At 40.1% G+C, this 57,671-nt stretch carries 58 protein-coding genes, 1 tRNA gene and 1 pseudogene (2 of these 60 running past the window's edge); 29 read left to right on the forward strand and 31 right to left on the reverse strand.

The annotated features are described in order from the left end of the window. Nucleotides 1-361: the 3' portion of a response regulator transcription factor gene (locus FA584_RS12110; RefSeq protein WP_096047427.1), read on the forward strand. The gene continues 287 nt to the left of window position 1, outside the view; only the last 361 of its 648 coding nucleotides appear in the window; its start codon lies off the left edge, out of view; it ends in the stop codon at nt 359-361. 71 nt (nt 362-432) lie between these two features. Here the strand turns inward: FA584_RS12110 and ureG are convergent, their stop codons facing one another. The 12 genes from ureG to FA584_RS12170 all read right to left on the reverse strand — a co-directional run bounded on the left by ureG (nt 433) and on the right by FA584_RS12170 (nt 13,570). Further along, nucleotides 433-1,023, reverse strand: a complete 591-nt coding sequence (ureG, locus tag FA584_RS12115; RefSeq protein ID WP_096047428.1) for an urease accessory protein UreG — start codon at nt 1,021-1,023, stop codon at nt 433-435. Between the two features lie 10 nt (nt 1,024-1,033). Then, nucleotides 1,034-1,708 carry an urease accessory protein UreF gene (locus tag FA584_RS12120; protein ID WP_096047429.1) on the reverse strand — a complete coding sequence of 225 codons (675 nt, stop codon included), beginning with the start codon at nt 1,706-1,708 and terminating at the stop codon, nt 1,034-1,036. Beyond that, nucleotides 1,698-2,132, reverse strand: a complete 435-nt coding sequence (locus FA584_RS12125; protein ID WP_096047430.1) for an urease accessory protein UreE — start codon at nt 2,130-2,132, stop codon at nt 1,698-1,700. The genes FA584_RS12120 and FA584_RS12125 overlap by 11 nt, the downstream gene beginning before the upstream one ends. 14 nt (nt 2,133-2,146) lie before the next feature. Beyond that, on the reverse strand, nt 2,147-3,850 hold the full coding sequence (ureC, locus tag FA584_RS12130; RefSeq protein WP_096047431.1) for an urease subunit alpha: 1,704 nt from the start codon (nt 3,848-3,850) through the stop codon (nt 2,147-2,149). Beyond that, nucleotides 3,847-4,533 carry an urease subunit beta gene (locus tag FA584_RS12135; protein WP_096047432.1) on the reverse strand — a complete coding sequence of 229 codons (687 nt, stop codon included), beginning with the start codon at nt 4,531-4,533 and terminating at the stop codon, nt 3,847-3,849. Before FA584_RS12135 ends, ureC begins: the two co-directional genes overlap by 4 nt. Nucleotides 4,534-4,545: 12 nt before the next feature. Continuing rightward, nucleotides 4,546-5,298, reverse strand: a complete 753-nt coding sequence (locus FA584_RS12140; RefSeq protein ID WP_167749611.1) for an urease accessory protein UreD — start codon at nt 5,296-5,298, stop codon at nt 4,546-4,548. A gap of 2 nt (nt 5,299-5,300) precedes the next feature. Continuing rightward, the gene (gene urtE, locus FA584_RS12145; protein WP_096047434.1) at nt 5,301-5,996 is read right to left on the reverse strand and encodes an urea ABC transporter ATP-binding subunit UrtE; all 696 of its coding nucleotides are present in this window, start codon (nt 5,994-5,996) and stop codon (nt 5,301-5,303) included. A gap of 1 nt (nt 5,997) precedes the next feature. Further along, nucleotides 5,998-6,786: an urea ABC transporter ATP-binding protein UrtD gene (gene urtD, locus FA584_RS12150; protein ID WP_096047435.1), complete on the reverse strand. Its 789-nt coding sequence runs from the start codon at nt 6,784-6,786 to the stop codon at nt 5,998-6,000. Next, nucleotides 6,773-7,897, reverse strand: a complete 1,125-nt coding sequence (gene urtC / locus FA584_RS12155) for an urea ABC transporter permease subunit UrtC (RefSeq protein WP_096047436.1) — start codon at nt 7,895-7,897, stop codon at nt 6,773-6,775. The genes urtD and urtC overlap by 14 nt, the downstream gene beginning before the upstream one ends. Before the next feature lie 3 nt (nt 7,898-7,900). Then, complete coding sequence (gene urtB / locus FA584_RS12160) at nt 7,901-9,502, reverse strand: urea ABC transporter permease subunit UrtB (protein WP_096047437.1); 1,602 nt, start codon at nt 9,500-9,502, stop codon at nt 7,901-7,903. Nucleotides 9,503-9,552: 50 nt separating this feature from the next. Then, a complete protein-coding gene (gene urtA / locus FA584_RS12165; protein ID WP_096047438.1) occupies nt 9,553-10,833 on the reverse strand; it encodes an urea ABC transporter substrate-binding protein in 1,281 nt (426 codons plus the stop codon). A gap of 103 nt (nt 10,834-10,936) precedes the next feature. Then, nucleotides 10,937-13,570, reverse strand: a complete 2,634-nt coding sequence (locus FA584_RS12170; RefSeq protein WP_167749612.1) for a response regulator — start codon at nt 13,568-13,570, stop codon at nt 10,937-10,939. Nucleotides 13,571-13,638: 68 nt separating this feature from the next. On the opposite strand from FA584_RS12170, the gene FA584_RS12175 reads away from it, so the two are divergent. Then, a complete protein-coding gene (locus FA584_RS12175; protein ID WP_096047440.1) occupies nt 13,639-14,700 on the forward strand; it encodes a hybrid sensor histidine kinase/response regulator in 1,062 nt (353 codons plus the stop codon). Further along, nucleotides 14,700-15,371 carry a response regulator transcription factor gene (locus tag FA584_RS12180; RefSeq protein ID WP_167749613.1) on the forward strand — a complete coding sequence of 224 codons (672 nt, stop codon included), beginning with the start codon at nt 14,700-14,702 and terminating at the stop codon, nt 15,369-15,371. The genes FA584_RS12175 and FA584_RS12180 overlap by 1 nt, the downstream gene beginning before the upstream one ends. Before the next feature lie 6 nt (nt 15,372-15,377). Here FA584_RS12180 and FA584_RS12185 read toward each other — a convergent pair whose 3' ends face one another. Then, a complete protein-coding gene (locus FA584_RS12185) occupies nt 15,378-15,998 on the reverse strand; it encodes a lytic transglycosylase domain-containing protein (protein WP_167749614.1) in 621 nt (206 codons plus the stop codon). A 228-nt stretch (nt 15,999-16,226) separates the two neighbouring features. Between FA584_RS12185 and FA584_RS12190 the strand changes: the two genes are divergently transcribed. The 10 genes from FA584_RS12190 to FA584_RS12235 all read left to right on the forward strand — a co-directional run bounded on the left by FA584_RS12190 (nt 16,227) and on the right by FA584_RS12235 (nt 25,348). After that, nucleotides 16,227-17,174 (forward strand): AAA family ATPase, encoded by a 948-nt coding sequence (locus FA584_RS12190; RefSeq protein WP_167749615.1) that lies wholly within the window; start codon nt 16,227-16,229, stop codon nt 17,172-17,174. 10 nt (nt 17,175-17,184) lie between these two features. Then, nucleotides 17,185-18,012 (forward strand): DUF58 domain-containing protein, encoded by an 828-nt coding sequence (locus FA584_RS12195; protein WP_167749616.1) that lies wholly within the window; start codon nt 17,185-17,187, stop codon nt 18,010-18,012. Between the two features lies 1 nt (nt 18,013). Beyond that, the gene (locus FA584_RS12200; protein ID WP_167749617.1) at nt 18,014-18,400 is read left to right on the forward strand and encodes a DUF4381 family protein; all 387 of its coding nucleotides are present in this window, start codon (nt 18,014-18,016) and stop codon (nt 18,398-18,400) included. Then, nucleotides 18,393-19,274 (forward strand): vWA domain-containing protein, encoded by an 882-nt coding sequence (locus tag FA584_RS12205; protein WP_167749618.1) that lies wholly within the window; start codon nt 18,393-18,395, stop codon nt 19,272-19,274. The genes FA584_RS12200 and FA584_RS12205 overlap by 8 nt, the downstream gene beginning before the upstream one ends. 3 nt (nt 19,275-19,277) lie before the next feature. Continuing rightward, nucleotides 19,278-20,246, forward strand: coding sequence for a vWA domain-containing protein (locus FA584_RS12210; protein ID WP_167749619.1), 969 nt, complete (start codon nt 19,278-19,280; stop codon nt 20,244-20,246). Continuing rightward, a complete protein-coding gene (locus FA584_RS12215; RefSeq protein WP_167749620.1) occupies nt 20,239-21,084 on the forward strand; it encodes a tetratricopeptide repeat protein in 846 nt (281 codons plus the stop codon). The genes FA584_RS12210 and FA584_RS12215 overlap by 8 nt, the downstream gene beginning before the upstream one ends. Beyond that, the gene (locus FA584_RS12220; RefSeq protein ID WP_167749621.1) at nt 21,062-22,591 is read left to right on the forward strand and encodes a BatD family protein; all 1,530 of its coding nucleotides are present in this window, start codon (nt 21,062-21,064) and stop codon (nt 22,589-22,591) included. The genes FA584_RS12215 and FA584_RS12220 overlap by 23 nt, the downstream gene beginning before the upstream one ends. Nucleotides 22,592-22,696: 105 nt before the next feature. Then, nucleotides 22,697-23,410 (forward strand): sulfite exporter TauE/SafE family protein, encoded by a 714-nt coding sequence (locus FA584_RS12225; protein WP_167749622.1) that lies wholly within the window; start codon nt 22,697-22,699, stop codon nt 23,408-23,410. A gap of 348 nt (nt 23,411-23,758) precedes the next feature. Continuing rightward, on the forward strand, nt 23,759-24,544 hold the full coding sequence (locus FA584_RS12230; protein ID WP_167749623.1) for a transporter substrate-binding domain-containing protein: 786 nt from the start codon (nt 23,759-23,761) through the stop codon (nt 24,542-24,544). A gap of 135 nt (nt 24,545-24,679) precedes the next feature. Continuing rightward, a complete protein-coding gene (locus FA584_RS12235) occupies nt 24,680-25,348 on the forward strand; it encodes an amino acid ABC transporter permease (RefSeq protein ID WP_167750644.1) in 669 nt (222 codons plus the stop codon). 77 nt (nt 25,349-25,425) lie between these two features. Here FA584_RS12235 and FA584_RS12240 read toward each other — a convergent pair whose 3' ends face one another. Together FA584_RS12240 and FA584_RS12245 are read right to left on the reverse strand one after the other, a co-directional pair. Next, a complete protein-coding gene (locus FA584_RS12240; RefSeq protein WP_167749624.1) occupies nt 25,426-26,244 on the reverse strand; it encodes a tetratricopeptide repeat protein in 819 nt (272 codons plus the stop codon). A 94-nt stretch (nt 26,245-26,338) separates the two neighbouring features. After that, on the reverse strand, nt 26,339-28,831 hold the full coding sequence (locus tag FA584_RS12245) for an efflux RND transporter permease subunit (RefSeq protein WP_228448001.1): 2,493 nt from the start codon (nt 28,829-28,831) through the stop codon (nt 26,339-26,341). A gap of 242 nt (nt 28,832-29,073) precedes the next feature. Between FA584_RS12245 and FA584_RS12250 the strand changes: the two genes are divergently transcribed. The 3 genes from FA584_RS12250 (at nt 29,074) to FA584_RS12260 (ending at nt 30,887) form a co-directional block, all read left to right on the forward strand. Next, nucleotides 29,074-29,172 (forward strand) — tRNA-Sec (locus tag FA584_RS12250). A gap of 43 nt (nt 29,173-29,215) precedes the next feature. Next, entirely contained in the window at nt 29,216-29,431 is a 216-nt protein-coding gene (locus FA584_RS12255) for a type I restriction endonuclease subunit R, EcoR124 family (protein ID WP_167749625.1), read from the forward strand. 238 nt (nt 29,432-29,669) lie between these two features. Beyond that, a complete protein-coding gene (locus tag FA584_RS12260) occupies nt 29,670-30,887 on the forward strand; it encodes an OprD family outer membrane porin (protein ID WP_167749626.1) in 1,218 nt (405 codons plus the stop codon). A 63-nt stretch (nt 30,888-30,950) separates the two neighbouring features. Here FA584_RS12260 and FA584_RS12265 read toward each other — a convergent pair whose 3' ends face one another. Continuing rightward, nucleotides 30,951-32,252 carry a DNA polymerase Y family protein gene (locus tag FA584_RS12265; protein ID WP_167749627.1) on the reverse strand — a complete coding sequence of 434 codons (1,302 nt, stop codon included), beginning with the start codon at nt 32,250-32,252 and terminating at the stop codon, nt 30,951-30,953. Nucleotides 32,253-32,576: 324 nt separating this feature from the next. Between FA584_RS12265 and mgtA the strand changes: the two genes are divergently transcribed. The 6 genes from mgtA to FA584_RS12295 all read left to right on the forward strand — a co-directional run bounded on the left by mgtA (nt 32,577) and on the right by FA584_RS12295 (nt 39,172). Continuing rightward, a complete protein-coding gene (mgtA, locus tag FA584_RS12270) occupies nt 32,577-35,291 on the forward strand; it encodes a magnesium-translocating P-type ATPase (RefSeq protein ID WP_167749628.1) in 2,715 nt (904 codons plus the stop codon). 27 nt (nt 35,292-35,318) lie between these two features. Beyond that, nucleotides 35,319-36,233 carry a cation diffusion facilitator family transporter gene (locus FA584_RS12275; protein WP_228448567.1) on the forward strand — a complete coding sequence of 305 codons (915 nt, stop codon included), beginning with the start codon at nt 35,319-35,321 and terminating at the stop codon, nt 36,231-36,233. A gap of 273 nt (nt 36,234-36,506) precedes the next feature. Continuing rightward, a complete protein-coding gene (locus FA584_RS12280) occupies nt 36,507-36,968 on the forward strand; it encodes a YccF domain-containing protein (protein WP_167749629.1) in 462 nt (153 codons plus the stop codon). A gap of 11 nt (nt 36,969-36,979) precedes the next feature. Next, nucleotides 36,980-37,567, forward strand: a complete 588-nt coding sequence (locus FA584_RS12285; RefSeq protein ID WP_167749630.1) for a DedA family protein — start codon at nt 36,980-36,982, stop codon at nt 37,565-37,567. 53 nt (nt 37,568-37,620) lie between these two features. Continuing rightward, nucleotides 37,621-38,199 (forward strand): DUF4337 domain-containing protein, encoded by a 579-nt coding sequence (locus FA584_RS12290; RefSeq protein WP_087439468.1) that lies wholly within the window; start codon nt 37,621-37,623, stop codon nt 38,197-38,199. Then, on the forward strand, nt 38,189-39,172 hold the full coding sequence (locus FA584_RS12295) for a Ppx/GppA phosphatase family protein (protein WP_167749631.1): 984 nt from the start codon (nt 38,189-38,191) through the stop codon (nt 39,170-39,172). The genes FA584_RS12290 and FA584_RS12295 overlap by 11 nt, the downstream gene beginning before the upstream one ends. 2 nt (nt 39,173-39,174) lie before the next feature. On the opposite strand, the gene FA584_RS12300 is transcribed toward FA584_RS12295, so the two are convergent. Then, complete coding sequence (locus FA584_RS12300; RefSeq protein ID WP_096047460.1) at nt 39,175-39,525, reverse strand: hypothetical protein; 351 nt, start codon at nt 39,523-39,525, stop codon at nt 39,175-39,177. A gap of 138 nt (nt 39,526-39,663) precedes the next feature. Here FA584_RS12300 and FA584_RS12305 point away from each other — a divergent pair, with 138 nt between their 5' ends. Continuing rightward, nucleotides 39,664-39,852 carry a hypothetical protein gene (locus tag FA584_RS12305; protein WP_087439471.1) on the forward strand — a complete coding sequence of 63 codons (189 nt, stop codon included), beginning with the start codon at nt 39,664-39,666 and terminating at the stop codon, nt 39,850-39,852. 39 nt (nt 39,853-39,891) lie between these two features. On the opposite strand, the gene selD is transcribed toward FA584_RS12305, so the two are convergent. The 3 genes from selD to FA584_RS12320 form a co-directional block, all read right to left on the reverse strand. Next, complete coding sequence (gene selD, locus FA584_RS12310; RefSeq protein ID WP_167749632.1) at nt 39,892-40,923, reverse strand: selenide, water dikinase SelD; 1,032 nt, start codon at nt 40,921-40,923, stop codon at nt 39,892-39,894. A 7-nt stretch (nt 40,924-40,930) separates the two neighbouring features. Beyond that, nucleotides 40,931-41,521: a sulfurtransferase-like selenium metabolism protein YedF gene (yedF, locus tag FA584_RS12315; RefSeq protein ID WP_167749633.1), complete on the reverse strand. Its 591-nt coding sequence runs from the start codon at nt 41,519-41,521 to the stop codon at nt 40,931-40,933. An 81-nt stretch (nt 41,522-41,602) separates the two neighbouring features. Then, nucleotides 41,603-41,791 carry a sodium-dependent tyrosine transporter gene (locus FA584_RS12320; RefSeq protein WP_087439474.1) on the reverse strand — a complete coding sequence of 63 codons (189 nt, stop codon included), beginning with the start codon at nt 41,789-41,791 and terminating at the stop codon, nt 41,603-41,605. Nucleotides 41,792-41,913: 122 nt separating this feature from the next. Between FA584_RS12320 and FA584_RS12325 the strand changes: the two genes are divergently transcribed. From FA584_RS12325 to FA584_RS12345, 5 genes are all read left to right on the forward strand, one after another. Further along, the gene (locus FA584_RS12325; RefSeq protein ID WP_167749634.1) at nt 41,914-42,696 is read left to right on the forward strand and encodes a substrate-binding periplasmic protein; all 783 of its coding nucleotides are present in this window, start codon (nt 41,914-41,916) and stop codon (nt 42,694-42,696) included. 4 nt (nt 42,697-42,700) lie between these two features. Continuing rightward, a complete protein-coding gene (locus FA584_RS12330) occupies nt 42,701-44,947 on the forward strand; it encodes a diguanylate cyclase domain-containing protein (RefSeq protein WP_167749635.1) in 2,247 nt (748 codons plus the stop codon). Nucleotides 44,948-45,016: 69 nt separating this feature from the next. Next, nucleotides 45,017-45,430, forward strand: a complete 414-nt coding sequence (locus FA584_RS12335; RefSeq protein WP_167749636.1) for a MarR family winged helix-turn-helix transcriptional regulator — start codon at nt 45,017-45,019, stop codon at nt 45,428-45,430. Nucleotides 45,431-45,438: 8 nt separating this feature from the next. Further along, entirely contained in the window at nt 45,439-46,590 is a 1,152-nt protein-coding gene (locus FA584_RS12340) for an MFS transporter (RefSeq protein WP_167749637.1), read from the forward strand. A 137-nt stretch (nt 46,591-46,727) separates the two neighbouring features. After that, nucleotides 46,728-47,354, forward strand: coding sequence for a hypothetical protein (locus tag FA584_RS12345; protein ID WP_167749638.1), 627 nt, complete (start codon nt 46,728-46,730; stop codon nt 47,352-47,354). Here the strand turns inward: FA584_RS12345 and FA584_RS12350 are convergent. Genes FA584_RS12350 through tupB form a run of 5 tightly spaced genes read right to left on the reverse strand, consistent with a single transcriptional unit; the run spans nt 47,351 to nt 50,518 of the window. After that, nucleotides 47,351-47,713 (reverse strand): type II toxin-antitoxin system PemK/MazF family toxin, encoded by a 363-nt coding sequence (locus tag FA584_RS12350; RefSeq protein WP_167749639.1) that lies wholly within the window; start codon nt 47,711-47,713, stop codon nt 47,351-47,353. The two genes, FA584_RS12345 and FA584_RS12350, sit on opposite strands and share 4 nt — an antisense overlap. After that, on the reverse strand, nt 47,694-47,942 hold the full coding sequence (locus FA584_RS12355) for a ribbon-helix-helix domain-containing protein (protein WP_167749640.1): 249 nt from the start codon (nt 47,940-47,942) through the stop codon (nt 47,694-47,696). Before FA584_RS12355 ends, FA584_RS12350 begins: the two co-directional genes overlap by 20 nt. A 37-nt stretch (nt 47,943-47,979) precedes the next feature. Further along, a complete protein-coding gene (locus tag FA584_RS12360; protein ID WP_167749641.1) occupies nt 47,980-48,777 on the reverse strand; it encodes a hypothetical protein in 798 nt (265 codons plus the stop codon). A gap of 5 nt (nt 48,778-48,782) precedes the next feature. Beyond that, complete coding sequence (locus tag FA584_RS12365) at nt 48,783-49,820, reverse strand: energy-coupling factor ABC transporter ATP-binding protein (RefSeq protein WP_167749642.1); 1,038 nt, start codon at nt 49,818-49,820, stop codon at nt 48,783-48,785. After that, nucleotides 49,817-50,518, reverse strand: a complete 702-nt coding sequence (gene tupB, locus FA584_RS12370; RefSeq protein WP_167749643.1) for a tungstate ABC transporter permease TupB — start codon at nt 50,516-50,518, stop codon at nt 49,817-49,819. The genes FA584_RS12365 and tupB overlap by 4 nt, the downstream gene beginning before the upstream one ends. Nucleotides 50,519-50,603: 85 nt before the next feature. On the opposite strand from tupB, the gene tupA reads away from it, so the two are divergent. Next, nucleotides 50,604-51,443, forward strand: coding sequence for a tungstate ABC transporter substrate-binding protein TupA (tupA, locus tag FA584_RS12375; protein ID WP_167749644.1), 840 nt, complete (start codon nt 50,604-50,606; stop codon nt 51,441-51,443). Between the two features lie 34 nt (nt 51,444-51,477). On the opposite strand, the gene FA584_RS12380 is transcribed toward tupA, so the two are convergent. From FA584_RS12380 to FA584_RS12405, 6 genes and pseudogenes are all read right to left on the reverse strand, one after another. After that, on the reverse strand, nt 51,478-52,218 hold the full coding sequence (locus FA584_RS12380; RefSeq protein ID WP_167749645.1) for a winged helix-turn-helix domain-containing protein: 741 nt from the start codon (nt 52,216-52,218) through the stop codon (nt 51,478-51,480). Nucleotides 52,219-52,221: 3 nt separating this feature from the next. Further along, nucleotides 52,222-53,009 (reverse strand): annotated as a pseudogene (gene fdhD / locus FA584_RS12385) (formate dehydrogenase accessory sulfurtransferase FdhD). Between the two features lie 197 nt (nt 53,010-53,206). Further along, nucleotides 53,207-54,106 carry a formate dehydrogenase subunit gamma gene (locus tag FA584_RS12390; protein WP_167749646.1) on the reverse strand — a complete coding sequence of 300 codons (900 nt, stop codon included), beginning with the start codon at nt 54,104-54,106 and terminating at the stop codon, nt 53,207-53,209. Between the two features lie 11 nt (nt 54,107-54,117). Next, nucleotides 54,118-54,723 (reverse strand): formate dehydrogenase FDH3 subunit beta, encoded by a 606-nt coding sequence (gene fdh3B, locus FA584_RS12395; RefSeq protein WP_191342054.1) that lies wholly within the window; start codon nt 54,721-54,723, stop codon nt 54,118-54,120. 7 nt (nt 54,724-54,730) lie between these two features. After that, the gene (locus FA584_RS12400) at nt 54,731-57,592 is read right to left on the reverse strand and encodes a formate dehydrogenase subunit alpha (RefSeq protein WP_167749647.1); all 2,862 of its coding nucleotides are present in this window, start codon (nt 57,590-57,592) and stop codon (nt 54,731-54,733) included. An 18-nt stretch (nt 57,593-57,610) separates the two neighbouring features. Beyond that, nucleotides 57,611-57,671 carry the 3' end of a twin-arginine translocation signal domain-containing protein gene (locus tag FA584_RS12405; protein ID WP_096047473.1) on the reverse strand. Its footprint extends 137 nt past the window's final position, so the window shows 61 of its 198 coding nt (coding positions 138-198); the start codon falls outside the window, past its right edge — the gene reads right to left on this strand; the stop codon is at nt 57,611-57,613.

A 57,671-nucleotide genomic window follows, 5' to 3' on the forward strand; every position in this document is an offset into this window, starting at 1 on the left:
TTACCTCAAAAAACCTTTCTTTATCTACGAATTGGTACAGAAGGTGAAAAAACTCTGTCACAAACCCTCTTCTACGATCGCTTTATGGATCGGATATACCTATGACTATGTCAATCATCGCTTGTTTGATCCAAACAATGAAGAGATAAAATTGGCTAAAAAAGAGGGGAAATTTTTAGACCTTTTCATCAAAGACAGGCACCGTGTCATTACATTTAGCGAACTGGAAGAGTATGTCTGGGAAGGGGAAGAGACGAGTATCCTTAACATGCGAGCTCTCATTAAACGGTTACGCAGAAAATTACCTGATGGAGCAATAGAGATGATTAAAGAGGTTGGATACAGGCTAGGAGAATTGTAAACTTTCAACCATTGTTTAAGCTTGATGACCCCATGCACATATAGTATAGTAAACCCTGTATCCAGAACCCATCACATGAGCGCTTCAATCCACATCACAAGTTTTTGGAAGCTTTCAGGTTCTTTATTGGACAAAAAGAGTGCTGGTTTATTTTTACGATTTTCACTGACATCCGTATGCATTTGAGCCATATCGACCCCTACGTAAGGCGCTAAATCCGTTTTATTGACCACCAAAAGGTCACTGAAAAGCAGCCCTGCCCCTTTTTTGCGAGGAATATCCCCGCCTTGTGCAACATCTATCACATACATGTAATAATCAATCAACTCATACGAAAACGTTGCTGAAAGATTATCCCCGCCACTTTCAACAAAAAGAATGTCTAAAGGAAATTCCTTTTGAAGTGCTTCACAAGCTTTTTGATTCATAGAAATATCATCACGAATTGCCGTATGCGGGCAGCCGCCTGTTTCAACCCCAATGATACGTTCACTTCCAATATCGAGCTTTCCTTTTAAGTAATTCGCATCTTCCATCGTATAAATATCATTGGTCACAATGCCAATCGAATAGTTCGTTTTCAATAAGTTAGTGAGTGTTTCGATGATGGAAGTCTTGCCACTTCCAACAGGCCCTGCTACACCGATTTTAATGGTAGCCATACGTTCTCCTTCATGTCATAAAAAGCTTAGGTTCACACACACGATGTTGATAAATAGTTTGTTCAAATAATGGGTTAAAATTGCCCATCGTTGGAAAATGATGCTTTATTGCATCCAACAAAAAGTTATCCAACTCAAACAAAATTTCTTGAATATCCGAGGGCTTAATACGACTAATCTTTACAGCGCACATCGCAATTCCCATAAGATTTTTTTTGGCCCACATGACCAAAAACAACGCTTTATCCATCCCCAATTCAAAAGCATACGTCGATAATACCGCCAATTCATTACCAACAGCATACTGCATTTTAATTGCATGAAAATAATCCTTGACTATGGCATGATGCGGTAAGGCTTCAATATGCTTGAGATAATTACTGCCAATGTCATGCGAAGCTTGAGCAAAGGCATCGCTGAACATTGCTGAAAATTGGTAATCCAATCGTATCAGCACTTTAAGATTATGCGCCAAGAGATTTTGATAACACTGTGCCACGAAAGGAAATTCACATTGCCTATATTGATCAACAATGTGATTTTCAAGATACTGCTTTAAACTCTCTTTATCGTGCACCATTCCTGAAACAACGTGGGATTCCAGTCCAAATGAGTGCACAAATGAACCTGACGGGAAAGCACTATCGAGTACCTGCATGAAACGAGCGATGGCTTCAATGGGCATGATGTGCTTTTCCACTGGGTTGAAAAAAATCGTGAATCAACTGCACATGAATACCCTGCTTTTCTTTGATACTTTCAATCAAAGGGTGCAAAGCAACATCGTTGAGCACCATGATCGTCAAAGGCATGATACAAATGGGCTGATGGCGATTTCCTATTTCATACGCGATATTTGCAAACGAGATGGCATCATCAAATCTCATCTGAATCACCTCATCCTTTCCTTTTTGAACACAAATACGGTACCCATCTTCACACACCAAAAGATCATTGGCATGAAGATGGGAAGCACTGACTTTGAGGATAAATTCCACGCCTTTGTCACTTACTGCGGAGAGATGTGGCTTTTGCATATCGAACCAACCAAGAACGACAGCATCATCCGCTTCGCCTTCGTGCATAATGTGCGTTACTTTCTTAATCATCTATATCTATGCTCCTAAAAGAGAAAATAGCGTTGAGTCATCGGCAAATGCGTCATCGCCTTAGAATGAATGATGTTTCCATTCACACGCACTTCATAGGTCTCTGGATTGACATGAATATCACCCACAAAATCATTGAGTTTCATAGATTTTTTACTTAAATTTCGCGTGTTTTTAACCGCAACCAAACGCTTAGCAATATGCAATTTTTCCGCTAAATGATTTGTAATGGCCGCTTGAGAAGTAAAGATCACACTGATTTGACTGGGAGCCTTACCCAAAGAGCCAAACATTGGCCGATAAAAATTAGGTTCGGGCGTAGGAATGGAAGCATTGGAGTCACCCATCATACTCAGCGCAATAAAACCACCTTTTAAAATCATTGTGGGCTTTACGCCAAATAAGGCACGATCCCATAGAACTAAATCTGCCATTTTCCCCACCTCAACACTGCCAACAAGTGTATCAATACCACATGCAACAGCTGGATTGATGGTGTATTTGGCGATATAGCGTTTAATGCGAAAATTATCGTTTCGCGCCGTGTCTTCTTCTAAGGAACCTCGTTGTGTCTTCATACTGTGTGCAACTTGCCATGTACGCATAATAACCTCGCCGACTCTTCCCATCGCTTGCGAATCTGAACTTGTCATAGAAATTGCCCCAATATCGTGTAAAACATCCTCTGCTGCAATGGTATTGCCTCGAATCCGCGATTCGGCAAAGCTCACGTCTTCTGGGATTTTTGCACTCAGATGATGGCATACCATTAACATATCCAAATGCTCTTCAATCGTGTTTTTGGTATACGGTAAGGTCGGATTGGTAGAGGAAGGCAAAATGCTCTCTAAACCCGCTACTTTCATAATGTCAGGAGCATGCCCTCCACCTGCACCTTCAGAATGAAAAGTATGAATTGTACGCCCTTTAAAGGCATTAATCGTATCATCCACAAAACCTGATTCATTGAGCGTATCGGTATGAATGGCTACTTGAACATCCATATCATCGGCAACCTGTAAGCATGTGTCAATGGCGTGTGGTGTAGTACCCCAATCTTCATGGAGTTTTAAACCCATTGCACCCCCTTCAATTTGGCTCTTAAGCGCTTCGTAACTGCTGGAGTTTCCTTTGCCCATAAACCCAAAGTTAAGTGGTAAATCATCCACCGATGCAATCATCTTCGCCAGATTCCACTCCCCCGGTGTGCAAGTAGTGGCATTGGTTCCTGTATTGGGTCCCGTACCGCCACCAATCATCGTTGTGATGCCACTGGCAAGTGCTTCATGAATTTGCCCCGGTGAGATAAAATGGATATGTGAATCAATGCCCCCTGCGGTAATAATTTTGCCCTCCGCCGATAAAATCTCCGTATGCGCTCCTATTTCCAAGCCTTCGGTAATACCATCGCAATTATTGGGATTGCCACTTTTGCCAATAGCGCAAATAAGCCCTTCTTTGATGCCAATATCGGCTTTATAAATACCTGTATAATCCATAATAATTGCATTGGTAATAATCAAATCCGCACTGGCTATGGCCGTAGGCGACTGGCTCATCCCATCTCGAATTGTCTTTCCACCACCAAATTTACTCTCTTCGCCGTAAACCGTATAATCTTTTTCAATCTCTGCGATTAAATCTGTATCCGCCAAACGAAATCGGTCATTACATGTAGGCCCATACATTGATGCATATTTTGCTTTGGACAGTTTCATGCCTTACTCCCTAAAAAGACGTTTAAGCGTTGCATTGCAATTTCTTTGGTTTTGAGATCATCCAAATATCCTTCAACCAAACCATTAAATCCGCTGATATACCGTTTTCCACCATACGGAATTAAACTCACCTCTTTAATGGAGCCTGGCTCAAAGCGAACCGAAGTTCCTGAGGGAATATTGAGTCTACACCCATATGCAGAGACTCTTTCAAACGATAATGCACGATTAACTTCAAAAAAATGATAGTGTGAGCCCACTTGAATGGGTCTGTCTCCCTCATTTTTAACCTCCAGAACATGGGCTTCTTTACCTTTGTTGAGTTCGATATCGCCTTCATCAATCAAATATTCTCCTGGTAAGCCCGTCGTTGAAGCATCTATAGCGATGGGTTGATGCACGGTGACAAGCTTTGTGCCATCATTAAAGGTCGCTTCGGTTTGCACCATTTCCATCATAGAAGCGACTCCTTCCATGACATCTGTATGGCTTAAAATATGCCGTGCACTGACCATAAGCTCCGCCACACTTTTACCTTCTCTCGCACCCTCTAAAATGAAGGCGCTAATGATCGCCACAGCCTCTGGAAAATTAAGTTTGAGTCCTTTTGCTTTTCGCTCCCACGCTAATTGTGAAGCAGTGTAAATCATCAATTTTTCTTGTTCACGATATGTTAAAAACACTGTTTTTCTCCTTTACCATTTGCCAAGATGAAACTTAGCTTTTTGATTGATTGTACGATAAATTTGCCATGCCTGCGTCACCTTTTTTTTCACTTCCACCATGCTTGAACCTGAAAAAAGTCCTAAAAGCATTTGACGATTTTGGGTATAGCCAAAGCAGCCAAGTTGTGCATCAAAACAGTTCTTTGCATACGCTTCCAAATGAGCACATTTAACATACACTTTGGCAAAAATCATCTGGGAAGCATGATGGCGTATCAGATACGATTTTATGACTTCCTTGCTTAAATCAAATGCTTCGTGGTACTCTAAAACACCTTCAATACTAAAACGATTGCGTATCACTATACGTTCAAAATCATACGCTTCGAAGCTTCTACCATGGGTTAAAATATCGCTGTAAAAGAAGTCAGAATTTTTGGAAGCTTTTACATGTAAACATTGAATGAGCTTGGCACCTTGAAACAAAATCATCTCGTCATTCATATATTCAAGATTGGAGGAGACTAAATCAAGCTGAATCGCATGAATACCAAATTGCCCCTGCGGAGAAGGATAGACTTTCGTTGCCGATTCACTGGCCACAATACAGCTCGATTGTTGCAGTGAGAAATGAGTTTTAATACGATCCTTAGGGAAAATGCCTTCACCGATAGAAAGCAACTTTACATAGTTTTCCCCTTCATTGAAATGAAAATACCGTGAAGGCAATGTTAGCTTTTGAAGATCAAATCGGTTATGATCAAACGTAATGCTAACACTCATGGCTAAACAGAGAGATACTGGGTTACGGTGGTATCGTTTAGGTCAGCCATCTCACCGTGGGCAACCAAAGTGCCACGCTCTAAAATATTAAAATGATCACCATATTTTCGCGCAAACGGTAATTTTTGCTCAATCAGCATGATCGTGAGTTTCTCTTCATGCGTTAAATAGTGAATTACGCCCCCTATTTGTTGAACGATATTGGGTTGAATTCCTTCCGATGGCTCATCCAAAATTAAAAGTTTGGGTTCAAGACACAATGCACGAGCAATGGCTAATTGCTGCTGTTGCCCGCCTGACAAATCGCCACCTTTTCGCTTCAGCATCTCTTTAAGCACAGGAAAGAGTTCGTAAATTTTCTCTGGTACCTTACGCAATTTATTGCGATTGCCAAGCAATCCAATGTCAAGATTTTCTTTCACACTCAACTGCGGGAAAATTTCTCTGCCTTGCGGCACATAGCCGATGCCCAACCCAGCTCTCTTATCAGCTCCCAATTTGGAGATGTCAGATCCTTCATAATAAATTGCACCCTCCCTGAGAGGCAAAAGTCCCATAATGACTTTGGCAAGTGTCGTTTTACCTACACCATTTCTTCCCATAATGCAGGTACATCTTGAGGGGGATATTTCAAAACTCAGTCCTCTTAAAGTATGGCTTTGTCCGTAATATTGATGGATATTTTCCAAACGTATCATCTCATTCACCTAAATAGACTTTGCGAACTTTTTCGTTCTCTTGGATCATTTTCATTGGACCTTCTGCTAAAACGGAACCTTCATGCAAGACGGTCACTTTTTTAGCAATTTTTCGAATGAACTCCATATCATGTTCTACCACAACCACACTGTGCTCTTTGGCCAAATCAGTCAATATTTCCCCTGTTTTTTCCACTTCGCCAGGCGTCATACCCGCAACCGGCTCATCCACCAACAACAATTTAGGACTTTGCATCAAAAGCATTCCGATTTCCAACCACTGCTTTTGTCCGTGCGATAAAATCCCAGCAGGGGTATGATACAACGCTTGCAAACCAATCAGTTCCATTGTTTTTTCAATCGATATTTTCTCTTCAGGTTGTAATGTAGCAAAGAGTGTTTTAAAAAAACGTTTATCGGCTTTCATCGCCAATTCTAAATTCTCAAAGACGGTGTGATACTCAAATACTGTTGGCTTTTGAAATTTGCGCCCGATACCGAGTTGCGCAATGGAAGGTTCATCCATTTCACGTAAATTAGTGATCTGTCCAAAGATGACTTGCCCTTCATCGGGCTTTGTTTTACCCGTGATTACATCCATCATAGTTGATTTACCAGCACCATTGGCTCCGATAATACAGCGCAACTCTTGGTATTCTATCGTCAAAGACAACGCATTGAGGGCTTTAAAACCATCAAAACTGACCGTAACATTGTCTAAATATAAAATACGATCGCCCTTTTTAAATGTCTCAGGATCATCGTATGTGTGAGGTTTAAGCACGTGCATAGAGTTCTCCTTTACCTTTGAGCCTGAGCTTATGTAACAGGCCAATGACACCTTTAGGCAAAAAGAGTGTGACAAACACAAACAACCCGCCAAGGGCATAGAGCCATACCTCAGGAAGTGCGGAGGTGAAATAGGTACTAGCATAATTGACAATAAATGCACCTAAAATCGCACCATAAAGTGTACCACGCCCTCCAATGGCTACCCAAATGACAATTTCAATGGAAAAAAGTGGCGAAAACACACCCGGATTGATAATACCAACTTGTGGTACATAAAGAGCTCCCGCCACTCCTGCAAGCATTGAGGAAACAACAAAAATAAATAATTTGTATTGCTCCACCCTATAGCCTAAAAAGCGAACGCGACTCTCTTCATCTCGAATCGCTAAACACACACGCCCCAGTTTGGAGTGGATAATATACTGACAGAGGCTATACCCTAACACCAAAGCGATTAACGAAATCACTAAAAGTACGACGCGTGTTACATCACTTTGAAGGTCAAAACCTAAAATATCTTTAAAATCCGTCAAACCATTATTGCCACCAAAGCCCATATCATTTCTAAAAAATGCCAACATCAAGGCATACGTTAAAGCTTGCGTGATGATAGAAAGGTAAACCCCTGTCACGCGTGATCGAAACGCTAACCAACCAAAGAAAAATGCCAGTAATCCAGGGACTAATACCACCATAATGAGCATAACTCCAAAATGGTCAAAGCCATGCCAAAACCATGGGAGTTCTTTTAAGTTCATAAACACCATAAAATCGGGAAGCTCTGGATTGCCATAAACGCCTCTATCGCCAATTTGACGCATCAAATACATTCCCATTGCGTAACCACCCAGTGAGAAAAAAGCCCCATGTCCGAGGCTTAAAATTCCCAAATAGCCCCATACTAAATCTAAGGCTAATGCCAAAAGAGCAAAAGAGAGATATTTACCAAGCAGCGTCACTGTGTATGTTGACATGTAAAAAAAAGACCCTTTAGGCAGTGCTAAATTGGCAAAAGCCACATAAAGAACAACCAAACTTAAAAGGATCAATAAGGTTTGTCCACCTTTATCGTATTCAAATATACGTAAGAGAATCGGTTTTCGTTTCATCGTTTAATCCTGTGCATCTCGGCCTCTTTGAGGGAAAAGCCCTCGAGGTCGTTTTTGTATAAAAAGAATGATGAAGATCAAAATGATCACTTTCGCTAACACCGCACCTGCAACAGGTTCAATAAACTTATTAATCTCACCGAGTGTCATCGCACCAATCAAGGTTCCCCATAGATTTCCAACACCACCAAAGACAACGACCATGAATGAATCCACGATATACGCTTGCCCTAAATTAGGACCAACATTGGTTAATTGACTGAGTGCAACTCCTGCAATACCCGCAATACCCGAACCTAGACCAAAGGTTAGCGCATCAATCCACCCCGTTTTGATTCCCATGGCTTGAGCCATGCGTCTATTTTGCGTTACCGCACGTACTTTTAGCCCTAACGATGTTTTATTAAGGAGTGCTAAAATACCACCAAAAACGATTAAAGAGAAAACAACAATATACAAACGATTGTAAGTTAACGATAAGGCGTTATTGATTTCTAACGTTCCACTCATCCATTGGGGCGTTTTAACCTCTTGATTGAGAGGAGAATAGACACTTCTCACCACTTGTTGTAAAATGAGGCTAATACCAAATGTAGCTAAAAGTGTTTCAAGTGGCCTTCCATAAAGATGACGAATCACTAAACGCTCAATAATAATGCCTACAAGACCGCTTACACAAAAGGCAAGTGGAATCGCTAATAAAACAGAATATTCAATAGCTTGAGGCATCATTTGTTGCAACGTATAAGTAGTATAGGCGCCTAGCATCATCATCTCACCATGCGCCATATTGATGACTTTCATAACACCAAAGGTAATAGCCAAACCAATGGCAGCTAGCAATAAAACCGAACCGAGACTTAAGCCAAAAAACGCTTTTTCTATCCATGCGTAAACGGATCTACTCTGCTCAATAGATGTAACAGATTTTGCGGCTAATGCTTTAAGATTTCCATCTTCACTTGCTACTATAAAGGCATTTAAAGCCTGTAAAGCCTCCGAAGATAATGCATCATTAAGTGCAGTAATCGCCTGCTGTTTCACTTCATCAGATCCAAATTTGACCTTCAAAATCCAATCCGTTTCTTGTAGAACTTTACGTACTGCACTCTCTTTTTCAACAGCGAGTGCTCTGGTAACGAGTTCTATGTTATCTTCGCTTGTATTTTTGAGAATATCTTTAGCCGATTGCAAACGAACAGAAGTTTTTTTAGAAAAAAGATTGAGTTCGGCAAGTTTACTGCGAACAACACTTCTTAATTTATTATTGATTTTAATCTTTTGAAAGGATGCTTTTGGCTGTGCTTCTAAAAGTTGATTTGTCTCTACATTTTTACATTCGAGACTATCCTCTTTTTCGCGCACAACTGCAACGATTTGTCCCAAATCAGCTGTCACATACAAATCACCGTTTAACAATGCTGTAAGAAGGGTTGATAGCCTTTCATCATCACTGTATGATTGGCTCAAATGATCGATGACACTCTCTTTTTGTGTAAAGCTATTCGATGTTAACGCAAGGATATCTTCATGAAAATCACTTGCATTCAGCGGTGAAACCAATAAGAAATAAAAAAGAATAATGCTTACCCATACTGTTTTCATGTGCGCCTCATATCGTCAATACGGAGGGAAACTCCCTCCGTAAAAGACCATTAATAATTTTGTCCGGAACATTTACCGGTTTTAACATTGTAATTACCGCAATGAAGTGGAGATCTCCAATCCGCGATAAGATCTTTACTTCCGGGAAGAAAATCGCTCCATGCATCACCCACAACGGTGTCAGGTGTTTTCCAAACGGTTTCAAATTGACCATTTTCTTGAATTTCACCAATTAAAACAGGTTTGGTTAAGTGATGGTTTGGCATCATCGTAGCATAACCACCAGTGAGGTTGGGTACTGTGATACCGATCATTGCATCAAGGACAGCATCGGTTTTGGTTGTACCTGCTTTTTCCACTGCTTTAACCCACATATTAAACCCAATATACGTTGCTTCCATCGGATCGTTAGTCACACGTTTATCGTTTTTGATATATTTTTTCCACGTAGAAATGAATTGTTTATTGATAGGCGTATCGACACTTTGGAAATAGTTCCAAGCAGCCAAATGTCCAACTAATGGTTTTGTATCTATGCCTGAAAGTTCTTCTTCGCCTACAGAAAATGCTATGACAGGGATATTTTCAGCACTGATGCCTTGGTTAGAGAGTTCTTTGTAAAAAGGAACGTTTGCATCACCATTGATAGTTGAAACAACGGCTGTTTTTTTGCCCGTTGAACCAAATTTCTTGATATCACTTACGATACTTTGCCAGTCAGAATGACTAAACGGTGTATAGTTGATCATAATATCTTCATCTTTTACACCTTTAGATTTAAGGTATGCTTGTAAAATTTTGTTGGTTGTTCGTGGATAAACATAGTCTGTTCCAGCCAATACCCAACGTTTTACGCCCATATCTTTCATCAAATAATCCACAGCAGGAATCGCTTGTTGATTAGGTGCAGCCCCTGTGTAAAATACGTTTTTAGAAGACTCTTCACCCTCATATTGAACAGGGTAAAACAAAATGCCATTTAGCTCTTCCACAACAGGAAGCACAGATTTACGAGAAACGGATGTCCAGCAGCCAAAGGTAACATCGACTTTGTCTTTGGTTAAAAGTCCACGCATTTTTTCAGCAAACAGTGGCCAGTTTGAAGCAGGATCAACGACAACAGGCTCTAGCTTTTTACCTAATACGCCACCTTTTTTATTTTGCTCCTCAATGAGCATTAAAACCGTGTCTTTCAGTGTTGTCTCTGAGATGGCCATGGTTCCTGATAGTGAGTGTAAAACACCAACTTTAATCGTATCTGCCGCTTGTGCCATATATCCCATACCAATGATGGCGGCGATGGATATACTTTTAACAATACTCTTAAGCATTTTGCTTGCCTCCTTATAATTTTCAAAAACAATTATAAAAAAGAAGTGTTGCGCAAGTGTTGTTTTTTCTCTTTCAGAAAGAGTGTGAATGTTTATTTTTTAATCATTGGCAGATTTTAGCGATTTTACCAAAATCAAAACGCTCCAATGCTTCTTGAATTTTTTGCGTAAATTCCTCACTTAGCGTATGCTGAGCAAGAAGCGTTTGAATCATCTCTCCATCCAACCTCATGGAAGCATCCACAAACTGTTTTAAGAGGAGAGGATCAAGACTTTGTTGTACATCTTCGTTTACATGTAAAGGTTTAGACTCTTGCGATGCGTACACCACCGCAAGATGGAGTGCATTGGCAAGTTTTGTCACTAAAGCGTATTCATCAATCGGTTTTTGTAAAAAGTCATGTGCTCCAACGCTTAGGGCTTCTTGCTTATCTTCCGAAAAAACATGGGCGGAGACAATGATAATAGGAATATGCTTGGTTACAGCAGAGACTTTCAGACGCTTTGTGGCTTCTAATCCATCGAGTTTTGGCATCAAGATATCCATAAAAATCAAATCAACGGAATGCAAAGTAGCCTGTTCTATTGCTTCCAAGCCATCACTTGCTTCTAAAAGATTAAAAGAAAATGGCTCTAAAATTTGACGAATAAGAAAGCGGTTTTGAGGCATATCATCAACGATCAAAATTGTTTTTTGAGTATCACTGATAAGCGCTTGAATCGGTTGTTCTTTTACATGTAACGTTGGCTCTTCTAAAGGAATCTCGCCGTCAACCCAAAAACGAAACGTGCTTCCCTTCCCAAACGTACTTTCAAGCTCGATACTGCCTCCCATACGTTCAACCAACTCTTTGGTAATGGCAAGCCCCAATCCTGTTCCACTTTTACTGTACTTATCCGATTCAATTTGTTCGAATGGTTTGAAGATACTCTTTGTATATTTTTCGTCGATTCCAATACCGGTATCGCGTACAAAAATCTTTAATTGGTTCTGTGAAAAGTTTACATGTAAAAGAATAGAGCCATCTTCTGTGAACTTAACTGCATTACCCAAAAGGTTGATAATAATCTGCCTTAGCCTTTGTTCATCACAGATAATCCAACGAGGAACGCTCGGATCAAGTTCAATCTGAAATGCCAACCCTTTATCCTCACAACGGCTTTGAAACATCTGTTGAATCGTTGCAATGCTTTGATAAAAATCAAAGGTCGTTGGTTTAATATAAATCTTCCCCGCTTCAATTTTAGAGAGTTCTAAAATTTCATTAATGAGTTCTAGCAGATGTTTTCCACTGTTTTCAATAATCATGGCATTCTCTTTTTCCACGGCACGAAGATGTGAAGACTGACATAGCAGTGTCGCAAAACCCAAAATTGCATTAAGCGGTGTGCGTAGCTCATGGCTCATATTTGCTAAGAAAACCGATTTGGAGTGATTGGCAGCTTTGGCTTCTTCGGTGGCTTTTTTCAGGGTTTCTTCGTAGCGTTTGCGCTCTGTTATGTCGCTAAAAACAACAACCGCACCTTCAATGTAGCCTTTTTTATTTAACATCGGCGTACTCACATAATCAATAGGGAAAAACACACCCTCTTTTGTTGCAAACTGCATATCAGCTATTTTTTCAAGCATCATACGCTGCGTATAGGTAGATTTTTGATTCATTTTTTCAGAATCAGTCATTTCATAAAGGTATTTTCCAATTAACGTTTCTTGATGCTCATAGCCTAAAAGGCTACACCCCATAGGATTGATAAATTCAATACGCCCTTTTGCATCCAACCCAAAGATACCTTCTGCTGCCAAATCTAAAAGTGATTTATTTTTCTGCTCGCTTTCGATGAGTTTCATAGCATTATCTTTAAATATGGTCATCGTATCGATCATCTCTCCCACTTCATCATGATTTTTATATGTGGGTATAACCGTATCCATATCGTTTTTTGCCAATTGTAGCATTGCGTTTTTAAGTGTCTCTAAGGGATCAATGATGCGCGATAAAATAATAGTGAATGAAAAAAGAACTAAAACAATTAACGCAATAATGACAAAACTGACATAAGTTTCTAATTTTTTAACCCGCTCATGTGCCTCTAAAATTCGTGCTTTTGTCCGTTTTTCAAACGCTTCTAAAAAATGATCAATCGGCTTCATAATCATTATTTTAGCTTTGTGGTATTCATCCGAATGCATAATGCTACGAGCCAAGGCAGGATCAGGTTCTTTGTGCACGGTATAGTTGCCATCTTTATCTTCAAAAATGCCCACAAGTGCATTCATCGCTTTTGTTTCAAGATAGGTTAACTGGTCTGATTTAGCTTTTGAATCATAGAGTAAATCTAACTCTTTTTGTTCAAAACCCGCTTCTTTCATCAATGTTTTAAGGGATATCGCATTACCATCAAACACAGGTTCGCTACCATCTAATGTATAAAAATCCCAGAAAATACGATTGTAGTTTTTAGGCCTCGGTATTAAGCCATCACGAATATCCAAAATTGTTTGAAATTGCTTTTTAAACATCATTTTACCCGTCACGATATAGGTGCGAGCAACGCGCGTTAAATCATCGGAACTTTGACGTAATTCATTGGCAAGTACAAAAGATTTATGTTGCATTTTGTAAGCAGATTCGAGTTGCAGAATAGCTTGATTGTAATCATTGATAATAAAAACAACAAAGCAAAGGAACAACGTATTGATGAAGAAGAGAACAATAAAAAGCTTTTTGAGTTTCATCGTTTAACCTTGAATTCATGTAAATGACTTATAATAACCAAATCCTAATCCAAAAAGCACCCATTATCATGGATAAAAAATATACAATCTTAATTATTGACGATCAACCCGAAAATCTCCACTATTTACGGCGTATTCTTATCCAAGAGGGATACGATATCAAAGCCACTTCGGATGGTTACATGGCGATAGAAGCAACCAAATGGAATATCCCTGATCTTATTTTACTTGATATTAAAATGCCCATCATTGATGGCTTTTCCGTTTGCAAACTGCTCAAAAAGAATCAGCTCCTCGAAGAAATTCCTGTCATCTTTATCAGTGCCTTGGATAATATGGAGTATAAAATACATGCCTTTGAAGAAGGGGGTGTTGATTATATCACCAAACCCTTTGAACCTAAAGAAGTTTTAGCACGCGTTAAAACACAATTGCAAATTCATCAAAATAAATTAATGATTAAAAAGCTTTTGCAGCACCAAGATATTTTTATCAAAAAAATTATGCACGAGATCAACACACCTTTAAGTATTATTTCACTGAATAGTGATGCTCTAGAAAGAGTTTTAGGAGAAAGAGATGAACTCAATGCTATCAAAGCATCCACCAAAACGCTTTCATCTATTTACAGTGACCTTTCGTATTTAGTAAAAAAAGAGTCACGCCACTATGAAACAAAAGAGATTTTCGTGCTTCCTTTTTTGGCATCTCGCATTAGCTTCTTCAATGAAATAGCTCGTATCAAAAATGTACATATCAACTTTGAATATTCCAATGAATTCACAATCATCATCAATGAATATGAGTTAGAGCGTATTATTGATAACACACTTTCCAATGCCATTAAATATTCTAAACCTAATCAAAGCATTGATGTTTTTATGGGAGACTATGAACAAAAGCAAATTATAAAAATTCAAGACCATGGTATGGGAATTGAAGAGGGAGTTGATATTTTTATGCCTTTTTATCAGCAATCCATTGCCAATATTGGTTTAGGACTTGGCTTAACTATCGTCAAAGAAATTTGCAATAAATACGCAATTACAATTGATGTGTCAAGTCAAAAAAATAATGGCACGACCTTTTTATATGATGTGAGTGTACTAAGTCAGAAAGTGAACAATTAATGAAACTTCTTTTACTTGAAGATGATGTAGCACTGAATAAAATCATCAAACAACTCTTGGAACAGCAAAATTATGTAGTAGAAAATTTTTTAGATGGATATAGCGCTTTAGACAAAATTATCCATAGTAGTTATGATATCTATATTTTAGACATTAATGTGCCAGGATTTGATGGTCTTCAAATGCTCGAATTTATCCGCAATCAACACCAATCCCTTCCTGTAATTATCATCAGTGCATTTTCAGATATTGACAACATCAAAAAAGCCTATGATTTAGGGTGTAATGACTATCTGAAAAAACCTTTCACCATTGAAGAACTGCTTGTACGCATTCGCTACCTTATTAAACAACGTTATCCAACGCAAAGCACCTCTACCGTAATACTATTTGGCAATGGTTTTGGCTTTGATGTTGAAAAGCAACAACTTCTCAAAGCTGGTCATGAAATCACATTGACCTATAAGGAAAAATTGCTGCTAGCCTTGTTGATCCAACATCTTAATCAAACAGTATCCATTCAGACTATCCGTGAGTATGTTTGGGATGGCAAAGAGTTGGAAGCCGTTTCTATTCGCTCAATTATTTTCAAATTGCAACAAAAACTTTCTAATGGTATGATTGTTAATGTCAGAAGTGTAGGCTATAAGCTTATTTCAATGCAGTACTGAGATGCATTATGATGGGTCGCGGTAATAAAGCTTCGTTTTGTCTCTCTGGTACGAGCTATACAATTTTTGAAACTCTTTAAACACTTTAGCAGAATAAGGATTGTCATCAATCTTGCCGTTATACGCGTTAATAGCATCTTTGTTATTTTTGTGTCTCGCAAAACAGGTTGCTAAAATGTAAGCTCCCACTTGTATGTTGATCTTGGGATCAAAAAGGTCGTAGAGTGAAATATTGGCTCTATCCAATAAAGGTTTATGAATCGAGTTGATCTGCATAATGCCCATGTCAAAACGCGGGTAGTTATGGGTGTAGAGAAAATGCACCACATGACTGGCTTCATACTTATTTTTACTCTTAATGGCAATGACTTGAGAATACTGTTTACTCTCAATCCCTTTTTGTCTTAAAAAAGTACTGAGTTCTTGCGCTTGCTGTGGAGTCATTTTATTGGCGCTAAAGGCTACCACGTAGCGATCAAGGTCACTTTCGACTTTGGCGATGGAGTATAAAAGACGTGGTTCAATGCCGTAAATTTGCCCCACTTTTACCCAAATATTTTCGCCCGTATTGGGCTGTGCTGCCCATAAAAAAAGAGGAAAAAGGGTTAGTACAATCATGCGTAACATTTTAAGCCTCCTCTTTTTCTAAACTTTGTTTCATTATAAATGAAGCAAACTTTATTCTCTATAAAGACTCTTTTCTTGCGCCATTGGCACTCTTTTGGACCTGTGTGACGCACATCAAACGTATTAGATTTTGTAGATTTTTATCTATTTCGTTAAGGTAGTATTTAAAAAATATTAATTTTGATCCTATAGACTACGGTTAAGAAAAAAATCAAAAAAGGTGATAATGTGGAAAACACACTTCAAGCCATTAAACAAGAGATTAAGAAGGTGATCGTTGGACAAGAAGAACTTGTGGATGCCATGCTCATAGGTCTACTCAGTGGTGGGCATATTTTGGTCGAAGGTGTACCGGGGCTTGCCAAAACGACAGCGATTAATGCGCTCTCAAAAGCACTAGGACTGGATTTTAAACGGGTGCAATTTACGCCTGATTTATTGCCAGCCGATGTCATTGGAACGGAGATTTACGACCAAAAAAATGGTGATTTTAAAATCAAGCATGGCCCTATTTTTACCAATCTTCTCTTAGCCGATGAGATTAACCGAGCGCCTGCTAAAGTGCAATCTGCCCTTTTGGAAGCGATGCAAGAGAAACAAGTGACCATCGGCGATGAGAGTTTTACCCTCTCGCTTCCCTTTTTAGTCATGGCAACGCAAAATCCGCTCGAACACGAAGGCACATACCGTTTGCCCGAAGCGCAACTGGATCGTTTTTTGATGAAAATCATTGTGGGCTATAACAGTTTTGAAGAAGAGATGGAAGTGGTCAATCGTGTCGTACAACGAGGATTTGAGAGCATTGTCAAAGTGGCTGATGCCCAAGACATCTTGCATCTTCAACAGCAACTCTCCACCATCCACATCGATGAAGCCTTGCAAAGGTACATGCTGCAAATCATCTTTGCCACGCGCTCACCTAAAGCGTATGGACTGGAATCCTTAGAAACGTATATTCATTTTGGGGCGAGTCCTAGAGCCTCCATTGATCTGCTTAAAGCCTCTAAAGCGCTAGCACTGATTCGTGGCAAAGATTATGTCTCTCCCTATGATGTGGCAGAGGTGGTATCGGGGGTATTACGTCACCGCATTATCTTAAATTACCAAGCTGAAGCAGAAGATATCAGCGTGGATTTTATCATCAAAAAAATCATGCAGACGATCAAAGTACCGTAAAGGTATCATGATGCAGACTCAAAAAGCCATCTTGGTTAAAACCAAGCGGAAGATTTTCGCACTCCACTCAGGCAATCACCCCTCCATTTTTGAATCACGAGGGATTGATTTTAGAGAGATCAAAGAGTACACCTTTGGCGATGAAATACGCAAAATCAACTGGAAAGTGACCGCACGTGAGCAAAGTCCTTATGTCAACCGCTTCAACGAAGAGCGCGCTTTAAATGTATTGGTCGTTTTTTTAGTGAGCGGAAGCATCTACTTTGGAACGCAAAAACTCAAACAAGAGAGCATGGCAGAAGTACTATCCGCCCTCTCCTTTGCAACACTGCATCAGAGTGATTACTTAAGTACGCTCTTTTTTAGTGATAAAGAGGAGTTTTTTCACGCTCCCACCAAAAACATGGGCTCGTTGGAACGCCTTTTGGATGTGGCCTTAACGCTCAATCCCCTTTCCAAAACCGTGGACTACACAGCGCTTAATACCTACGTGATGAACCGCATCAAACGCAAATCGCTCATGTTTGTCATTGGTGATTTTTACGGCGATGTGGATTTGAGCGCGTTGATGGCACGCAATGAAGTTTATGCCATTATGGTGCGCGACCACTTTGAGGAGTCCCCCAAATTGCAAGGTGAGCACACGCTCATCGACCCTAATACGATGCACCAGAGCTCTTTTTCACTAAGTGGTTCACAACTCAAAGCTTACGCCAAAAAGATGGAAGAGCAAGACGCTCGAACCATCGCGCATTTTAAAAAACATAAAATCAAACACACCAAACTCTATACGGATGAAGAGCCGTATGAGAAGTTGTTTGAACTTTTTAGGGGTTAAGATGGAGCAATTACGTGATATTAAAGGCTTGGTTGAAATTCCTTTTCCCACGCTTTGGCTCATCATCGCAGCTCTTGCCTTGGTGTGCCTTCTGCTTCTTGGAGCATCTCTTTGGTACCGTTCCCATCAGCGCAAAAAAGCACACAGTGTGAGAGCAAAAGCACTTCTTGCGTTGAAGCAGATGGACTTTAGCGATGCCAAAGAAGCGGCGTACTGTTTTACCCACAATGGGTACCTAGTACTGGGCGAAAACTCTTTACATGTAAAGAATTTTGAGACGATTGTGCAAGACCTAGAAGCGTACAAATTTAAAAAAGAAGTTCCTTCGTTGGATGAAGCGATGACGCGTCGTATGCAAGCGTTTATCAAAGAGGTTTCCCATGTTTAGTTTTGAATACCCTTACGCGTTTGCGCTTTTACTCCTCTTTTTCGCTGGCTTCAAGTGGTTTAAAATGCGAAGCTCTATTTTGATTTTTCCCAATCTACCGCTCCTTCAACAGGTCGAACACAAAGGCGGTTATGCAAGACTGATCAGCAAATACCTAGCCATTTTTGCGCTTGTTACCGCTCTTGCTTCGCCTATCATCAAAGATGAGACGATTATTCAGCATGGCAAAGGGTATGAGCTCTCGTTGATTTTAGATGTGAGCGGTTCGATGCATGAGAGCAATAAAATAGGCATCGTCAAATCCATCGTTCAAGAGTTCATCGAAGCGCGCAAAGACGATAAATTAGCCCTCAGTGTTTTTGGCGATTTTGCGTACGTGGCAGTCCCTCTGACCTTTGATAAATCCAGTTTGCTCGACCTGCTCAGTCGCCTTGATGCAGGTGTTGCAGGGGTGCATCAAACCGCACTCTATGAAGCGCTTTATCTCAGCAGTAACATCTTTAAAACCTCGACCTCTAAAAATAAAATTGCGATTTTACTCACTGACGGTATGGATAACGCTGGCACGATTCCCATTGATGTCGCCATTCGCACCGCGCAAAAATACCACATCAAAGTCTACACCATAGGCGTTGGTGGCTCAAACGACTACAATCCAACGGTCTTGCAAACCATCGCCAAAGAGACGGGCGGCATCTTTTTTGAAGCCAATTCCAAACAACGCTTGGAGGAGATTTACCATCAAATTGACAGCCTTGAGAAAAGTGAAATTACCGCCGACAAGTACGTTAAAAAAGAGTACTTTTTTCAGTATTTTCTCATAGGATCCCTTGTATTTATGGGACTTTATATGATACTTTCCAACAAGGAGTAAGGTGTGGAATTTTTAAATCCAGAAGCTTTTTGGGCACTCTTAGCACTGCTACCCTTCAGTTATTTTCTCACACGTCGCAGCAGCAGTCTAGAGTCACTCTTTGCCCCTGAAATCTTTGCCAAAATTAGCTTTTCACGCCAAAGTATTTCGAGGCGTTCGCGCAATGTGTTGATGCTTTTGGCGATGAGTTTTGTCATTATCGCTCTTGCTCGCCCCGTTCTCAAGGAAGGCGAAATCACCGTCGATACCACGTCAATAGATGTCGTTGTGGGCTTTGACCTCTCCGCTTCCATGTTCAGCGATGATGTTTACCCCAGCCGTTTTGCGCTCGCTCAGCAAAAATTTGATGATCTTTTAAATGTCTTTCCTGAAGCCAATGTCGCGGTGATCGGTTTTAGTTCACAAGGCTTTTTGGTCGCTCCACTCAGTCGAGACTTTCACACCTTGCGCTTTTTGGTCGAACACATGAATGCTCGCTCGGTATCGCAAAAAGGAACCAATATCCTCTCCGCCCTTCAAAGTGCGGAAAACTTGATGAAAGAGAGCACACACAAAGCGTTGATTTTACTCACTGATGGTGGCGATACGGAGACCTTTGACAAAGAGATCGCTTATGCAAAAACACACGGCATTAAAGTCTATGTTTATGCTATCGGTACGGAAAAAGGCGGTGCGATTAAGGGTGAAAATGGAATGCTCACCGATGCCAAAGGCAATGTCGTCATCACGCACCTCAACGAGTCGATCAAACAGCTTGCGCTTCAAAGCGATGGAGCCTACTTGCACTACTCGTTACGCCATGATGACATCAAAGCGATGGTGGAAGATATTCGCTCTAAATTTAAAAGCCATACCCGTAAGAGCGATACGATTCACGCCTATCAAGAGCTTTTTTACTACCCATTGATGTTCGGCATCCTCTTCTTGTTGTTGAGTTTGATTTCTTTACCACAAAGGAAAATTCATGGTTAAATCACTCCTTTTACTCATCGGATTGATAAGCATTACGCAAGCGGGGTTACTTGATTTTTGGAATGCAAATCAAGCCAAAGAGGCGTACGCAAAGGGCGATTATTCTAAAGCCTCATCCTTGTATCAAAGCCTAGATCAAACCAACGAGAACGCTGCGTACAATTTGGGCAATGCCTATTACAAAGAAAAAGCCTACGACAAAGCTTTAGAGGCGTATCAGCATGTTAAAGATCCAAAACTTTTGCCTCAAACCTTACATAACATGGGCAATAGCTACGCACAATTACACCAAAATGATCAAGCCATCAAAGCGTACGAATCAGCGCTCAAACTCAAAGAGGACAAAGACACACGGTTCAATTTGGAGCTCTTAAAAAAAGAGCAACAAAAACAAGACCAAAAACAGAATAATTCATCTGAAAACAATCAGAAAAAAGACAACCAACAAAAATCCTCGTCCAAAGAACAACCAAAAGACAGCAATACCTCTCAAAATTCAAGCAATTCTGAACCGCAACAAAGCGACAAACCTGCTCAACATGAGCCAAAAAATGCTAAAGACACCAACACTTCGGCGCAGCAACAGCCCACATCTTCCAAACCTGAAGAGAAGCCTTCGTCTGATACACATGATGCACAAAAGCACGATGCACCCAAAAAAGACGATACGAAAGATGAACAACAGGCGCAAGCGGCTCAAGCAGATGATGCTAGCGCACCTATTAGCAACCATGAAGAGCACCAATGGGACAAAATACTCAATCAAAGAGGGGTCAATACGTTGATGTTGCCGCTAAGCAACAAAGGAGAAAAAGATGATACTTCAAAACCTTGGTAAGATGGCGCTTCTTTGCGTCTGCTTCTGCGCGTTTCTTTTCGCAGACGCTTCCATTCGCGTCGATAAGATGGCGTTGTACCCAGGCGATGCCGTGACCTTTACCCTGAGTGCAGAAGGGAGTGATGTCACCTTTCCAAGCATCAGTTCGGTTGATGAGTTTCCCATTTTGGGCACATCCAGTGCCAACAGCATTCAGATGATCAATGGCGCTACCACCCGAAATATTTCACGCAGTTACACCTTTTCGCCAACGCACGATGTAACCATTCCTGCCTTTTCCGTTACGATAGCAGGCAAAGCGTACAGCACAGAGCCTCAAAAAATATCCGTTTTAACCCCCAAAGCCAGCAAGTCGGGTGAGCCTTTTGTGCTTGAGCTCAAAGCCGATAAAAAGAGTGCGTATGTGGGTGAGCCGATAAAGCTTAGCATGGTTTTCAAACAACAAGTAGGTGCAAAAGCCGATAAGGTCGAAGTGAGCGAGCTTTCACTCAAAGATTTTTGGGTTAAAAAAGAGGAAACACTGCATCAAAATGTCGAAGGCGAGTATGTCACCAAACAGTATGATTACGTGCTGTTTCCTAAAAAAACAGGCGACATTGAGATTCCTGCCATCTTTTCACGCGTCGGAACCGCGGTTAAAACAGACATGGGAGGTGGTGGACTGGATAGCTTTTTTAATGATTCACTGTTCGCTCCCATGCAAATCAAATGGAAACAGGTTTTCTCCAACGCGTTACATGTAAACGTAAAACCTTTACCTTCTAACACCTATCTCTATGGCGATTTTTCCATTGAAGCGAGTGTGGATAAAACGTCCACTGAGCCCAATAAGCCCATCAACCTGATTCTTCACATTAAAGGCAAAGGAAACATCGATGACATCGCCCAGTTCAATCCTTCCATCAACGATGTCGCCATTTATGCCGATGCCCCCAAAGTAGATGCTTCGTTAAACAAAGAGGATTATGAAGGCGAATTTAGCGAGCATATCGCATTGGTCTCCGATAAAGATTTCACGATTCCCTCGTTTGATCTCTCCTACTTTGATGCCAAAACGCATACCGTCGTCACTCAAAAAACCAAAGAAATCCCCATTCACATCATCGGTGCAGTGATAAAAAGTGCTCCTACGTTAGAGAAAAACAAAAGTAGCGAACCAACGGCAGAGCCTGCAACGTCTGATGAGCCGAAAAAACCCTTTTTATTTAAACCGTACATGAACGCTCTTTACGCAGCACTGGGCATTCTTTTCATTCTAGCCTTGGGTGTATGGTTCGCTCAAACCAAAAAAGCGCGCCCCATCTCACAAACACAGGCTTTAGCATCCGCGATTGATAAAGCCAAAAGTGATAAAGCCTTGTTCGATCTCTTGCTTCCTTATGCTAAAAAAGATGCGTTGATTGCGGAGATTTTAGCTAAACTCGAAGCCAATCTTTACGGTGGCGCACAGAACATTATCGACAAAAAAGAGCTCAAACGGTTCGTGGAAGAAAGAGCGATTGGGTAAAATTTTGAAGTTAAAATCGTTGCAAATATTTTTACATGTAAAGATATTTTGAGTGGCTTGGTAAATTTTTGTATAATTTTTTAATGATCAAGGAGCTACACATTGATGAATGACTTTATTTTGGGGTTGATCACTTTTCTAACATCCGTCCTTACAGGTGCGGTAGGAATGGGTGGTGGATTATTAATGATCGCTATTCTTCCATCCTTTTTACCACTCAACGCGCTTATCCCCGTTCATGGACTAACACAAATATCGAGCAATGTATCACGAGCCTATTTTGGACATAAAGATATTCAGTACAGTGTTGTCCCCAAATTCTTGATTGGTTCACTTATTGGTGTTGGCATCTTTGCTTTTTTACTCAATCTTATTACGATCAACTATATCCCATTATTCATTGGAACGTATATCTTGTTATCTTTATGGTCTCAAACCTTTAATGAGAAAATAAAAAAATATGAAAGCTACTACGTCATTGGATTTTTTCAATCAGGACTTTCAGTTGTTGTCGGCACAACGGGTCCACTTGCCATAACAAAACTCCTAAAAGAGTTTGAAGATAATGATAAAGTCGTTGCAACCTCCGCGGTGCTTATGAGCATTACGCATATTTTAAAAGCACTTGTCTATCTCAATTTTGGATTTATCTTTGCTGACTATCTTGGGATGATTTTCTTTATGATTGCCTGCTCTATTTTAGGCTCATACGTAGGTACAAAATTGAGGAATAAGATTGATGGTAAAAAATTATTCTTTGCATTGAGAATAGTGCTCTCTATTATGGCACTCAAATCAATTCTATCGATTTTTCAATAAAGTTCTTGCAAAGCCTACACCTATGCTGCTGTGGCACTAAATCTAGCCTCTTTTGAGACAGAAAGGCTTCTTATAAAACGCTAAGAAGCCTTTTTGCATGTTAATCTCTTATCTTTAAAAAAGCTGAAAGAGCGTAGTCTTTCACTACACTATACATCAATATTTCTTGTTTAGAATCTTTAAATTTTTGATTTTAGTATGCAGAAAATTAGGAGTTGAGGAAAGGGGATATTTACCCATTTTGATCTGTTTTGAAACTTTACATGTAAAGAAAGTTAAAAGTCTACCCCTAACCGATACCTAAGAAAATTCTTAATACAATAGAGAAATTTCTTAAAAGGAAAGACGATGTTTAAGTACCTTATCAACGTTCTCATTGGACTCAGTCTTTTTACAACCCTTGTAAATTCAGCAGAAAAACCACTCATCGTTGGCATGGAGTTGCAGTACCCTCCTTTTGAGATGAGTGATAAAGATGGAACGCCTAGTGGCGTAAGTGTCGATTTGGCAAAGGCACTTGGAAAATACCTTGGACGCGAAGTCACAATCGAAAATATCGCGTGGGATGGGTTGATTCCTTCACTCAAAACAGGGAAAATTGACCTCATTATCTCTTCAATGACGATCACGGATGAGCGTCAAAAAACGATTGATTTTTCGATTCCTTACGCGCAATCCAACTTGGCGATTTTAACCAACAAAACAAGCGGTGTGAAAAGCATTGAGGATTTAAACCAAAAGGGTAAAAAGATTGCTGTGAAAAAAGGTACAACGGGGCATCTTTATGCAAACCAATACCTCAAAAATGCTGAACTGTTAGTCTTTGACAAAGAAAATGCCGCAGTTTTAGAAGTGATCCAAGGCAAAGCGGATGGTTTTTTGTATGACCAGCTAACGATCTATAAAAACTGGGCTAATCATAAAGAGACAACCGTTGCACTGTTAAAACCGTTTCAAGAAAAGCCTGAGTATTGGGGTGCGGCTATTAAAAAAGGTAATGACACACTCAAAGAGCAAGTCAATGCGTTTATCAAACACGCTAAAAGCGACGGCACGTTTGATGCGCTATCGAAAAAGTATCTCACAGAGGCTAGAGCGACGTTCGATGCGCTTGGGATTCCATTTTTCTTTTAAGGCAAAACCATTTTACATGTAAACGATTTTTTCATCCAAGAGATTGACCAAAAAGAGAATGTAAAAAAAAATAAGAGCGTTTATGTCTTTAACTTTTTGGTTCTTTCTTGCATCATCATCGCTGTCTGTTATGGTATGTTTACCTCGGTCTCCTATGAGTTTCATTGGGAGAGCATCTACGCGTACAAACAAAAGTTTATTGATGGCTTTTTTATGACGATCGTTATCTCCTTTTTTGCCTTGATTTTAAGTCTTTTCATTGGAGTTTTTTTTGCGTATGGACAAAATTCTAAAGTGATTCTTTTGCGGTTTTTTTCGCGGTTTTATATCGAGCTTATCAGAGGAACACCACTTTTGGTGCAAATTTTGATCTTTTTCTATGTCTTTGCCAACAATCTTGGCTTTAACAATCGCTATATCGTTGGAACGGTGATTCTTGCGATGTTTTCAGGTGCTTATGTGAGTGAGATTATACGAGCAGGCATCCAAAGTATTCACAAAAGTCAGTACGAATCGGCTCAATCCCTTGGCTTTACCCCGTTTCAAACCTACCGTTATATCATTTTTCCCCAAGCGTACAAAAGGATCATCCCTCCACTTACGGGGCAATTCGCCTCCATCATCAAAGACTCATCCTTGCTTTCGATCATCTCGATCAGTGAGTTTACTATGAATGCCCAAGAGGTCAACGCTTATACTTTTTCAACCTTAGAGAGTTACATACCCCTAGCCATTGGGTATTTGATGCTCACCTACCCTATCTCCTTTTGGGCTAAAAAGCTTGAAGAGCGGATGAAAGACTAATCGGTTTTAAATCTTTACATGTAACGTGAAAGCGAGTAAGAAAAGTAGCCTTGCGCCACTTTTCTTGCTTTACTTTTTTACCAAGAATCGCTACTGGAATCACTCATGCTATCATCCGAAGAGCTATCATCCCATGAACTGTCATCGTTAATGCCAAAGTCATTGTCTCCAAAATCAGAAGAAGACGGTTGTGGGGTAGTGTCCACGGGGGGCGCAGTATGGGCTCCTGCGTTGGGCGTTGAGGCGTTGTTATTGGCAAAATGGTTAAACAACGCTTCACCTGCAGCCACACCAACGCCTGCGGCAAGTCCTGTCGCCAATCCTGAAGCGATGCCACTTCCCATTCCTCCACCTTGTGAACTGGAAGGATTCATAGGAGCGTTATTAGGATAGGGCGCGGTTGGAGGTGTTCCACCGTTCAAGCCATTGTTGGAAGGTGTAGACTTTCGGCTAAACGCTGATCGAATAAGGAAAACAAAGACAAGTGCACCTCCCCCAAAGAGCAATGCGGTTGTCCATGGAAAAGGTTTAGTGGAAGAAGATGCGCTTTGATGCTCATTAGAGAGAGTCTTAGGAGCACCCAAGAGTCCTAGCTTATCTTTAAGCGTTTGAATCGCTTGTGGTTTGGCAAAAGGCAATCCTGGCTCTAACTGCTCAGCAACGCTAAGTTCAGAACGCGCTTGCGTAATTTGACCTTGGGCTGAGAGTATTTCAGCATTGACAAAGTGTGCTTTGGCACTTTGTGGATGTGCTTTTAAAACCTCTTCAACCATTGTGTGTGCTTCACTGAGTTTACCCGCTTGCGCTGCTTCGTAAACTTGGTGTATCGTAGGCTCTGCATGTGCGAAACTCACCACGAAAATGAGAACCGTTAAAAATCCAAATATTTTTTTCACGACAACATTCCTTTAGAGGATAATATAATAGTGAAATAGTAACGCAATAGTTTTAATAGCGATTAAATAGACTTTTACGCATTATCTCTATGGCTTAAAGTTCTTTTGTTTTAGGTGTTCCAAACGCTTTAAACGTTATCAGCAATAACGGTGAGAGCAAGAGATCGGCAACAATGGCAACAAAGATTGTAGCGACAGTCAAAAGTCCAAATACAATGGTTGGAACGAAGTTGGATGTCACCAAAACCATAAACCCTATCACGGTTACGCCAGCGCAATAATACATAGGATTACCAACACTTGCATGCGATCTCACCATTGTGGCAACATAATCACCATCTTTTTTAAGTTCAGCTCTAAATCGCAGATAATAATAAACGGTATTGTTCATCGCCATATCAAAAGCAATGGCAGCAATGGTGATATTCATAATGTCCAGAGGTATTTTAAAGACACCCATAATTCCAAATACGATGCCAATAGGAATAATATTGACAACAATCGCAATAAGCCCTATTTTAACAGACCTAAATAAAAATAAGAACATCAATCCTAGTATAGATATGGTTTCACCTACGGTTAAAATCTGAGTTTGATAGAGGGATTGGAGCATATTATTGTATAAAACCATCATTCCCACAATATCAAAATCACTCTCTTTCAAGCCAATTTCTTTTTCCAATCCTGCTCTTATGGTATTGATTAACTCTTCGCGCCTGAGATCTTTTGAAGAATCTTTGATGCGTATGATAAATCGTGCCTCATCGTTTTCAATGTTAATATACGAATCTAAAAGCATATTTTTATCTTCTTCGGGAAGTGCTTTATAAAGAATTCCCAGTTCAAAACTGTCCAACCCTTGGCCATTTTTAATGATTTTCCCAACCCTTAAGAGTGTTGCAAGCGATGATACATTTCCAACATTATTCATGCTTTCAAGAAATGTTTGAATTTTTAATATTTCTTCCATCTTTTGGTCAGTAAACCAGTATTGCGCTTCACCGCTTTGTTTGTTAAACTCTTCTTCAAAACTATCAAGCACGCTAGGATCTGAACTTTTCTCCATAGATGCCTGTTTCTTAGGGAATCTTACGACCACTTCAAGGGGCGTTGTCCCTCCTAAGTTTTCATCAATTTTTTTCATACCTTGGTAGATTTCTGTTTTATCTCTAAAATAATTAATCATACTGTTTTCAACGATAAGCTGTGTTGTTCCAACGATGCTAAAAATGACAACAGCAAGTGAGCCCAGATAAATTGTTTTCGGATACGCTTTAACGGCATTGGCACACGCCAATGTTAATTTAGTAAATTTGTCATACGTTAAGACAGGAGCTTTTTTCTTCAAAGCCATCAACATTGCAGGTGAAAATATAATGGCAAAAAGGAAAGAGATACACGATGCCACGGCCATCATCCATCCAAAATTCATAACCGGAAGGATACCACTGCTGATAAGCGACATATACGCAACGATTGAACTACATACAACAAACGACATCGGTAAAACCATTTTTTCCATCGTAATGGCGATGATCTCTTTTTGCGATAACTCGGGATTTTTGATGTAGTTTTCACGGTAATTGGAGACAAGGTGGATGGACAAAGAGATCGCCATAATAAGCTGCATGGAGACAAAATTGGAAGAAATAACGGTGACTTCTAGCCCAAAAAGTGTGTAGAGTCCAGCGGTAATCACAACCGCAGAAAATGCCACCGTAACAGGGATCAATACATACCGTAACTGTCTAAAAATGATCCAAAGCACTAAGACCATAATGAGAATAACAGAGATACCATACGTTTTGATGTCATCTTTGACAAAGCTAATCATATCATCCGCAACCATCATAACGCCACCTAAAAAGAGCTGCCCGCTATCCTTATGCATATCGATAATATCTCTGACTTCTTTAATCACGCTATGTGATTTGTCCTTGACGACCTCTCTATACTCTTTAAACTCTTTTTGAATGTGTTTAAGTTGAAGAGATTCCTCTTTGGTGAGTTTTTCTACTTTTTGTTTATCCAGAAGCGCATTGCGAGCTTTGACAAACTCCATGTATTTTGTATCATCTTTTAAATTGATCAGAATGCCCGTTGTTTTAAAATCCGCACTGACAAGATTGTTTTTATAAATAGGGCTGGTTGTAAACTCCTCTTGCACCATAGTCTTATTAATATCTTTGCTTTCAAGCGTTCGTATGTCATCAATAAACTCTTTGATAGACCGAGGTGGACTCTCAAGCAGCGGAACATCCAAAATGCTCACAACACTTTTCACGCTATCCACTTTTAAAAGTGCCTCTTTAAGACTTCTGATCGTATTGAGACTCTTCTCAGAAAGCATAGGATCATTGGGAGAAAAGGAGATGACAAGATAGTCCGAACTGGTATAACGTTTGTGAATCTCTCTGGTAAGTTGAAGGTCTTTATCGTTTTCAAGGAGCAATGTTTCAGCGGAGGCATCTACACTGAGATGTACCGCAAAATACCCAAGGAACAGCGTCACTAAAAGCAAGATTGATAAAACGATTTTATGATTTTTGGTTATAAAGTCCGAATACATTTCTACATATTTTTCCACGAAAATTTTCCATTCAATTTTAATTTTTCAAGCGTTTTGTTGGATAATTTGGAATAACTACCGTTGAGTCTGCAGTATCGTTGCTTTTTCTCTCAAACATTTCGCTATTTTATTTGTTGAATTATATCTTTTTTCAAACACATTTCCTTAATTATGGTTTGATAAAGCACCAAATACAAGCATATCAATCCCCTATAAAGCTCTTTTTTACTTTGACTTCGTTAGAATAATTCACCTTTTGCGGGGGGTATGTGACTCTGGTGTGCACCACGGCCTTCAAAGCCGATTGGGTGGGCGGTTGACCGTCTGCTGGTAGGTTCGATTCCTACACCCTCTCGCCAACTCTCAAACACTACACAACTTTACGACAAACAATGGAACATTATGGGTGAAGAAAACAAAAAGAAGCCCTCATTAAAACGCTCAGTGGCACGGTTCAACTTAAAAGCTGAGCTCATTGAAAAATTTATTAACGACCATTTGATGCAATTAGATGACACAGATGCGATAGAAAGTGCGTTTGAAAGCTTTTGGGATGCCGAGAAAAAGAAGCCTATGAGTCTTTTTGCATTTAAAAATAACCTTAAATACATACTTTGACCATAGGTTATTACCTCCACTTTTAACACTATTTCACCTTTTACTATTTTTTTGAGTAGCTTCATTTCTTATGATACTGGCAAAGATACTATTGCTTTTGTTACAAATACAGAAAAATTTATTCCTATATATATTTAATTTTTAATATTAATATTAAAAGTTTATAAAAGTCATTTTCACGTCGTTTTCATCTGTTAAATTAAGGAGCATTTAAATAAAACTTTAAAAGGAGAAAAGTATGAGACTAGCTAAACTTAGCTTGGTGGCTATCGTAGTTGCTGGACTTGCATCGAGTGCATTTGCAGCTTCAACAACATTGGAGGACGCATTTAAAAATGGTAAAATAAGTGGTGAGCTTAGAGCTTACTATTTTAGTAAAACTGACAGTGCGGGCAACGATAGAGAAGATCTTTTCACGACAGGTATTTTGCTTAACTATAAAACAGATACATTCTATGGTTTGGGGGCTAATTTTACAGCGCAAGGTAACGCTTCACCATTTGCTACAGATGCGGGCAAAGCCAGATTTAATGGCGATGAATACGGCACGGGTGCTGTTCTTTCAGAAGCATATCTTTCATATACCCTCGGCAAAACAACTGCTCAAATTGGCCGTATGTTTATCGATACACCTCTTGTAAGTAGTAGTGGTTCAAGAATGACGAAAGAAGCATTTGAAGGTGTTACTGTCGTAAATACAGACCTACCAAATACAACATTAATTGCTGGTTATGTTCAAAAATTCCAATCTAGAACCGATGGTAAGGGTAATGTTGGTAAATTTACAAAATCATTTGCAACAGGTTCTGCAGATGCTGTTGATCTTGACAATGGTGCTTATACCTTAGTAGTTATCAACAAATCAATTCCTGGATTAACATTAACAGGTGCTTACGCCTATGCAGATGTCGAAGATGTAGATGGTATCCATTTAGGATATGTTGAAGCACTATATACAGGTAAAGCAGGTGATTTTGGGTATACCCTTGCTGCTCAAGACTATTACAATAGCTTCAAAAATGCCGCAGGATTTGCAGATGATTCAATCAATGCATATGGTCTTAAAGCAGGTTTGAGTTTTAAAGGTCTAAATGGTTATGTAGCATACTCTAAAACGAGCAATGACGATGTAGCTAGCGGTAATATTATTTCTGGATTAGGGAATGGTGCTGACCTACTTTATACCGATCCTGTTTTCTCTACTCCAGGATATCAAAAAAATACCGATACGTATGCTGTTGATTTAAATTACGATATTACAGCGGCAGCAAATGTTGGTGCCCGTTATGTAGAGTCTGATTTCAATGACAACACAAAAGGTTCATACACCTCTCTTTACGCTTCTTACAAATTTGACGGTGCTTTGAAAAACTTCAAATTAGGTGCTGAGTTTGAGTCTAAAGGTAAAGACAAAGATGGTGATCAATTGAGATTTAAAGCCAACTACAAATTCTAATTTTTTCTTTCTTAGCCCACTTCATTTTGAAGTGGGTTCCTTTTTAAATAGTCTATTCATGATTTATTCTTTTTCATTCTCCTGTTTCTCAGCCCCACTCCTTATAATATCTATACCGTACTTATCACGTAGTTTGGTCAGTTTCTCAGACAACCGTTTTGACTTCTCGTCCTCCTCTACATGTAAAAGGGAAAAGGTCTTGGTTTGTGAAGGCGTGATGAAGTTTGAAAGCGCCAAGCCTAAATGCAAAATTCCATAATGGGGGTGAGTGTCAAGTGATGAAAACATCTGAACAACCCACTCACGGTACAAACCCTCGCTAAAAGAGCGATCAAGCGTTTGGGAGCTTTTAGAGGAAATGCCATTTTCGTAGCGCAGATATAAATAATAAGTCGTTGGGTGCAAATCCAGCTTCGCAATCGTATACGAGAGATGACGTGAGAGTATAATCGCTCGGCGCAACACCTCATCACGGTTATGAATGACATGAAAATTGCGCGAAATGCCGATGGAACGACGATCTCGCTTGGTCACCACGGGTTCATTATCGACCCCGCTGATGCGCGCAAGCAAGTCTTTACCGATGGTGCCCCACGCGGAAACAAGCTTATGATGCTCCAACACCTCGCCCAAAGTTGCAATACCATAGCTTTCAAACTTTTTCTGAAGCACCCGCCCGATGCCAGGAAAGGTTGCAATGGGCATCAAAGAGATAAACGAAGCGATCTCATGTTGAGGAACTAACGTCAATCCATAGGGTTTGCGAAAATCTGTCGCAAGTTTTGCGATCCACTTGGAACTTGAAGCTCCAATAGAAATGGGCAGATCAAATTTCTCTAAAATCTCTTTTTGCAAGGAGGCAATAAAAGCATGTGTTGCTTCCTCTTTCACCCACCCTTTCAAATCGCCCCAAAACTCATCAATGCTGTACTGCTCCAAGATGGGGATTTTGGTCTGTAAAAAAGCTTTGAGTTTGGTGGAAAGCAGTTGATAAAAAAGATGGTCACTAGGTACAATGAGAAGCTTCGGGCACATCGCGAGTGCATCACGAAGCGAAGTGCCTGTTTTGATGCCGTACTTCTTTGCTTCGTAACTCTTCGCAATCACAATCCCATGAACACGCCCTTTTTCATCCATAAACTCGCTTTTCCACGCCTCTTTATCAAAGCTTGAAAATGTTTTTTTATGTTGAATGAGTCCATTGAAACCACCCACGGACTCGGTCATGACGCTTTCACTATCAAGCGTACTAAAGATTTTAGCATCACTACTTTTGCACACAACAACTGGCTTACCTTTCAAAAAAGGTGTCCTCGTTCGTTCAGCAGAGACAAAAAAACAGTCCAAATCCAGATGAATAATCACGCAAAACCTTTTTACATGTAAAGATAAAAACAGTATAGACGAATTTCAAAAAAAGCTTCAAAAATATTACACTATGAAATTTTTTACTGAGTCAACGTAGCCACAAAATTTTTCATCTCTTGTCACCCATTTATTTAAAAAGTTTAGCTACAATTCTACGCAAATAAAACCACCTAAAAAGAAAGGAGCAGTCATGGACGATCACCCGAGTTCTCGTAAAGTCTGCTCCTTTGTAGGTGGTTTGTTTTTGCCCTGCACAAAACTTTAAATCAGCCGACTCTAAGCCCTAAACCACCTTCTTAACATTATAAGAAGGAATGAACCATGTTCAAATATGACTATTTTTTTCACACCTTAGTGCCTGCATTTTTGCCAAAAAACTTTAAAGCATCCAAGCAAAATATCGCCAGTACACAGTCTAGCACCCACAAACTCAAAGAACTTGCAACCTGCTCCAAAGAGGAGCTCTTTGAAAAGCTTGGTAGCTCTGAAAAAGGGTTAAGCAAGCATGAGGCGCACAAACATCTTTTAAAATTTGGGGCGAATATCATTTTGGAAAACAAAAAAGCCAACCCCTTGCTGGTTATTTTTGAAAATATTAAAAATCCATTGACACTCATGCTTATCGTTCTTGCCAGTGTTTCGCTTTACATGGACGATGTACGAACCGCCGTTGTCGTAGGAGGCATGACGCTTCTGAGTGTTGCTCTCTCTTCCATGCAAGAATTTCGTTCCAGCAAAGCGGCTGAGAAACTCAGCAGTATGGTCTCATCAACAGCAACGGTACTCAGGCAAAATGATGAACCCAGTTCAGATGAAATCACTACCCAATCCAATCATAAAATCCATGAATCTCACTCTCAAACCATTGAAATAGCCATCAAAAAGATTGTACCTGGCGACATTGTCCATCTGAGTGCAGGTGACATCATCCCCGCAGATCTGAGAATCATCAGCTCCAAAGATCTCTTTTTAAATCAAGCCTCGCTGACAGGCGAAGCGATGCCTGTGGAAAAAGTTGCCATCAATGAACCGCATGAAATTGAATCCATGATAAGCGCACATAATATCTGTTTTATGGGTTCCAGTATTGAGAGTGGAACAGCAATTGGCGTTGTGTGTACCACAGGAAAAGAGACCTATCTTGGCTCCATTGCCAAAGTGATTGAGAGTGCGGCGGAACCAACAAGCTTTGATATAGGCATCAAAAAGTTTACATGGTTGATGCTTCGATTTATGTTTATAATGGTGCCGGTGGTGATGCTGGTCAATGGGTTTTTAAAACATGATTGGATGGGTGCATTTTTATTTGGACTCTCTGTTGCCGTGGGGCTTGCTCCTGAAATGCTACCGATGATCGTCACAGTCAATTTAAGCAAAGGTGCCTTCGCGTTATCCAAGCAAAAAGTCATTGTTAAAAAGCTCAGTGCCATTCAAAATTTTGGAGCAATGGATATTTTATGCACCGATAAAACAGGCACACTTACCCAAGATAAAATTATCCTCGAACAACATGTCAACGTCAATGGTGAAAAATGTAACCATGTTTTAGAATTAGCCTACTTAAACAGTTTCCATCAAACTGGCTTGAAAAACCTTCTGGACGTCGCTGTTTTGGAGCATTCTGAAATCGAAGGGTTGGCAGTTAATGAATTTCCCAATAAAGTAGATGAAATTCCTTTTGATTTTAACCGCAAACGAATGTCCGTTGTGGTTGGTAAAACCGACAATTCACATCTTCTCATCACCAAGGGTGCTGTCGAAGAGATGGTTAAAGTCTGCACACATGTTGAAAAAAATGGTGAGATTTTACCACTGGATACTACGATGTACAGTGATATTTTTAATCTGGTTAATGAATACAACAATGATGGTTTTAGGGTTATTGCCGTGGCCTACAAAAACATACCCAATTCTCAACAAGCCTATGCAATCCAAGATGAATCCCAAATGATTTTGGCAGGATTTATGTCCTTTCTTGACCCTCCCAAAGAGAGTGCAAAAAAAGCAATCAAAATGTTAAATGAATACGGCGTCAGCGTTAAAGTTCTCACCGGTGACAATGAACGTGTCACGACAAAAATCTGTAAAGATGTGGGGTTGGAAATTACTGCTATTTACCAAGGAGCTGACATTGATGCGATGAATGAAGAGGAGCTCAAACTTGCTGTTGAAAAAGCCAATGTTTTTGCCAAACTCTCCCCTGACAATAAAGCACGCATTGTCAGTGCACTCAGACAAAATGGTCACACCGTTGGGTTTATGGGTGATGGTATCAATGACGCTCCTGCCCTTAAACTCGCTGACGTGGGTATCTCTGTCGATACCGCCGTAGATATTGCCAAAGAGACTGCTGACATCATCTTACTCGAACGCAGTCTGCTCGTTTTAGAGCAAGGGGTGTTGCTGGGAAGAAAAGTGTTTGCAAATATTATCAAATACATCAAAATGGGTTCAAGTTCAAACTACGGCAATATGTTTAGTGTGGTCGGAGCCAGTGCCCTTTTGCCGTTTATTCCTATGCACCCGATTCAAATCGTCACCAATAACTTTTTATACGATCTTTCTCAGTCCACTACACCCACCGATCATGTGGATGATGAACTCATCAAAAAACCCAAGAAATGGGATATTGCCGATATTAAAAACTTTATGCTTATCGTTGGACCTACGAGTTCGGTGTTTGATTATATTACATTTGGTGTGATGATTTATATCTTTGATGCGTGGCATAATGAAGCACTGTTCCAAACAGGATGGTTTGTGGAGTCTCTCATCTCGCAAACACTGATTGTGCACATTATACGAACCGACAAAATTCCATTTTTTCAAAGTACCGCAAGTTTGCCGGTTATCTTGATGACGGCAAGCATTATGTGTTTGGGAATTTGGTTACCTTTTTCTCCATTTGCCGCATCCTTAGGACTGGTTGCCTTGCCTACTGAGTATTGGAGTATTTTAGGTGTAATGATGATAGGGTATATCTTTTTAACGCAAAGTGTTAAAATGTACTACATCAAAAAATTTGCTAGAATTTAAAACGGGGCGTATAAAGAGGAGTTCATATTGGGAAATTTTACAGAAGAAATGGGGATGGAAGAAGAGAGTACCGCAAAGACCAAAAGAGCTGTTAACAAAAGTATTTGGGTCAGTGCTTTTGTCAACCTCTGTTTATCTATTTGCCAAGTTATTATTGGTATTGTATCAGGTTCACAGGGTTTGATTGCTGATGGTATTCACTCTTTATCAGATCTAGGCGCTGATTTTGTCGCCCTTGTGGCTGCATGGAAAAGCCAAAAGAAGGCAGATACCCATTACCATTATGGTTATAAACGCTATGAAAACTTAGCTTCTATGATTTTAGGGGGATTGCTTTTAGTAGTGGGCATTGGCATGGTCTGGTCGGCGGTGCATAAACTACAATCTCCTGAGTCTATTCCAACGGTGCATCTGATAGCACTTTGGACAGCGCTCGGTTCATTGATGGCGAAAGAGTTGCTCTTTCGTTATATGTTAGCCGTCGCCCAAAAAGTAAAATCAAGCATGTTAATTGCTAACGCTTGGCATGCTAGATCGGACGCGGCATCGTCTTTGGTTGTATCCATCGGTATTATTGGGAACCTTGCGGGTTTTCCCATTCTTGATCCTATTGCAGCTTTGATTGTTGGGTTTGGTGTAAGTAAAATGGGATGGAAGTTTTTATGGGATGCAACGCAAGATTTGTTAGATAAATCCATCAGCGAAGATCAAGTAGCTGCTATTGCTGCTGAAATTGCTGCAACGCCAGGCGTTATCGGATTTCACCAGTTAAAAACACGTAAAGCAGGTGATTTGATTTTGGCTGATGTCCATTTGGATATTGATGGCTCCATTACCGTAGCGGAAGGTCACATCATAGCCAAAGCTGTCAAAGCCAATGTTATGTCCAAGCATCCGGTGCTTTATATTATGATCCATGTGGATCCTGTATTGAAGAAATGAACGTCAAAGAAGTGATAACGTTGTTAAATTTTCTCATTGACTTTTTATTTACAAAAGGTTAATCACACGTTTAATCTATTCTCCTATACTTTCATTACCAAGTCAATAACCTCCTTTTTGTGAAACACTCAATCATTTTAAAAGATGCGCTCAGATTGCCCGGTCTGAGCGTTACTCTTTGCCCTTCTCTTTTTTTTAACATTTCACCTTTTGTAATCAAAATCAACCTTACTTTTAAGTAGAATACGACACTCAAACAGTTAAGGAAACAGTATGCGTTCAATCGGCAACTTTTTATGGTTTATTTTAGGTGGCGTTTTTATGGGACTCTGCTGGTGGATTGTAGGAATATTCGCATTTATCACTATTATCGGCATTCCGTGGGCAAAAGCCTGTTTTATCATCGGTCAATTTACCTTTTTTCCATTTGGCAAAGAAGCCATCAGTCGTAAAGAGCTCCTGCACAAAGACGATATTGGAACCAGTTCCTTTGGGGTCGTGGGTAACGTTATTTGGTTTCTCTTTGCAGGTATTTGGCTTGCTCTTGGTCATGTTTTCTCTGCGATTGCATGTTTTGCCTCGATTATTGGTATTCCTTTTGGCATCCAACACCTCAAACTTGCCGCTATCTCGCTCTTTCCCATTGGTCAAACCATCGTTGATAAAGAGGTTGCAGCAGCCGCTCGAAATTTTAATGCAGAACAAATAGCCGCTTCCATGCGACACAAGAATTAAATAGGCAGATTATGGAAGACTTTTTTATCTCAAGTATGCAAGAGTATGGGTACATTATTCTTTTTTTCTGGAGTATTTTAGAAGGTGAAAGTGGTCTGGTAATGGCTGGACTTTTTAGCCATACAGGAGACATGCAACTTTTTATCGCTATCTTTGTAGCAGGACTGGGTGGTTTTGCAGGAGATCAGATCTATTTTTACATTGGAAGATTTAATAAAAGTTATGTGCATCGCACGCTCAAAAAGCAACGACGCAAATTTGCATTAGCGCATCTCCTGCTTAAAAAGCATGGTTGGCCGATCATTTTTTTACAGCGCTACTTGTACGGGCTTCGCACAATCATTCCTATTGCCATCGGACTAACTGGATACAGCGCTAAAAAATATGCTGTGATCAACCTGTTTGCGGCATGGTGCTGGGCAGCATTGATTATTATCCCAGTGTGGTACTTCGGAAATGAAATTTTAGGTGTCATTAAATGGGCAAAAACACACTGGTACTACGCGCTTCCTCTTGTTGGATTACTCATTGGTGTGGCATACTACTACATTCATACGATCACAGAAAAAACATTAAAAACAAAAGTAGATCAAAAGTAGTATTTTTTTGATAAAATACGCGCGCATTTTTAGATTTTAGAAGAGGATAACCCATGGAAAGTAATGCCATTGAAGAACATTTAAAACAAGTTGAGGAAGCTATTGCTGAGGTAGAACATAAAGAGGAAGAAGTAGAAGGTTGGCTTTCGTATATTTCGCTGAGTACGGCCATTATTGCCATTGTGACAGCCCTCGTTGGTTTGTATGAATCACAAATTACATCGAAAACGATCCTTACCAAAAATGAAGCGGTACTCTACCAAAGTCAAGCATCTGATCAGTGGAATTTTTATCAAGCTAAAAGTGTAAAAGCCCATATTTACACAGTTAATGCGGAAATTTATCCTGATAAAGCAGAAGATTTTAAGAAAAAAGTCGCGGTCTACAAAAAAGAACAAGAAGAGATTAAAGCCGAAGCGGAGCGTATTGAAGGACTGAAAGAATTACGGAATGAGCAGAGTGATCACTACTATCACATTCATCACATTCTTAGCTTTGCAATTACCTTTTTACAAATTTCGATTGCGCTTGCCTCTATTTCAGCACTCACTCGCAATAAAAAGTTTTGGATGGGCTCTTTAGTCTTAAGCGGTATTGGCGCTATTATCGCAGGCTACTGCCTTGTCCTTTAAAAAGAATTTTTTCTTACGTCTTTTTCTCTGCATTTTTTTATGCCACGCTGCCCTCTTTGGAGAGCAGTATGGCGCCATCGAAATAGGAGGAAAAGGCGTTAAAGCCTATGTTATAGAGATAGATAACACTCTTACCAAGATCAATTATCGAAATGCTCTTAACACCGCTCCACAAAGTGGTATAACAGAGCATCACTTAATGACACCAGAGATGATACAACATGTCAGCTCTGACATTGCAATACTTCAAAACATGCTTCTACATGACCAAAATATATCTGAACAGAACATTTTTATTATCGCTAGCAGTGCTATTTATAAAATCAAAAATAGACCCGCGTTAGAGACCAAAGTCAAAAAAATGACGCATCATTCGCTCTATTTTATCAATGAAAAAGAGGAGAGCACGTTCGCTTTTTATGGCTCTGTTCCTAAAGCACAATGGCTGAGTGCTTCTATGATCGATATTGGTGGAGGAAACACAAAAGTAGCTTGGATGGATGCGCAAAATATCATTGATTTTTTTGAAATTCCACTCGGAACGGTTTCCTTAACCCAACAAGCAGACTTACGTGACACCAACACTTCCTTTGAAGAAAAATGTGTCAGTGTAATTCAGAATGAACTCTCGACACTTCAAAAGACTCACACAAAAGAGGCTCTCTACGCCAGTGGTGGTATTTTTTGGGCAACCGCTTATTTGAAAACCAATGGTCATTTAGAGTCGTTTGTTCGTTTAGAAAAAGCGGATTTTGAGAAGGTTGTCGCTCTCTTTTCGCATGAAGAACGCAAAGAGTGTAGTGAAGCTAATGCACAGTGCTTTTTGTTAGGCTATTATGGCGCTAAGAACTTGGTAGCAGGAGCCTTATTGGCAAAAGAAACCATCGATACAATGCAGTTTTTTGATCAAAAAGTCTATTTTGCAAAAGACGGTGCATGGGTCATTGGTTGGCTTTTAGTCCACACCCAATAATCTCACACCACTTTTTTTAAAAAGGCACTTCCACATTTAGGACAATTCCCATCCCACTCTAATAAATGATGTCCATGACACTTCTGACAACTGGGTTTATGCAAAAGTTTTGGAACAAGAGAGGAAGGATTGTGCGTATGCTTTTTAAAAGCAAATTGTTTTACATGTAACCATATAACCTTGAATGCTTGAATCAAAAATCGTTTGGGATGTGGTTTTTCTTGGAGATGTCTGCAATCAAGGCAGACCATCCATTTTTTCTGCAAACGAATATGTCGATGCGTTCGTGCGAGTGTAATATGCTCTGTTTCGTAACTACAAAGAGGGCATAAGAGATAATGCTTGGCTTCCATAAAGTATCCTTTACAAGCGATCCCTGCTTTTGCGATATAATGTATCACATATTAACTCAAGCATTTTAAGTTCCAGATTAATTTTAACTCAAATGGAAATTTGCCGATATAGAGTTAGCTCTTGATAAGGAGTAGATAATGGACGCACTCAATAGTAGCATCCCGTCAAGCACAGAAATTTATGCGATGAAGCAAGCAATGAAGGTTCAAGAACAGATGGTTTCAAAAATGTTGGAATCTCTGCCTCAACCAACAGACACTGCATCAGCACAAGTCTCTGGGCTGGCATCAGAGGGTATTGGGTCAAACCTTGATCTCAAGGCGTAGCCCACAACAGAGATAACCCTTTTGGGTTATCTCATCTTTTTACATGTAAAACAGTGGTTTTTCACCCAAAGGCAAAATTTCCGCGATAATAGCGCTGTACGTTAACCCTTCACTCTGAAGATGATGCAAGAGTTTGGGGGCATCATTTTGAGATACCGCTATCAAAAGTCCGCCAGAAGTTTGTGCATCGTACAAGATAATTTCATCTTTGTGAGGCACTTTGGCTTGTACTTTAGAGCTTAAATAACTTTTGTTCGTATATGCACCTGCAGGAATAATCCCCATATCCGCCATGGCTCTGGCTTCTTCTAAAATCGGAATATTTTTCAGCTCAAAAGCAATCGTAACACGGTTAAAACTCATCTCATACCCATGCCCAAAAAGACCAAATCCCGTTACATCGGTACATGCACTTACGTCGTATTGGCGCATAATGCGTGAGGCTTTGTGATTGAGGGTCGCAAGGATGGACGCCACTTTTTCAATCACTTGAGTCTCAAGCATATCCGCTTTAATCGCCGTCGTTAAGATGCCCATACCCAGAGGTTTGGTCAAAATGAGCACATCACCAATGCGTGGTGTGTTGTTGCGATAGATTTTCTGTGGATGCACAAACCCTGTGACACTCATGCCATAGGTCATCTCAGGCGCTTCGATCGTATGGCCTCCGATGATGATACCACCGCATTCGACCACTTTGCTCTGCCCACCCTCTAAGATTGCTTTGAGAACGGAACGCGGTTGATGACACCCATCAAATCCAACGATATTCATCGCGGTGGCAACTTCGCCACCCATCGCAAAGACATCGCTCAAAGAGTTTGCCGCTGCAATCTGTCCGTACACATAAGGATCATCGACTACAGGCGTGATGATGTCTACCGTTTGTACGAGTGCGCGTTCTTCATCAAGATAATAAACACTGGCATCGTCACTGGTATCCATTCCAACCAAAACATTCTCATGCGTGCAGGAAAGACCGCCTATGGCTTCTGTGAGGTCTCCCGGACCCAGCTTGGCAGCGCAACCAGCAGCTTTGACATATTTGGTCAATTTTGCTTCGTTATTCATTGTGTTCCTATAGACTTATTGTGCCATCTCCACCAAAAAGCATCTCAATCGTGCCAAAAGCATTACCGATTTTACCCACTTTGAGTTTGTCGCTCACACCAAAAAATTCTAAACAAACACCGCAGGAATAAATTTCAACGCCTTTAGCTTCAAGCGCTTTGAGCACTTCCATAATCGGTGCACTCTCATCTGCCGTCGTTAAAAGAACGGCTTGATTGACACAGACAATGCGACGAGGCAGTTTAGGAAGTTCTAATGTTGACTTTAAAAAGCCTACAATCAGTTTTGCACCCAGTTCGCCCTCACCGACTTTATCGCTTTTAAGGAACAAGGTTTTGTCTAAAAACTTCTCATCTTTAGCATCAGCCACAACATTACATGTAAAGCCTTTGACGATCGTAATCAGACTTTTACCCTCCGCCAAATCTTGCACTCTTACATCAAATCCGCCATTTTGTGCAAAACGAGTCACGTTTTCTTTGGAAGCTAAAGAATTGACGATAACCTCTAATACAGAGTCATTTGGGAGTGTTTCCAACGCTTTTTTGGTTTGTAAAACGGGCTCTGGACATGCCAAGCCACTACAATCTATTTTCATGATTTTCTCCAGTAAGTATGATTAAGTTAGTCTAAACCTTAGACCTAAAAAAAAAGAGGGAAGAGAGAATAAAATCCTCTCTTATTTTGCATTCATTATTTTTTCAATCCACGCACTTGCTTTTTCTACACTGTCAAATTTTTGACTTTTTGCCACTTGATTTTGACCTTCGTAAAAACGAACACGAATACCATCTTGCACCTCATCAATTTTGATGCGTGTAATACGATCGGCATTGAGGTAAACTCTATCGTTTAGTTTAACAAACATTGTAAACTCCTTTATCTTTATTGGCTTTATTCTAGCACGATTTTGGTAAATTATGAATTTAGGAAATTGTTTTGTGTTATACTTTAGAATGTGAATATTTTTACAATGAAAAGGTCACAATTATGGCACATGTATTTTGGATCTTTTTGATAGCTTTAACATCAACGTCCACACTCAACGCAGATGTGCTCTCCACAATTTTTGAAACAAAAAAAATACGTGTTTGCATTTGGCCAGAGTATTATGGCATCTCTTATGTCAATCCGCGAACACAAGAGCTTACAGGCATTGATATTGATTTAGCAAAAGAGTTTGCCAAAGATTTGGGTGTCAGTGTAGAGTTTAAATCCAGCTCATTTGCGACACTCATTCAAGATATTAATACACATTATTGCGATATAGCCATGTTTGCCATTGGCCATACGGAAGAACGAAAAAAATACCTTACCCTGACAACACCTCATCTTGCAAGTGATGTCTATGCGATTGCCGCCAAAAGTAATCGCCGTATTCAAACATGGGATGACATCGATAAAGAAGGTGTTGTCGTTGCGGTTGCTAAGGGAACGTATCATGTGAAACTCATGCAAGATTACCTCAAAAATGCCAAACTGCTGATTGTCGATTCTCTTCATGCAAGAGAACAAGAGGTTGAAGCAGGACGTGCTGATGTTTTTATGAGTGACTACCCTTTTGGTATTTATATGCTTGAAGAACAAGAGTGGGCAAAGCTAATCAAACCGACTAAACCATTTCACATCACCCCTTATGGTTGGGCAATAGCACAAAATGAGCCTTCCTTTGAGCACAGAGTTGAAGCCTTTATTAAGGCTATCAAACAGGATGGTAGGCTATTAAGTGCTTCAAAGCGCCACCATTTAGAACCTATTGTCGTGTCCGAGTAATTCGATGAAACAGTTTTTATTAGAGGAGAGAAATGTCACTCGGTATATTATCGCAGCGATTGTCATTTTTGCGATGATTATTGGGTTTATCATTATGGCACTCTCTAGTTTACGCCAAGAAGCCATCCAAACACATCGTCATATTGCCAATCTTCATGCCTACACAATTGAAGAACATTTTTCTCAAATCCTTCAACATGCGAGTATAACAATAGATCGTATCCCACTTTTAAGTAATGAATCAATTTCCGAGGTTGCTCTTGCCCCTGTTTTTACTGAACTTTTGCATAATGCTCCCTATTTACGCTCACTCTCACTTTTAAATGACGAAGGTGTTATCGTAGCAAGTTCTCATGAACTTAATATTGGCAAGAAAGTATCCATAGACAATTTTTTGCCTATTCCTTTTGGAGAAACACCCTTACTACGCATCGGTGTTCCATGGTCTGGAAGAGATTTTGATAATGCCCATTCGAGTAGTATTGAAAAACCTATACCTTCTTCAGAAATAACTTTTTTACCCCTACTCAAAAAAGTTTTTTTCGAAGACACGCTGTATTACGTTATCGCTAACATCAATATTGATTATCTTACCAATCGCTATACAAATACCCTACCCACAGATCAAGGCACCGTCTCTTTGTGGAGACTAGATGGCACTCTTTTAGTCTCAACCAATCCACAATTTTACCTTGGATCTTCACACTACAACATGAACCATCTGCAACACGTCAACGAGGACTTTTTTACCCATCTACAAAAGGAAACCCATACTCTTTTAGATGTTTTTCGTCTCGCCAAAGTTTTTCCTTTTATTGTAGAAATTCAAACGAATGAAGCTAATACCCTTGGTTATTGGGATAAAGAACGTCAAAAGATACTAAGTATCATCACGCTTCTCATTACCCTTACAGGGGTACTGACGTTGGCATTGATTGTGCGTTATTACAATGAAAACAGCCGCCAAAGAGAACAACTCTCCTATGAAAAACAATTCCGCATTGCCATGGAAGCAACACAAACAGGTCTTTGGACATGGAATTTAAAGACAAATCAAGTCACGTGGGATCCACAATGTTTTTTACTCCTTGGTTATCAGCCCAACTCTTTTGAAACGCCATGGGATAAAATCTATGAACTAACCTATCCTGATGATGCGAATGATATGCTATCTTCGATTCAAGATCAGATTCTTGCCCAATCAATCTTTTTAATTGAACGCCGAATGAAAGCGGCTTCTGGTGAGTGGGTCTGGATACAAGTAAGAGGTAAAGTCATTGAATTTTCAGAGCTAAATGAACCTTTACTGCTTACAGGTGTTTACATCAACATTGATACGCAGAAGAAAGTTGAGCAACTCCATCTTTCAGCCGTTGCGTTTGAAACGCAAGAGGCTATTCTTATCACCGATGTTCATGAAAAGATTTTAAAAGTCAATGAAGCTTTTACACGCATTACAGGCTATAGCGACAATGAGATCCTTGGGGCAACACCCCGAATTCTTCATTCAGGCTATCACGATAAAGCTTTTTATCAAGTGATGTGGAAAGCATTACTTGAAGAAGGTTTTTGGCAAGGTGAACTTTGGAATAAGCGAAAAAATGGCGAAATTTATGCAGAATTTATTACCATTACCGCTATTCGCAATGATCAAGGTACCATCACCCACTTTATCGCCAATTTTAACGATATAACCACCAATAAAGTAGAACAACTGAAAATTCAAGAACTGGCTTACTATGATCCTCTAACCCGTCTGGCAAACCGTCGCTTGCTAGAAGAATCTTTGCACAAAACCTTAAAACACTGTCTTTATGAGAACCATTTGGGAGCATTGCTCTTTATTGATTTGGATTATTTCAAAGAGCTCAATGATACCTTTGGGCACGATGCAGGAGATATGCTTCTGATTCAAACGGCAGCACGCCTTAAAGAGACAATCCGAGAGAGTGATCTTGTAGCACGCCTTGGCGGTGATGAGTTTATTGTCTTACTCAAAGATATTGGTAAACAACACGGTAGCGCTAATCATCTGACAGAAAATATTGCCCATAAAATTCTCTCACTTTTATGTCAGCCTTATGCTCTTGCCCATGGAAATTATCAACTGGGAGCAAGTATCGGATGTACTATTTTTGGAAATGATCCTAAAAAAGACAGTACGATGCTTCTCAAAGAGGCTGATCTTGCCATGTACCAAGCCAAAGAAAAAGGGCGCAATCAGGTTTGCTTTTATGAGACCTCTTCTTAACCATATTTTTTAACGCTTCAATAAGTTTGCATATGCAATAATTGCATATGCAAACATTTGGAGTATCTTATGAAAGAAACACTCAACAATACGGTTGGCTTTAGAGTTGCACACGCCGCCAATCATATTAACCAAACCATCAATACCCTTTTAAGTGAATATGGCATTGCACCTGAACAGAGGATTTTACTTGAAATTCTTACCTCATGTGAAAAAGTTAACCAAACAACATTAGCAACACTTTTAAATAAAAGTAACACAACCATCAGCCGAACACTGGATTCACTGGAAAAAAAAGAGTTGATTGTTAAAAAATCGGTTGAAGGCGATAAGCGTGCCAATGTCATTGCTGTAACGCCACAAGGTCAAGCACTTTTAGAAAAAACGGAAGCCTGTGTAATGGCATTTCGAAATACTTTAGCCCAAAAGCTGACTGATGAAGAGCGAAAAACACTCTTCATGCTTCTTGAAAAACTCTCTTAAGGCCTTTTATGAGTCATATACACAGCAATAATCTCGCACAAAAAGTCACTGTTTTTGCAACTTTTCTCGCATTTATGGGCATGGGTGTGGTTGATCCCATTCTTCCTGACATCGCACACCATCTTGGTGCAACCAGCTGGCAAGTCGAACTTCTGTTTACAACGTACATTTTTATGATGGCACTGATTATGATTCCTGCGGGAATGCTTGCCAGTAAATTGGGGGACAAACGCGTCATGGCTTTGGGACTTGCCATTGTCGCAATTTCTGCCCTTTTGTGCGCAACGGCGCAAAATATCTCAATGTTAGCGCTTTTTCGAGCTGGCTGGGGATACGGTAATGCTCACTTTTTTGCAACCGCGCTCATTCTTCTCATTGCACTCTCCAGCGATCACCACAAAGCCATTGGCTTGTTTGAAGGTTCCATCGGATTTGGTATCGCAGCAGGTCCTCTTTTGGGAGGCTTTGTTGGTCAATACTCCTGGCGCTACCCTTTTTTAGTCACGGGTGCTTTAACCGTTGTCGCTTTTTTATTAGTGGTTATTTTTGTTAAAAATCCCAAAGAGAAAAAATCTCATAAACCCGCTGGCATCCAAGAGCTTAAAGCCTTATTTCACGATGCAAAATTCGTCAAAATTTCATTAGCAGCGATGCTCTATTACTATGGTTTTTTTGTGGTACTTGCGTATTCGCCCTTGGTGATTCAGATGACGCCTATTGAGATTGGACTCCTCTTTTTTGGATGGGGATTTGCACTGGCACTTGGTTCGGTGGTACTGAGTACACAGCTTGAACGAAAGTGGAAAGCCAAAGAGATCATTCCTGTTGTTTTGGCTCTTTTTGCCATAGTTTTGATAGCAATGATGTCCGTGAGTTCGCTAACGTTCATGGCAATTTTCATCATTTTAAGCGGTTTACTTTCAGGAATCAATAACTCTTTACTCACGACATACGTTATGGAATCACACTTTGAGCGCAATATTATCTCAGGTGGTTATAATTTTTTACGCTGGATTGGTGCGGCTATCGCTCCCATTGCATCAGGGTTTATCGGCGAAACAGTGGGACTTAAAATTCCTTATCTTGTCGCTGCCTGTTTATCGCTTATGGCATTAGCGCTTATTGTTCACACCAATAAAAAATACCCAAAAACACACTAATCGTACATGTGCCATTGTGTGATATTGATATGAATAAGCAAGGGTAATTTTCATCAAAAAAGCGGATCAAAAATTGCTTTTCGTTGGTAGGTTCCTGCTTCTGCAGGAGTTTTCATGCATCCAAAAGGAAATGCACTATGAAAGTATATGGAATCGTGTTAGCATGTATCACAACCACTTTGTTAGCAGATCTTGCCTATTTTGATCGTGATGTCAATAGTACACAACTGGAACAATGCAAAGCCTTTTTCACAAAAGAGAAAGATATTAAAACGATTCATCTGCTCAATGCTCAAACGTTAGAGTTTAAAGATGAATATCTGGGCGATGACCCTGAGTACAAAACACTCCTCTACACGCTCAAAGGCTGTTTTTTCAAAGAGAAATATCTTATCTACAGTGATTTTATGCCCGATAGCGAAGCCTATTATGCCCTTGATTTACGCGATGGTAAAGAGACACAACTCAATGGTATGCCCTATCTTTCGCCTTCCCATGCTTTTTTTGTCACAGAAGCCATCGAATCACATCGTATCAGCGTTTATGCTTTCAGTAACGAACGCATCGTCAAAGTTTTTTTCCACAGATACCCCGATCAATGCGTCACTCAAAACACCGTATGGATTGATGATCAAACGATTCGCTTCGAGCTTGAATGCGATGGCCTCTTTGATAACGATACCAATACCACCAAAGAAGGCACGAAAGAGACTTTTAAATTGATCCAAAAAGCAGGTAAATGGGAGATCACCCAACCCAATTAAGTGTTGAGTGCATACAAAGGGTTGAGTGTTTTCACAATGGTCGCGTGAATCAACTCCATCGTTTTGGCATCGACCATGCCCAATTTTTCACTAAAACGCTCATGCGAAAAGTTTTTGATTTGAAAACAGTCAACGGCGGAAGTTTTAGAGAGTCCATTGAGCCCAGTTGCTTCAAGTTTCACCATCCACGGATAGTGAGCGTACTGTGCTGACCACTCGGTAATCGGCACAATGGTTTTAAGTGGAAGCCTGCCGATCTCGTTGGAACTAACCACGACAGCAGGGCGAAGTTTGGCGATCTCGCTGCCCACTTTGGGATAAAACTCCACCATCCATATCTCACTTTGAAGGATAGTCATAAAGCTCTCCTCCTACGTCACTCGCCGTGTCCAAATACTTCGTATCACCCGAAGCCAATTCCGCCCCTTTTTGCCACCGCTCACGTTCTTTTTGCTGAATATAGTTTTTGACTGCTTCATTGTAAATGGTCGAAAGTGAGACTTTGAGCTCATCTTTGAGTTGCATCACTTTCTCTTTGAGTTCGACTGGCATGTTGAAAGTTATTTTTTCAGTGCTTAAATTTACCATACAAATCCTCCGTATCTTTTTGGAGTATTATACTCTTTTACACTAAATTCATGCAAGTGGAATTTTTTAATTCGATAGCTAAATCTGCTCTATGTATTTTTATGATGTTATCAAAAATTTCTTGTACAAAATTTGCAACATTATACTGCGAACCCTCAGGTGGTGTTTCACCACAATCTAGATAATCCCTATAATCCGAGGCCATCATATAATGGTCTTTAATTGTAAAGAGCCAAATAAAATGCTTTACAAAAATATCTCTTATATCATTTGATATTTGATCTAAAGTTTCAATTCTTTTTGGATTGTAGATTTCATTGTCATTGAACATCATATATTGAAAAAAATTATAGTGTGTATGATCATTCAATCTTTGTCTTAAGTATGAATAATGTTCTGTATCTAATATCTTGTTAATAGATTGAAGTTTTTTGTGATTATATAAGTAATTGTACATAACTTTATTTGTTGGCAATTTTTCTTTTCCATGTAACCAATTATTGATTTGCTGAACCACCATATTTTCTATACTAAAATGATCATCTAAATATAAATCAGAATATATGTTTATTATGACAGAATCATAATATTTTCTTGTCAATGAACATGCATCATTAAGTCGTCCATTAATTAGTAATGTTTTTATTGACTCTATAGTGCCTTTGACAGAAGATAACAAATAACTTTCATAATTAAAAATACCACCTCTAACTCCCATATTCAACCATTGAAGAATTGAAAAAGATAATCTATCATAGTAGGTTATATAATACTCAAGTTCTCGAAAAATAGAATGGTTGATATACTTTTCACTTTTAATTTCATTAATTGACATAATCTCTACGCCTCCTTAGACGGCACTTTAATCGCTGATTTGGCAAAACTCACATACACATTTTGAGAAGGGTAAAAGTGGTAGCGCTTAAAGTATTCAAAGCTTTCCACGCACTCTAGGGCATGATTGCCGATGACAATTTTGAGTGAAATCTCATTGGTTTTGGTGACATGCAACACATCGCGTATGACGCCGCTCAAACAGACCGTATCGTCTTTACATGTAAAAGGTTCAATCGAAACTGAAATATCACGTGGGTTAATCGCCACACCTCGTTTTTCGCCGATACGATAGCTTTTAGGAAGCGACATACTTTGGGTTTCATCAAAATCAAAAAAGCGTTCATCACCGCTTTCACGCCATTTGCCAACGATGAGATTCGTCGTTGAAAAATCCATCAAACGCCCAAAGTGAAGCCCGACTTTGCGCGTGGCAATTTCACCCAGCCACAAAAGATCATGACTGGCAATGACAATGGTGGTTCCCCACGCTTGATTAGCATGTAAAATAGCATCGGTAAATTGAGGAACACCGCTGTAATCAAGACTATTGGTTGGTTCATCAAGGAGAAGCATCTTTGGATGAAGGACGAGTCTGGAAGCCAGCGCCACACGTTGAGTCTCTCCGCTGGAGAGTTCATGCCATGCCCTATGTAAGAACTTTTTAGGCAGAAGGCCAACCAACTCTAGCGCTTCGTTCATCCGTTCTGACGCATTTTCAAGGGTTCCTCTGATCTTGAGCCCAAAGAGAAGATTCTCCCGCACACTGCGTTTAAGCAGGTATGGTTCAGGCAATAAAATGCCAATTTCGCGTTTTACATGTAAAGGGATGCTGCTCGCATCAAAACCACGATAACGCAGCGTGCCACTCTGTGCAGCTTCCAAGAAAGCGAGGTGGCGCAGAAGCGTACTTTTGCCACTCCCATTTGAACCTACGAGTCCTAAAATTTCGCCCTCATTGACTTGCAGAGCTTGAATATCCAAAACAGGCTTTTCACCATACAGCGTTCGTAAATTTTTAAGTTCATACATTACTGTATTCATACAACAATTCTCGCACGTTTTTTCAAAAAGAAGAGCACAAAATTGAGCAAAAAGGCTATACTGATCAGCACCAACCCTAGCGCAATACCTGTAGCAAATTCACCTTTATTCGTTTCTAATGAGATCGCAGTGGTAATGGTACGTGTAAACCACTTGATATTACCACCAATCATCATCGCAATGCCTACTTCAGCTATGACACGTCCGTACGCGGCAACCGCAACGGCGATCAGTGCATGACGAAGTTCCCAAACCACGCTTCGGATCATCTGTGACATCGTCAATCCAAAGGAAGCGAGTGTGAGGTAAAGCTTCTTCTCCATTCCTTCAACCGCCGTAGCACTTAAAGAGATGATAATGGGTAATGCTAAAAGTGTTTGCCCGATCACAATACCTGATAATGTATAGAGCAGTTCATAACTTCCAAAAGGTCCACGGTTGGAGATAAACGCGTAAACAATCAGACCTACCACTACCGTTGGAATGGCAAGGAGGGTGTCGGAAAGAAGCTTGAAAAATTTTCGCCCAGGGAATTGAAAAAATCCCAAACAAAACCCTAATGGTAGCCCAATAACAATACTAAAAATAATAGAAAGAGTCGAACTTTTTAGCGTCACATCAACCGCTGAAATCGTTTCAGGATCAAGGTTAACAAGCAGCCAAAATGCTTCTTTTAAACCCGATAAAATAAAATCCAAAATTATTCCTACTTTTACATGTAATTTAAAAAAAGATACGCTACACTACAAACATGCTAAATAAACATATATGGAGGATTATTCAATGTTTTCAGTAAAGAACCGCTTAAAAGGGAAAGTGCTTTTCTCGCTTCTTGCCCTCAGTTCGCTACTCTGTGCGGCTGATCTTAAAATGGCAACCACAACGAGTACAGGCGACACAGGCCTTTTAGACGTACTTGTCCCTAAATACAAAGCCGATACGGGTGTTGATCTTAAATGGGTTGCCGTTGGAACGGGTAACGCTTTAAAACTAGGTGAGAACTGCGATGTGAGTGTTCTTTTCGTCCACTCTCCAACGTCAGAAAAAACATATATGGAAAAAGGATTTGGTGTTGAACGAACGCCTGTGATGTACAATGACTTTGTCGTTATTGGAACACCTGACATGAAAGCCAAATTCGCAGGTAAAAGTATTTCAGAAGTTTTCAAAATCATCGAAACTGAACAAATTAAATTCGTCAGTCGTGGTGACAAATCCGGAACACATGATAAAGAAAAAGGTGTTTGGAAAGAGGCTTTAGGTCACACACCTGAAAAACAACCATGGTATCTTGAAGCGGGTCAAGGCATGATCGCTACAATCAACATCGCTGCTGAGCAAAAAGGTGTTACGTTGACAGATCGTGGAACTTACATTAAATACGAAGCAAACTACAAAGGTAACCCACCTTTGGTTATCGTTTATGAAGGTGCTGATGCACTTAAAAATTTCTACTCCGTCATTGCCGTTAACCCAAAAAGATGTGCCAATACCGACTATAAAGGCGCTCTACAATTTATAGAGTGGGTTACATCTGACAAAATTCAAACAGAAATCGCCAACTTTAAACTGATGGATAAACAACTCTTCTATCCAGATTTTAAAACACGCGCAGCGAAGTAATCTTTAGGTTGCCTCCAAAGAGGCAACCTTTTATTTAACGCTCTTCAAACTCTTTTTTATTTCTCGGCTTTAAAAACAACTCTTTAAAACGCTCATTGGCATAGGCTTCAATTTCCGCTTGAAGTTTTCGGTAATTGTCCATAAATTCACGTGCTACAGGAGTCAGTGTTGTTCCTGCATCTTCGCCACCGCCTTGTTTGGTTTGCACCATCGTGTCGTTAATATTTTTTTGCAAGATCTTGATGTGTGTCCATGCTTTTTTATAATTCATGCCAATTTTTTCAGACGCCTTAGAGATAGACCCCTCTTGCTCAATCAACTCCAAGATTTCTGTTTTACCCTTGCCAAAAAGCAATTCGCCCTCAGCATTTTCGATCCATGTTTTGGTTTTGACATACAAACGTGGACGTGTTTTTTCTTTAAAACATCCTAATTCGCAAAACGTGACATCGTAGTTTTTTTCTTTCAACGTACCACGAATTTTTTTAAGCCCAATCCCAGCGGCTGCAGCGCGTGCAGCTTTACATGTAACACGATTTTTTTCATCTAACAGTGGCGTGAGACGATTTTCTGCTTCGACATCGTAGATACCACCTTCAAGTTTCCCAAACTGTCCTAATTCACACGAGTCAATACGTATATCCATTGCTTTGGCACATGCACCCACTTCGAGGGTAGAACACTTTAGTTTTGCTGCGATTTTAAAGCCATCGGTACAGTCTAGTTTGCCTTTTTCATTCAAATATTTTTTGATCAGTTCTTCCATCTCAGACATTTTCTACTCCTCAACGATAATTCGCTGTGGATTGCGGTAAACATTCATCGTATCGCCCCTCACAAATCCAATGAGCGTTAATCCAAATTTCTCAGCAATCATAAGCCCTAAACAGGTTGAAGCCGTACGCGATGCCAAAATAGGAATTTGGTGCATAACTGCTTTAGCAACCATCTCTGACGAGAGTCTACCACTGACCATTAAAAAGGCATTGCGCACATCAACACCTGCTATCTGTGCTTTTCCAACGACTTTATCAATCGTATTGTGCTGTGCAATATCTTCGCCAATAAAATATGTATGCGCATCGGTAAAAAGCTTCGCGGTATGCACACACCCTGTTTGCTCGTACAAAGGACATTCGGTGTAAAACTGTCCCATCTCTTTGCAAAGAAGATCAGCACGGAGTGTAAAATCACTTTTTATGACTTTCGCTTCAATGGCTTCTGGGTCAATATTGGCCGTCATACTTCTGCCACAACCGCTAATAACCACACCTTCAGCATTCAATTTTTTAATGTTTGCAACGTTAACTTTAGCTTCGATATGCACTTGCATGCCATCACCTAGGAGTTTGAGCGAAGTGACATCACTGAATTTTTCGATGATATTCTCACTCATCAAATAACCAATAGCAAGGGCTTCTTGATCCACAGGGGTGCCATAACCGCACCCACTTTTTCGCCATTGACGTAAATTTCTAACTTGATTTCACGAACAAGTATATCGTCTCGCTCAAACTTCTCTTTGCCTTTAATTTTAGTAATCTTGGTTGAATAAACTGGCTCCATACCTTCCCCTTAACGTGCTTGTTTCGCATATTGTAGCACTAAAAAATAAATAAAGAGCAAGAGAATTGCTTCTCGTACTCTTTACATGTAAAGATTATATATAAAAAGAATTATTCGATCATTCTGCCTCGCAAGAGGCAAGCTTTAATGACTCCTACGTAGACTCTTGAGCCATGCCCAAGAGTCCTGTAAACAGATTAGAACTTACCCTGATCTCTGAGTTTCTTATACCATGTACTGTGAAGAATCTTCACTTCTTCTTCTTCCACATACCCTGTAATAATACTATGCACTGCTCCTTTAATAGCGAACATAGACATATACACATGGGTGATGAACATTGCTACGATTGCAAAGCCCATTACATTATGAATAATAGCTGCTGCTCTAAGTAAGTCTATTTGACTTAACCCTGTTAGATCATGCAACATTTGCATTTTAAAGTCTAGGAAGAACATGAATGCTCCACTTAAGATCATGGTAATACCACCTAATATGGCGACCCAGTACCACATCTTTTGACCGGCATTAAACTTATCAGCGAGAATTGGTTTTTTCTCTTTAGAGAGGTAACCTCCTAGGATCATAAACCATTTCACATCTGCGAAGTTAAAGAGAGCCTCTTTAAGCCACATGAGTGCCATAGGAATGACGACAATGGTAAAGGGAATGGTAAAGATACCATGAAGGTTCTTTGCCATCCTCACCAAGGTTCCACCACCAAAGAACTCACCGAAAACGATAATGAATCCTGTGGGTATAATCACCAAGAAGCTAATAGCGGCTACTTGGTGGATAATTCTATTATAGAGATTAAAGGCATAATATTTCTTTGCACTGTGTGGAAAGACTTTAGGACCTATAATCAGGTAATGGATATAGAAAGCTCCAGGAACTCCGATTAGAACGCCTAGGAATATCCATGCAAAGTATTTATTTTGCAGTAGGGTAAACAAAGGTCCTAAGTGGGTACTTCCCTCTTTTCCGTATTCTAAAATATTTTGTATGCGCATCTCACCCCAGATTTGGCTTTCAGTGGCGTATGCCACTGTTGACAAACTCAGAGCTGCAATGATCATCATTAGATTCTTTCTCATTGCTGCTCCTTTCATTGGTTTTTATACGCTTTATCCCATCCGTAAGGAGAGTTAATGCCTTTACCACCACGAGCCATCACACGTGCTCTAAAGACGTTTGATACAGACTCTGCATCACCCACCAAAAGTGCTTTCGTTGAACACATTGCTGCACATACAGGAACTTTACCCTCAGCGATACGGTTTTGACCATAGAGTTCACGCTCATGAAGTGAGTTTGTCTCAAGTGGTCCACCAGCACACATCGTACATTTATCCATAGCTCCCTTAGCACCAAAGGCACCATCTCTTGGGAACTGTGGCGCACCAAATGGGCAAGCATAAAGACAATAGCCACAACCGATACATTTGTTCTTATCATGAAGAACGATGCCGTCCTCTCTGATATAGAAACAATCCACTGGGCACACTTGCGCACATGGCGCGTCCGTACAGTGCATACAAGCAATTGAGGTTGAAAACTCCTTGCCTGGGATGCCTTCATTAATCGTCACAACTTTACGTCTGCTAATACCTACAGGAAGCTCATGCGCTTCGGCACAAGCGACTGAACAGCCATCACACTCAATACATCTGCTCTCATCGCAGTAAAATTTCATTCTTGCGTATTCCATCATCTACCCCCTACGCTTTTTCGATGCGACACAAGCCGCCCTTAGTTTCAGGAATCTGAGTAATGATGTCGTAACCGTAGTTCGTAACGGTATTGACACTCTCGCCGCTTGCATAAGGCTTCGTTCCTGCTGGGAAATTACCCGTTCTATCTGTTCCTTGGAAGTAACCTGCAAAGTGGAATGGCATAAAGACCATATCGGGAAGTACGCTATGAGAATACTTCGCTTTCACTTTAATTTTGGTACCTTCAGGTGAGTGTACCCACATCATTCCACCGTTTCTAATGCCATGTTTGAGCGCTAAATCTGGGTGAATATCACAGAACATCTCAGGTGTTAATGCCGCGATGTACTTAGATGCACGGTTTTCAATACCCGCACCGTTCATCGTGACTAAACGTCCTGTTACCATGTTAATTGGGAACTCTTTTGAATAGTCTTTTGCATTTTGGATAGAAGCGTACTTCGTCATAACACGGAAGTGGTTTGCTTTATCTGCATACGCTGGGTATTTTGCAACCAAATCTTGTCTTGGTGAGTGGAGTGGTTCTCTGTGCATTGGGATATGATCCGGGAAGTTCCAAACAATCGCACGCGCTTTTGCGTTACCGTACGGTGAAAGACCAACTTCAAGCGCCAATTCAATTAACTTGCCAGTAGAACATACTTTCCAGTTTGCACCACACGCTACTTTTTCTTCTTCTGTCAATGGACGACCAAGGAGTTTCTCAATATTCGCTTTTGTAACTTCTTCGTATCCAGTTTCAATGCTAGAACCCTTAGGTGCTGAACTTTTTTCTGCCAAGAGATTAACACCGTCTTTTTCCAAGCCAAAGTTATTTCTAAAGCCCATACCACCATCTTTAACAGCGATGCTGGTATCGTAAAGGTTTGGCGAACCGCCGTGTTTTGTTGTCCAGCAAGGCCATGGTAACCCATAGTACTCACCTTTCATTGGTCCAAAACCTGCACCGCTGACTTCATCAAACATATGCCAGTTATCGGTATGCTTTTTAATACGCTCTGCTGTCCAACCTACTAAACCAATGGTTCGAATGGTACGTGCAATTTCATTGGTTGCATCTTCTGGCCACTGGAACGTTGTTTTACCAGGAATTGGCTCAAGTACACCTGTTTTAGGATTGATTTGCATTAACATGGTTTTAGTGTATTGCTCGTAGAAGCCTAAATGTTTTGCTAAAGCAAACATAATTTCTTGATCCGGTTTGCTCTCATACATAGGCTCAACAACTTTGTATCTCCACTGTGCACTTCTGTTGGTTGCAACACAATAACCACTGGTCTCAAACTGAGTTGCTGCAGGGAGAATAAAGACGTTGTCTTTTTTATCGGTTAAAATAGCCGCTTCGTTGACAAACGGGTCTGCAAGAACTAACAAATCAAGATTGTCTAAGCCTTCTTTAATTTTTGCTTGTTGTGCAACAGAAGTAATACCGTTACCCATAACAATCAATGCTTTGAGGTGTGTGCCTGCATTTTCGATTTTTTCATCGGATTTTACATTTTGAACACCAGCCCACCATCTTGCAAGTGAGAAACCAGTTTTTGTCATCCATGTTGCGTCTTTGAATTGCTTGACAAGGTAATCGTATTCAACGCCCCACATACGAGCAAAGTATTTCCATGAACCTTCTGCTAATCCATAATAGCCTGGAAGTGAATCAGAGAGACATCCCATATCGGTAGCACCTTGAACGTTATCGTGTCCACGTAAGATGTTTGTACCACCCCCTGCTACACCCATGTTACCAAGAGCTAACTGGAGAATTGGAGCCATACGCGTATTGGAAGTACCAATTGAGTGTTGTGTAAGACCCATAGCCCAAATCAATGAACCAGGACGATTTTTTGCATAGATATTAGTGATTTGAATGAGTTTTTCAGCTGGAACGCCTGTAACATCTGCTACAACTTCTGGTGTCCACTTTTTAGCTTCTTCACGAATTTTATCCATACCAAATACACGGTCATCTATATACTTTTTATCTTCCCAACCATTTGCAAAAATGATGTTAAGCATACCGTACATAAACGGAATATCTGTACCGGGGCGAATTTGTGCATAGATATCAGCTTTAGCAGCTGTTTTGGTAAATCGTGGATCAATAACGATAATTTGTGTATTGTTGCGCTCTTTTGCTTTCAATAAATGTTGGAAACCTACAGGGTGATTAACCGCAGGGTTAGATCCGAAAATAATAATTGCTTTTGACTTTTGCATATCTCCAAGAGAGTTTGTCATAGCACCGTATCCAAATGTATTCGCCACACCGGCGACTGTGGAAGAGTGTCAGATTCTAGCTTGGTGATCTGTGTTATTTGTCCCAAAGAATGCAGCGAACTTTCTAAAATAGTACGCTTGCTCATTGCTCATCTTAGCAGAACCTAAGAATTGAACAGAATCAGGACCATCTTTTTTCTTAAGTTCTGCCAATTTATTGGCAATACGGTTAAGCGCATCGTCCCAAGAAAGACGTTTCCACTGACCATTTTCTTTAACCATTGGATACTTAAGGCGTACTTCAGATCTGACCATATCGATCATATCTGCACCTTTACAGCAATGTCCTCCAAGGCTAATTGGGTGGTCTTGAGCAACTTCTTGACGAACCCATACTCCATTTTGAACTTCTGCAATTACACCACACCCTACTGAACATGATGTACAGATGGTTTTAACTTTTTTGCTTCCAGGAAATGGGTTTTTAACCTCTTCCTCTGTTGCAGCTCGTGTCACATTCTCACCAGCAAACCCTGAAGTAGCGCCAAATACGCTAGCAACGGCTGCCATTTTGAGGAATGACCTTCGACCTACGGTCGTTGTTAGAGCACGTTCGGTTGTTTTTTCCATAACTCTATGCCTCCTCTTTTATAGGGCAGATTTGTAATAATCTTCCCATGCTTGTGTTTTCTTATAAGTAATCTCTTTC

Source organism: Sulfurospirillum diekertiae (assembly GCF_011769985.2).
GTDB lineage: Bacteria > Campylobacterota > Campylobacteria > Campylobacterales > Sulfurospirillaceae > Sulfurospirillum > Sulfurospirillum diekertiae.

What these genes read in the sequence shown, in the direction of transcription:
- FA584_RS12350 (WP_167749639.1), bottom strand. Translation starts at nt 47,713, where the DNA reads ATGACTATCCTTCAAAGTGAGATATGGATGGTGGAGTTTTATCCCAAA.
- FA584_RS12355 (WP_167749640.1), bottom strand. Translation starts at nt 47,942, where the DNA reads ATGGTAAATTTAAGCACTGAAAAAATAACTTTCAACATGCCAGTCGAA.
- FA584_RS12175 (WP_096047440.1), top strand. Translation starts at nt 13,639, where the DNA reads ATGGATAAAAAATATACAATCTTAATTATTGACGATCAACCCGAAAAT.
- FA584_RS12300 (WP_096047460.1), bottom strand. Translation starts at nt 39,525, where the DNA reads ATGGAAGCCAAGCATTATCTCTTATGCCCTCTTTGTAGTTACGAAACA.
- FA584_RS12180 (WP_167749613.1), top strand. Translation starts at nt 14,700, where the DNA reads ATGAAACTTCTTTTACTTGAAGATGATGTAGCACTGAATAAAATCATC.
- FA584_RS12170 (WP_167749612.1), bottom strand. Translation starts at nt 13,570, where the DNA reads ATGAAACTCAAAAAGCTTTTTATTGTTCTCTTCTTCATCAATACGTTG.
- ureC (WP_096047431.1), bottom strand. Translation starts at nt 3,850, where the DNA reads ATGAAACTGTCCAAAGCAAAATATGCATCAATGTATGGGCCTACATGT.
- FA584_RS12260 (WP_167749626.1), top strand. Translation starts at nt 29,670, where the DNA reads ATGAGACTAGCTAAACTTAGCTTGGTGGCTATCGTAGTTGCTGGACTT.
- FA584_RS12185 (WP_167749614.1), bottom strand. Translation starts at nt 15,998, where the DNA reads ATGTTACGCATGATTGTACTAACCCTTTTTCCTCTTTTTTTATGGGCA.
- urtB (WP_096047437.1), bottom strand. Translation starts at nt 9,502, where the DNA reads ATGAAAACAGTATGGGTAAGCATTATTCTTTTTTATTTCTTATTGGTT.
- FA584_RS12125 (WP_096047430.1), bottom strand. Translation starts at nt 2,132, where the DNA reads ATGATTAAGAAAGTAACGCACATTATGCACGAAGGCGAAGCGGATGAT.
- fdh3B (WP_191342054.1), bottom strand. Translation starts at nt 54,723, where the DNA reads ATGATGGAATACGCAAGAATGAAATTTTACTGCGATGAGAGCAGATGT.
- selD (WP_167749632.1), bottom strand. Translation starts at nt 40,923, where the DNA reads ATGAATAACGAAGCAAAATTGACCAAATATGTCAAAGCTGCTGGTTGC.
- mgtA (WP_167749628.1), top strand. Translation starts at nt 32,577, where the DNA reads ATGTTCAAATATGACTATTTTTTTCACACCTTAGTGCCTGCATTTTTG.
- FA584_RS12360 (WP_167749641.1), bottom strand. Translation starts at nt 48,777, where the DNA reads ATGTCAATTAATGAAATTAAAAGTGAAAAGTATATCAACCATTCTATT.
- urtD (WP_096047435.1), bottom strand. Translation starts at nt 6,786, where the DNA reads ATGCACGTGCTTAAACCTCACACATACGATGATCCTGAGACATTTAAA.
- FA584_RS12340 (WP_167749637.1), top strand. Translation starts at nt 45,439, where the DNA reads ATGAGTCATATACACAGCAATAATCTCGCACAAAAAGTCACTGTTTTT.
- urtC (WP_096047436.1), bottom strand. Translation starts at nt 7,897, where the DNA reads ATGAAACGAAAACCGATTCTCTTACGTATATTTGAATACGATAAAGGT.
- ureG (WP_096047428.1), bottom strand. Translation starts at nt 1,023, where the DNA reads ATGGCTACCATTAAAATCGGTGTAGCAGGGCCTGTTGGAAGTGGCAAG.
- FA584_RS12380 (WP_167749645.1), bottom strand. Translation starts at nt 52,218, where the DNA reads ATGTCTGAGATGGAAGAACTGATCAAAAAATATTTGAATGAAAAAGGC.
- FA584_RS12215 (WP_167749620.1), top strand. Translation starts at nt 20,239, where the DNA reads ATGGTTAAATCACTCCTTTTACTCATCGGATTGATAAGCATTACGCAA.
- FA584_RS12345 (WP_167749638.1), top strand. Translation starts at nt 46,728, where the DNA reads ATGAAAGTATATGGAATCGTGTTAGCATGTATCACAACCACTTTGTTA.
- FA584_RS12325 (WP_167749634.1), top strand. Translation starts at nt 41,914, where the DNA reads ATGGCACATGTATTTTGGATCTTTTTGATAGCTTTAACATCAACGTCC.
- FA584_RS12205 (WP_167749618.1), top strand. Translation starts at nt 18,393, where the DNA reads ATGTTTAGTTTTGAATACCCTTACGCGTTTGCGCTTTTACTCCTCTTT.
- FA584_RS12235 (WP_167750644.1), top strand. Translation starts at nt 24,680, where the DNA reads ATGTTTACCTCGGTCTCCTATGAGTTTCATTGGGAGAGCATCTACGCG.
- FA584_RS12390 (WP_167749646.1), bottom strand. Translation starts at nt 54,106, where the DNA reads ATGAGAAAGAATCTAATGATGATCATTGCAGCTCTGAGTTTGTCAACA.
- FA584_RS12195 (WP_167749616.1), top strand. Translation starts at nt 17,185, where the DNA reads ATGCAGACTCAAAAAGCCATCTTGGTTAAAACCAAGCGGAAGATTTTC.
- yedF (WP_167749633.1), bottom strand. Translation starts at nt 41,521, where the DNA reads ATGAAAATAGATTGTAGTGGCTTGGCATGTCCAGAGCCCGTTTTACAA.
- FA584_RS12335 (WP_167749636.1), top strand. Translation starts at nt 45,017, where the DNA reads ATGAAAGAAACACTCAACAATACGGTTGGCTTTAGAGTTGCACACGCC.
- tupA (WP_167749644.1), top strand. Translation starts at nt 50,604, where the DNA reads ATGTTTTCAGTAAAGAACCGCTTAAAAGGGAAAGTGCTTTTCTCGCTT.
- FA584_RS12140 (WP_167749611.1), bottom strand. Translation starts at nt 5,298, where the DNA reads ATGAGTGTTAGCATTACGTTTGATCATAACCGATTTGATCTTCAAAAG.
- urtA (WP_096047438.1), bottom strand. Translation starts at nt 10,833, where the DNA reads ATGCTTAAGAGTATTGTTAAAAGTATATCCATCGCCGCCATCATTGGT.
- FA584_RS12255 (WP_167749625.1), top strand. Translation starts at nt 29,216, where the DNA reads ATGGGTGAAGAAAACAAAAAGAAGCCCTCATTAAAACGCTCAGTGGCA.
- FA584_RS12120 (WP_096047429.1), bottom strand. Translation starts at nt 1,708, where the DNA reads ATGCCCATTGAAGCCATCGCTCGTTTCATGCAGGTACTCGATAGTGCT.
- FA584_RS12365 (WP_167749642.1), bottom strand. Translation starts at nt 49,820, where the DNA reads ATGAATACAGTAATGTATGAACTTAAAAATTTACGAACGCTGTATGGT.
- FA584_RS12290 (WP_087439468.1), top strand. Translation starts at nt 37,621, where the DNA reads ATGGAAAGTAATGCCATTGAAGAACATTTAAAACAAGTTGAGGAAGCT.
- FA584_RS12200 (WP_167749617.1), top strand. Translation starts at nt 18,014, where the DNA reads ATGGAGCAATTACGTGATATTAAAGGCTTGGTTGAAATTCCTTTTCCC.
- FA584_RS12305 (WP_087439471.1), top strand. Translation starts at nt 39,664, where the DNA reads ATGGACGCACTCAATAGTAGCATCCCGTCAAGCACAGAAATTTATGCG.
- FA584_RS12230 (WP_167749623.1), top strand. Translation starts at nt 23,759, where the DNA reads ATGTTTAAGTACCTTATCAACGTTCTCATTGGACTCAGTCTTTTTACA.
- FA584_RS12320 (WP_087439474.1), bottom strand. Translation starts at nt 41,791, where the DNA reads ATGTTTGTTAAACTAAACGATAGAGTTTACCTCAATGCCGATCGTATT.
- FA584_RS12280 (WP_167749629.1), top strand. Translation starts at nt 36,507, where the DNA reads ATGCGTTCAATCGGCAACTTTTTATGGTTTATTTTAGGTGGCGTTTTT.
- urtE (WP_096047434.1), bottom strand. Translation starts at nt 5,996, where the DNA reads ATGATACGTTTGGAAAATATCCATCAATATTACGGACAAAGCCATACT.
- FA584_RS12225 (WP_167749622.1), top strand. Translation starts at nt 22,697, where the DNA reads ATGAATGACTTTATTTTGGGGTTGATCACTTTTCTAACATCCGTCCTT.
- FA584_RS12285 (WP_167749630.1), top strand. Translation starts at nt 36,980, where the DNA reads ATGGAAGACTTTTTTATCTCAAGTATGCAAGAGTATGGGTACATTATT.
- FA584_RS12330 (WP_167749635.1), top strand. Translation starts at nt 42,701, where the DNA reads ATGAAACAGTTTTTATTAGAGGAGAGAAATGTCACTCGGTATATTATC.
- FA584_RS12220 (WP_167749621.1), top strand. Translation starts at nt 21,062, where the DNA reads ATGATACTTCAAAACCTTGGTAAGATGGCGCTTCTTTGCGTCTGCTTC.